The 57,191-nt window shown below is 68.0% G+C and carries 52 protein-coding genes and 5 pseudogenes (2 of these 57 cut by a window edge); 21 read left to right on the plus strand and 36 right to left on the minus strand.

What is annotated here, in order from left to right; genetic code table 11:
• Nucleotides 1–827: the end of a site-specific integrase gene (locus OG520_RS43765; protein ID WP_331749367.1), read on the plus strand. Its footprint begins 1,618 nt before the window's first position; 827 of the gene's 2,445 nt are visible here — the last part of the coding sequence; its start codon lies off the left edge, out of view; its stop codon occupies nt 825–827.
• A gap of 2 nt (nt 828–829) precedes the next feature.
• Here OG520_RS43765 and OG520_RS43770 read toward each other — a convergent pair whose 3' ends face one another.
• Complete coding sequence (locus tag OG520_RS43770) at nt 830–1,024, minus strand: hypothetical protein (RefSeq protein WP_406016776.1); 195 nt, start codon at nt 1,022–1,024, stop codon at nt 830–832.
• Between the two features lie 178 nt (nt 1,025–1,202).
• Here OG520_RS43770 and OG520_RS43775 point away from each other — a divergent pair, with 178 nt between their 5' ends.
• Both OG520_RS43775 and OG520_RS43780 read left to right on the plus strand, forming a co-directional pair.
• Entirely contained in the window at nt 1,203–1,511 is a 309-nt protein-coding gene (locus tag OG520_RS43775) for a transposase (RefSeq protein ID WP_329196993.1), read from the plus strand.
• The gene (locus OG520_RS43780) at nt 1,508–2,428 is read left to right on the plus strand and encodes an IS3 family transposase (RefSeq protein ID WP_331747561.1); all 921 of its coding nucleotides are present in this window, start codon (nt 1,508–1,510) and stop codon (nt 2,426–2,428) included. Before OG520_RS43775 ends, OG520_RS43780 begins: the two co-directional genes overlap by 4 nt.
• A gap of 382 nt (nt 2,429–2,810) precedes the next feature.
• On the opposite strand, the gene OG520_RS43785 is transcribed toward OG520_RS43780, so the two are convergent.
• The 3 genes from OG520_RS43785 to OG520_RS43795 form a co-directional block, all read right to left on the minus strand.
• A complete protein-coding gene (locus OG520_RS43785) occupies nt 2,811–3,077 on the minus strand; it encodes a hypothetical protein (protein ID WP_331749378.1) in 267 nt (88 codons plus the stop codon).
• Entirely contained in the window at nt 3,070–3,498 is a 429-nt protein-coding gene (locus OG520_RS43790; protein ID WP_406016777.1) for a hypothetical protein, read from the minus strand. Before OG520_RS43790 ends, OG520_RS43785 begins: the two co-directional genes overlap by 8 nt.
• A gap of 209 nt (nt 3,499–3,707) precedes the next feature.
• Entirely contained in the window at nt 3,708–5,105 is a 1,398-nt protein-coding gene (locus OG520_RS43795) for an IS1380 family transposase (RefSeq protein ID WP_331749384.1), read from the minus strand.
• 350 nt (nt 5,106–5,455) lie between these two features.
• Between OG520_RS43795 and OG520_RS43800 the strand changes: the two genes are divergently transcribed.
• From OG520_RS43800 to OG520_RS43815, 4 genes are all read left to right on the plus strand, one after another.
• Nucleotides 5,456–6,250 carry a hypothetical protein gene (locus tag OG520_RS43800; protein WP_331749386.1) on the plus strand — a complete coding sequence of 265 codons (795 nt, stop codon included), beginning with the start codon at nt 5,456–5,458 and terminating at the stop codon, nt 6,248–6,250.
• 169 nt (nt 6,251–6,419) lie between these two features.
• Nucleotides 6,420–6,755: a hypothetical protein gene (locus OG520_RS43805; protein ID WP_406016778.1), complete on the plus strand. Its 336-nt coding sequence runs from the start codon at nt 6,420–6,422 to the stop codon at nt 6,753–6,755.
• 637 nt (nt 6,756–7,392) lie between these two features.
• Nucleotides 7,393–8,058 carry a helix-turn-helix domain-containing protein gene (locus OG520_RS43810; protein WP_331749393.1) on the plus strand — a complete coding sequence of 222 codons (666 nt, stop codon included), beginning with the start codon at nt 7,393–7,395 and terminating at the stop codon, nt 8,056–8,058.
• On the plus strand, nt 8,055–9,392 hold the full coding sequence (locus tag OG520_RS43815) for an MFS transporter (protein ID WP_331749396.1): 1,338 nt from the start codon (nt 8,055–8,057) through the stop codon (nt 9,390–9,392). Before OG520_RS43810 ends, OG520_RS43815 begins: the two co-directional genes overlap by 4 nt.
• A 199-nt stretch (nt 9,393–9,591) precedes the next feature.
• On the opposite strand, the gene OG520_RS43820 is transcribed toward OG520_RS43815, so the two are convergent.
• The 3 genes from OG520_RS43820 to OG520_RS43830 form a co-directional block, all read right to left on the minus strand.
• A complete protein-coding gene (locus tag OG520_RS43820) occupies nt 9,592–9,804 on the minus strand; it encodes a hypothetical protein (RefSeq protein ID WP_331749399.1) in 213 nt (70 codons plus the stop codon).
• Between the two features lie 333 nt (nt 9,805–10,137).
• Nucleotides 10,138–10,611, minus strand: a complete 474-nt coding sequence (locus tag OG520_RS43825) for a helix-turn-helix domain-containing protein (RefSeq protein ID WP_331749401.1) — start codon at nt 10,609–10,611, stop codon at nt 10,138–10,140.
• Nucleotides 10,608–11,216, minus strand: a complete 609-nt coding sequence (locus tag OG520_RS43830) for a hypothetical protein (protein WP_331749404.1) — start codon at nt 11,214–11,216, stop codon at nt 10,608–10,610. Before OG520_RS43830 ends, OG520_RS43825 begins: the two co-directional genes overlap by 4 nt.
• 128 nt (nt 11,217–11,344) lie before the next feature.
• Here OG520_RS43830 and OG520_RS43835 point away from each other — a divergent pair, with 128 nt between their 5' ends.
• Entirely contained in the window at nt 11,345–12,742 is a 1,398-nt protein-coding gene (locus tag OG520_RS43835) for an IS1380 family transposase (protein WP_331749407.1), read from the plus strand.
• 786 nt (nt 12,743–13,528) lie between these two features.
• Here OG520_RS43835 and OG520_RS43840 read toward each other — a convergent pair.
• The 3 genes and pseudogenes from OG520_RS43840 to OG520_RS43850 all read right to left on the minus strand — a co-directional run.
• Nucleotides 13,529–14,239: pseudogene (locus OG520_RS43840) on the minus strand (IS256 family transposase); the annotation flags it as partial.
• 38 nt (nt 14,240–14,277) lie between these two features.
• Nucleotides 14,278–15,855 (minus strand): ISL3 family transposase, encoded by a 1,578-nt coding sequence (locus OG520_RS43845; RefSeq protein WP_331737238.1) that lies wholly within the window; start codon nt 15,853–15,855, stop codon nt 14,278–14,280.
• Between the two features lie 82 nt (nt 15,856–15,937).
• Nucleotides 15,938–16,528: pseudogene (locus OG520_RS43850) on the minus strand (transposase); the annotation flags it as partial.
• A 906-nt stretch (nt 16,529–17,434) separates the two neighbouring features.
• On the opposite strand from OG520_RS43850, the gene ltrA reads away from it, so the two are divergent.
• Nucleotides 17,435–18,865 carry a group II intron reverse transcriptase/maturase gene (gene ltrA / locus OG520_RS43855; protein ID WP_331749411.1) on the plus strand — a complete coding sequence of 477 codons (1,431 nt, stop codon included), beginning with the start codon at nt 17,435–17,437 and terminating at the stop codon, nt 18,863–18,865.
• Nucleotides 18,866–19,161: 296 nt separating this feature from the next.
• Here ltrA and OG520_RS43860 read toward each other — a convergent pair whose 3' ends face one another.
• The 4 genes from OG520_RS43860 to OG520_RS43875 all read right to left on the minus strand — a co-directional run bounded on the left by OG520_RS43860 (nt 19,162) and on the right by OG520_RS43875 (nt 23,572).
• The gene (locus OG520_RS43860; protein WP_331749414.1) at nt 19,162–19,815 is read right to left on the minus strand and encodes a response regulator transcription factor; all 654 of its coding nucleotides are present in this window, start codon (nt 19,813–19,815) and stop codon (nt 19,162–19,164) included.
• Between the two features lie 4 nt (nt 19,816–19,819).
• Nucleotides 19,820–21,331, minus strand: a complete 1,512-nt coding sequence (locus OG520_RS43865) for a histidine kinase (protein ID WP_331749418.1) — start codon at nt 21,329–21,331, stop codon at nt 19,820–19,822.
• A gap of 85 nt (nt 21,332–21,416) precedes the next feature.
• Nucleotides 21,417–22,664 (minus strand): hypothetical protein, encoded by a 1,248-nt coding sequence (locus OG520_RS43870; RefSeq protein ID WP_331749420.1) that lies wholly within the window; start codon nt 22,662–22,664, stop codon nt 21,417–21,419.
• A gap of 527 nt (nt 22,665–23,191) precedes the next feature.
• A complete protein-coding gene (locus OG520_RS43875) occupies nt 23,192–23,572 on the minus strand; it encodes a helix-turn-helix domain-containing protein (protein WP_093547326.1) in 381 nt (126 codons plus the stop codon).
• A gap of 88 nt (nt 23,573–23,660) precedes the next feature.
• On the opposite strand from OG520_RS43875, the gene OG520_RS43880 reads away from it, so the two are divergent.
• A complete protein-coding gene (locus tag OG520_RS43880) occupies nt 23,661–24,593 on the plus strand; it encodes an NADP-dependent oxidoreductase (RefSeq protein WP_331749614.1) in 933 nt (310 codons plus the stop codon).
• Nucleotides 24,594–24,811: 218 nt separating this feature from the next.
• Here OG520_RS43880 and OG520_RS43885 read toward each other — a convergent pair whose 3' ends face one another.
• The 3 genes from OG520_RS43885 to OG520_RS43895 form a co-directional block, all read right to left on the minus strand.
• A complete protein-coding gene (locus tag OG520_RS43885; protein WP_331749424.1) occupies nt 24,812–24,994 on the minus strand; it encodes a hypothetical protein in 183 nt (60 codons plus the stop codon).
• A 176-nt stretch (nt 24,995–25,170) separates the two neighbouring features.
• Nucleotides 25,171–26,178, minus strand: coding sequence for an IS3 family transposase (locus tag OG520_RS43890; RefSeq protein ID WP_331749427.1), 1,008 nt, complete (start codon nt 26,176–26,178; stop codon nt 25,171–25,173).
• Nucleotides 26,179–26,195: 17 nt separating this feature from the next.
• Nucleotides 26,196–26,588, minus strand: coding sequence for a transposase (locus OG520_RS43895; RefSeq protein WP_331737243.1), 393 nt, complete (start codon nt 26,586–26,588; stop codon nt 26,196–26,198).
• A 157-nt stretch (nt 26,589–26,745) separates the two neighbouring features.
• On the opposite strand from OG520_RS43895, the gene OG520_RS43900 reads away from it, so the two are divergent.
• The 3 genes from OG520_RS43900 (at nt 26,746) to OG520_RS43910 (ending at nt 29,809) form a co-directional block, all read left to right on the plus strand.
• On the plus strand, nt 26,746–28,113 hold the full coding sequence (locus OG520_RS43900; protein ID WP_331749430.1) for a transposase: 1,368 nt from the start codon (nt 26,746–26,748) through the stop codon (nt 28,111–28,113).
• A 398-nt stretch (nt 28,114–28,511) separates the two neighbouring features.
• On the plus strand, nt 28,512–29,099 hold the full coding sequence (locus OG520_RS43905) for a hypothetical protein (RefSeq protein ID WP_331749433.1): 588 nt from the start codon (nt 28,512–28,514) through the stop codon (nt 29,097–29,099).
• A gap of 149 nt (nt 29,100–29,248) precedes the next feature.
• Complete coding sequence (locus OG520_RS43910) at nt 29,249–29,809, plus strand: YdeI/OmpD-associated family protein (protein WP_331749436.1); 561 nt, start codon at nt 29,249–29,251, stop codon at nt 29,807–29,809.
• A gap of 337 nt (nt 29,810–30,146) precedes the next feature.
• Here OG520_RS43910 and OG520_RS43915 read toward each other — a convergent pair whose 3' ends face one another.
• Nucleotides 30,147–31,127 (minus strand): WYL domain-containing protein, encoded by a 981-nt coding sequence (locus OG520_RS43915; protein WP_331749439.1) that lies wholly within the window; start codon nt 31,125–31,127, stop codon nt 30,147–30,149.
• 116 nt (nt 31,128–31,243) lie between these two features.
• Here OG520_RS43915 and OG520_RS43920 point away from each other — a divergent pair, with 116 nt between their 5' ends.
• Nucleotides 31,244–32,185: an alpha/beta hydrolase gene (locus tag OG520_RS43920; protein WP_331749442.1), complete on the plus strand. Its 942-nt coding sequence runs from the start codon at nt 31,244–31,246 to the stop codon at nt 32,183–32,185.
• Nucleotides 32,186–32,685: 500 nt separating this feature from the next.
• Here the strand turns inward: OG520_RS43920 and OG520_RS43925 are convergent, their stop codons facing one another.
• Nucleotides 32,686–33,009, minus strand: a complete 324-nt coding sequence (locus OG520_RS43925) for a hypothetical protein (protein WP_331749445.1) — start codon at nt 33,007–33,009, stop codon at nt 32,686–32,688.
• A gap of 286 nt (nt 33,010–33,295) precedes the next feature.
• On the opposite strand from OG520_RS43925, the pseudogene OG520_RS43930 reads away from it, so the two are divergent.
• Nucleotides 33,296–33,937: pseudogene (locus OG520_RS43930) on the plus strand (recombinase family protein); the annotation flags it as partial.
• Nucleotides 33,938–34,034: 97 nt separating this feature from the next.
• Here the strand turns inward: OG520_RS43930 and OG520_RS43935 are convergent.
• From OG520_RS43935 to OG520_RS43945, 3 genes are read right to left on the minus strand one after another with little or no spacing between them, the layout of a single operon-like run.
• Complete coding sequence (locus OG520_RS43935) at nt 34,035–34,475, minus strand: DUF6262 family protein (protein WP_331748700.1); 441 nt, start codon at nt 34,473–34,475, stop codon at nt 34,035–34,037.
• On the minus strand, nt 34,465–36,726 hold the full coding sequence (locus OG520_RS43940; RefSeq protein ID WP_331748698.1) for a site-specific integrase: 2,262 nt from the start codon (nt 36,724–36,726) through the stop codon (nt 34,465–34,467). Before OG520_RS43940 ends, OG520_RS43935 begins: the two co-directional genes overlap by 11 nt.
• A complete protein-coding gene (locus OG520_RS43945; protein ID WP_331748696.1) occupies nt 36,723–37,829 on the minus strand; it encodes a tyrosine-type recombinase/integrase in 1,107 nt (368 codons plus the stop codon). Before OG520_RS43945 ends, OG520_RS43940 begins: the two co-directional genes overlap by 4 nt.
• 121 nt (nt 37,830–37,950) lie before the next feature.
• On the opposite strand from OG520_RS43945, the pseudogene OG520_RS43950 reads away from it, so the two are divergent.
• Together OG520_RS43950 and OG520_RS43955 are read left to right on the plus strand one after the other, a co-directional pair.
• A pseudogene (locus tag OG520_RS43950) lies at nt 37,951–38,307 on the plus strand (recombinase family protein); the annotation flags it as partial.
• The gene (locus OG520_RS43955; RefSeq protein ID WP_331749448.1) at nt 38,304–38,462 is read left to right on the plus strand and encodes a hypothetical protein; all 159 of its coding nucleotides are present in this window, start codon (nt 38,304–38,306) and stop codon (nt 38,460–38,462) included. The pseudogene OG520_RS43950 and the gene OG520_RS43955, both read left to right, overlap by 4 nt.
• A 97-nt stretch (nt 38,463–38,559) precedes the next feature.
• On the opposite strand, the gene OG520_RS43960 is transcribed toward OG520_RS43955, so the two are convergent.
• From OG520_RS43960 to OG520_RS43980, 5 genes are all read right to left on the minus strand, one after another.
• Complete coding sequence (locus tag OG520_RS43960) at nt 38,560–38,778, minus strand: hypothetical protein (protein WP_331749450.1); 219 nt, start codon at nt 38,776–38,778, stop codon at nt 38,560–38,562.
• Between the two features lie 259 nt (nt 38,779–39,037).
• Nucleotides 39,038–39,544 (minus strand): GNAT family N-acetyltransferase, encoded by a 507-nt coding sequence (locus OG520_RS43965; RefSeq protein WP_266733995.1) that lies wholly within the window; start codon nt 39,542–39,544, stop codon nt 39,038–39,040.
• Nucleotides 39,519–40,775: a hypothetical protein gene (locus OG520_RS43970; RefSeq protein WP_331737210.1), complete on the minus strand. Its 1,257-nt coding sequence runs from the start codon at nt 40,773–40,775 to the stop codon at nt 39,519–39,521. Before OG520_RS43970 ends, OG520_RS43965 begins: the two co-directional genes overlap by 26 nt.
• A gap of 375 nt (nt 40,776–41,150) precedes the next feature.
• A complete protein-coding gene (locus tag OG520_RS43975) occupies nt 41,151–41,483 on the minus strand; it encodes a helix-turn-helix transcriptional regulator (protein WP_266733991.1) in 333 nt (110 codons plus the stop codon).
• A complete protein-coding gene (locus tag OG520_RS43980) occupies nt 41,480–42,559 on the minus strand; it encodes a site-specific integrase (RefSeq protein WP_266733989.1) in 1,080 nt (359 codons plus the stop codon). Before OG520_RS43980 ends, OG520_RS43975 begins: the two co-directional genes overlap by 4 nt.
• A 162-nt stretch (nt 42,560–42,721) precedes the next feature.
• On the opposite strand from OG520_RS43980, the gene OG520_RS43985 reads away from it, so the two are divergent.
• Complete coding sequence (locus tag OG520_RS43985) at nt 42,722–43,456, plus strand: hypothetical protein (protein ID WP_331749453.1); 735 nt, start codon at nt 42,722–42,724, stop codon at nt 43,454–43,456.
• 189 nt (nt 43,457–43,645) lie between these two features.
• The gene (locus OG520_RS43990) at nt 43,646–43,810 is read left to right on the plus strand and encodes a hypothetical protein (protein ID WP_331749455.1); all 165 of its coding nucleotides are present in this window, start codon (nt 43,646–43,648) and stop codon (nt 43,808–43,810) included.
• 277 nt (nt 43,811–44,087) lie between these two features.
• On the opposite strand, the gene OG520_RS43995 is transcribed toward OG520_RS43990, so the two are convergent.
• Together OG520_RS43995 and OG520_RS44000 are read right to left on the minus strand one after the other, a co-directional pair.
• Nucleotides 44,088–44,636, minus strand: a complete 549-nt coding sequence (locus OG520_RS43995) for a GNAT family N-acetyltransferase (RefSeq protein ID WP_331749457.1) — start codon at nt 44,634–44,636, stop codon at nt 44,088–44,090.
• A 145-nt stretch (nt 44,637–44,781) separates the two neighbouring features.
• Nucleotides 44,782–44,946, minus strand: a complete 165-nt coding sequence (locus OG520_RS44000; RefSeq protein ID WP_406016779.1) for a transposase — start codon at nt 44,944–44,946, stop codon at nt 44,782–44,784.
• A 39-nt stretch (nt 44,947–44,985) separates the two neighbouring features.
• Between OG520_RS44000 and OG520_RS44005 the strand changes: the two are divergent.
• Nucleotides 44,986–45,075: pseudogene (locus tag OG520_RS44005) on the plus strand (aminoglycoside phosphotransferase family protein); the annotation flags it as partial.
• An 8-nt stretch (nt 45,076–45,083) separates the two neighbouring features.
• On the opposite strand, the gene OG520_RS44010 reads toward OG520_RS44005, so the two are convergent.
• Nucleotides 45,084–46,799 carry an IS1182 family transposase gene (locus tag OG520_RS44010; protein ID WP_331749462.1) on the minus strand — a complete coding sequence of 572 codons (1,716 nt, stop codon included), beginning with the start codon at nt 46,797–46,799 and terminating at the stop codon, nt 45,084–45,086.
• Between the two features lie 179 nt (nt 46,800–46,978).
• Between OG520_RS44010 and OG520_RS44015 the strand changes: the two genes are divergently transcribed.
• Entirely contained in the window at nt 46,979–47,743 is a 765-nt protein-coding gene (locus tag OG520_RS44015) for an ATP-binding protein (RefSeq protein WP_331749465.1), read from the plus strand.
• Nucleotides 47,744–47,766: 23 nt separating this feature from the next.
• Here the strand turns inward: OG520_RS44015 and OG520_RS44020 are convergent, their stop codons facing one another.
• The 6 genes from OG520_RS44020 to OG520_RS44045 all read right to left on the minus strand — a co-directional run.
• Nucleotides 47,767–50,406, minus strand: a complete 2,640-nt coding sequence (locus OG520_RS44020) for a Helicase associated domain protein (RefSeq protein ID WP_331749467.1) — start codon at nt 50,404–50,406, stop codon at nt 47,767–47,769.
• A gap of 328 nt (nt 50,407–50,734) precedes the next feature.
• Nucleotides 50,735–51,727, minus strand: a complete 993-nt coding sequence (locus OG520_RS44025) for a TniB family NTP-binding protein (RefSeq protein WP_317862449.1) — start codon at nt 51,725–51,727, stop codon at nt 50,735–50,737.
• Nucleotides 51,728–51,849: 122 nt separating this feature from the next.
• Entirely contained in the window at nt 51,850–54,006 is a 2,157-nt protein-coding gene (locus tag OG520_RS44030) for a Mu transposase C-terminal domain-containing protein (protein ID WP_331737505.1), read from the minus strand.
• Nucleotides 54,003–54,860 carry a TnsA-like heteromeric transposase endonuclease subunit gene (locus OG520_RS44035; RefSeq protein WP_331737545.1) on the minus strand — a complete coding sequence of 286 codons (858 nt, stop codon included), beginning with the start codon at nt 54,858–54,860 and terminating at the stop codon, nt 54,003–54,005. The genes OG520_RS44030 and OG520_RS44035 overlap by 4 nt, the downstream gene beginning before the upstream one ends.
• Nucleotides 54,861–55,079: 219 nt before the next feature.
• Complete coding sequence (locus OG520_RS44040; RefSeq protein WP_331747553.1) at nt 55,080–56,381, minus strand: DNA-binding protein; 1,302 nt, start codon at nt 56,379–56,381, stop codon at nt 55,080–55,082.
• Between the two features lie 98 nt (nt 56,382–56,479).
• A protein-coding gene (locus tag OG520_RS44045; protein WP_331737507.1) for a Helicase associated domain protein crosses the window boundary here: on the minus strand, nt 56,480–57,191 show its end. The gene runs 1,868 nt beyond the window's last position; the window shows 712 of its 2,580 coding nt (coding positions 1,869–2,580); its start codon lies off the right edge, out of view — the gene reads right to left on this strand; its stop codon occupies nt 56,480–56,482.

Consider the following 57,191-nt stretch of genomic DNA (forward strand, 5'->3'; position numbering starts at 1 on the left):
TCTACCCGGGCCGGCCGCTGGCCCTGCTGCCGTCGTCGGTGATGAACCAGCTCGGGGCCAAGGGCATCGACTCCACCCACTTCAGCGGGGTGCACCGTGAATGGGTCACCGCCCTGCCGGAGTTCCGCCTCGACGACGGCACGGTCTTCGACAAGGAGAAGATCTTCCCCTACGCCTACCGGCACTCCTTCGCCCAGCGCCACGCGGACGCCGGTGTCCCTATCGAGGTCCTCTCACCCCTGATGGACCATGACTCCTACCAGTCGACCCGCTGCTACTACCGGGTCAAGGAAGTACGGCTGCGCGAGGCCGTCGACAAGGTCACCGCGATGCAGTTCGACCGCCACGGCCAGCGTGTCTGGGGAGCGGTCACCACCTTGCTGGACGCCGAACGCGTCCGCCTGGCGATCGGGTCGGTCCAGGTCCCATTCGGCACCTGCTCCGAGCCATCCAACGTCGCCGCCGGAGGCGGCGCATGCCCCCTGCGGTTCCGCTGCATGGGTTGCGACCACTACTCCACCGACGCCTCCCACCTCCCCGAGCTGGCCGCCTACCTCGACGGTCTGCTGCGGCAGCGTGAACGGCTGCGGTCGATGACCGAGGCCGACGACTGGGCCCGCGCCGAGGCCACCCCGTCCGAGGAAGAGATCTCCCGCGTCCGGCGGCTGATTCGTCGCGTTACCGAGGAGGTCGACCAACTCACCGACGCCGAACGCGCCGAGATCCAGCAGGCTGCGGCCATGGTCCGCAAGACCCGCCAGGGCTTCCTCGGCATGCCCCGCGTTCCCCAGCCCCTGCCCGACCTACGACCGGAGCGACCCGCATGACCTCACCCGACCTTGCCGTCCAAGCCATGCTGGAAGGCCGCAGGGCCGACACCGGCCGACGCCGTCAGCGCGTCCTCGCGGCCCTGGCCGAGGCCGCGAAGGGCGGCTCCGAGACCAGCGTCGCGGCGATCGCCCGCCGCGCGGGCGTCGACCGCACCTTCCTCTACCGCCACCGCGACCTGCTCGGCCAGATCCACGCCCAGGCGGCCGAGCCGCCCACTGTCCCCGGCGGCCGCGGGCCGGCCGTCAGCCGGGCCTCACTGCAGACCGACCTGGCGGCAGCCGACGCCCGTACGGCCCGCCTTGTGAGGTTCCCCCGAGATGCGGGGATGGGTGACAGAGGGTCAGATGGGTCTCATGAGAGGAGCCCAGACGATGCCTGCCCCGAGAAAATACCCGCTGGAGTTGCGTGAGCGTGCGGTGCAGATGTACCGGACTGCCGAGCCGAAGCCTGTGATCCGTCGTATGGCCGAGGAGCTCGGCGTGCACCACGAGGCCCTGCGTAACTGGATCCGCCAGGCCGAGGCCGACGCCGGCGAGCGGGGCGACCTGCTCACCACCGCCGAGCGTGAGGAACTTGCCGCCCTGCGCAAGGAGAACGCCCAGCTCAAGCGGGCGAACGAGGTCCTGCGGACGGCCTCGGCTTTTTTCGCGGCCCAGCTCGACCCGACCCGGCCCAGGTGACCGCGCTCCTCGACGCGCACCCGCATCTGGGGGTCGAGCCCGTACTCCGGGAACTTTCCATCCCCTCCTCCACCTACTACCGGTGGCGCCAGGCCGAGACCGAGCCGTGCGAACGAAGCCGCCGGGACGCCGAGCTGACCAGCAGGATCCGCCAGGTCCACGCCGAGTCCGGCGGGATCTACGGCTCACCCCGCGTGCACGCCGTCCTCAGGCGTGAGGGCGTCCACGTCGGCAGAAAGCGCGTCGAGCGGCTCATGCGCCAGGCCGGCCTGGCCGGGATTAGCCCCCGCCGGGGCAAGGGCTTCACCCGGCGCGACCCGGACGCCGATCTCGCCCCTGACCTGGTCGGGCGCGACTTCACCGCGAACGGGCCGAACCGGCTGTGGGTCACCGACCTGACCATGATCCCCACCGGGGAGGGGCCGCTGTGGCTGTCCGCGATCCGCGACGCGTTCTCCCGCCGGGTGGTCGCCTGGGAGACCTCCGCCCGCGCGGACGCCGACCTGGTCCTCACCTCGCTGGAATACGCCCTGGCCAACCGCGAAGTCGCCCCCGGCGAGCTCATCCACCACGCCGACCACGGCTGTCAATACACGTCCGTGAAGCTCACGACACGCCTGGTCAGGGCCGGTATCCAGGCGTCCATGGGCTCGGTCGGCGACTCGTTCGACAATGCCCTGGCGGAGAACCTGTGGATGGTCATCAAGACCGAGTGCATCCGCGGCCGCGTCTTCGCCACCAGGGCCGAAGCGAACCTCGCGCTCTTCGAGTACATCGACGGCTTCTACAACCCCCGCCGCATCCAGAAACGGCTGGGCTACCTCAGCCCGATCGAGTACGAGGAGAAGCACTACGCCAACCAGGCAGCAGCCGAACAAGTGAACCTGAAACCACGTCAACCCGCCCTGACCAGCTAGTCAGCCACTCCCGCACAGCGGGGGAACCTCATTGCCGCACACATCCGCCGCCTCGAAGGCCGGCTCAGCCAGGTCCTGGGCGAACAGGTCTGGCGTGAGTCCGGCATCGGTGGCCCCGACGACACCGAACAGCTCCAGGCCCGGATCACCACCCTCGAACAGCAGGTCGTCGACCTAGAGCTGAAGCTGCAGGACCGCGACGACGACCTCGCCGCTGCCCGCGCCGCCAACCGCGAGCTGATGGCCCAGGTCAACCGCGGACGCGACGCGCCCCCACCTTCGGGATGAATCAGCAGGTCACCTTATCCGTGGTCCAGGCCGGAGGGTAGACGGCGTGTCGAGGCAGTCGGCAAGTGTCGTACGTCGAGGTCAGGTGCGACGGTCACTTGGAAGGATGAGACTTCAGCCGACGGACCACCTCGCTGAGGCGACAGTCCTTTTCAACCTCTGGGCTTCCCTTCACGAAAGGTTGCAGCTCCGGGTGCTTGTCGATGAGGCTGGTCGCCTGCGTCAGCTGAACCATGCAGTCCGGCGTGCTCGGCGCGTCATGGCTGAGTTCGGCCCCGAAGACGGCGCCCACGATGACTGCCACCGAACCCGCAACGGGCACGGCAACGTACTGCAGGTACCACCGCCAGGCGCTAACCATCCATTGCTCCCGAGCGAGCCTTGACTAGCGCCTCGGCTTGTCGGTACGCGCCTGAACGAACGAGAAATCTCTGAAGCCGATCCAGTTCTTCATCAGCGTGCGGCCAAAAGTTTGGGTCCAGCCTCTGCCCCTCGACGCGCGGATTCAACGCTGCGGCCAGTCGAAGACCGACAGCGTAGGCCGCGAAGACGCAGCGTCGACGGTGATTGATGCCGGTGATCAGGAGGCCAACTGTGATGGCAACCACCAGCCCGCTGGCCCCGTAGGCGATTCGGGAGCCCACGGTCTTGGCACCGTAGACCGATACCAGCGCCAGCAGCGACGCTGTTGCCAGTGCCAGCGCCGCGCCGACGCCGCAGTAGACGAGCGGCGGAGGGTGCGGTCGGCGCGTGAGCCGCCTGGCGTCATGCAGCTCCTCCATCAGCTGGTGCTCTTGGTACCTCTGCATTCCCACCCGAGTCACGCTAAGCCTCGATCCGCCGACGTGGTCTGGAAGTGATCTTCTGACGGGCTTCTGAGCCGGTTTTGGGTCGACCGATGGGCATGGGCGTGCTGCATCCGCTGGTCTGCCCAGCTTTTCCACGGTTTTGGTTCCGGTGGGGCCCTGGCGGGCGGGGTGGGCAGAGACTGTCAGGCGGGTTCGGGTGGGCGGTGGACGGTGTCGAACAGGTGCGTCCAGGCTTTTTGCCAGGGCCAGTTGTGCGGTAGGTGCAGGGTGACGCGCCGTGCGGAGCGGGCGATCCGGGCCGGGACCTGGACCAGGTGGGCGCGGAGGGTGGCGGTGGTGGCCTTGGCGTGGAAGGCGGAGGTCAGTGCCCCGGCGGCCCGCAGCAGGTTGTAGGCCATCGCCCACTGGATCAGCCAGGCGGCATTGGCGTGGAAGTGTCCCGACGGCAGGTGGGCCAGGGCGGAGGCTTTGCTGTCGGCGATGACCTGCTCGACGACGGCGTGGTGGCGGTGCTCCCGCTCGGCCTCGAGCGTCGGCGCGGGGGTGTCGGTGAAGAACGGGTGGTAGCGCCAGACCGGGAACAACTCGCCCTGCTCGCCGACGACGGCGGGTTTGGCCAGGTCACGGACTCGGCGCACGATCAGCCGGGCCGTGACCCGCTCGCCTTTCTTGCGGCTGGCGAAGGCGGTGTAGGCGGGCATCTCGGCAACCTCGGCGTCCGAGATGAGCTCGCCGGTCTCAGGGTCGGGCACCGCGGTCGGGTAGGTGATCTGCTGCCACGCGGTGTCGGGGATGCTGTGGATGGCTCGTTCGATGGAGGGGTTCATCCCGGTGGTGAGGGAGAAGCGGGCGCCGGACCGGCGGCAGGCGGCGATGACACCGGCGTTGTAGAACTGCGAGTCCGCGCGCAAGATGCGCATGCCGGTGCAGCCGGCCTCGACGGCGGTGGCCAGCGCCTCGCTGACGAATTTCGGGGCGCCCCGGGAGTCGGCTGCTTTGCCGCGGCGCATCCGCACGGTGGCGATCACCGGGCGGGAGGTGGGGGTGCAGATCGTGGCGAGCAGAGGGTGCAGGGTGCGGATGCCCTTGAACCGGCCGTACTCGCCACCCTGCTTGGTGCGGCCGTAGACGCGTTTGTGGGTGGAGTCGACGTCGATGAACGCCTTCTCGCCGGAGCCGGGCAGCAACGGGGTGTGCGCGGCCAGTTCGCCGAGGAACCTGCGGTGTACCGCGTGCAGTTGGAGGGCGTGACCGTGGGTGAAGGAGCGGAGGAAGGTGCCCAGGGTGGACGGGGCACGGACCCCTTCGAACACGGCCGACATCGCACCGTGGCGCAGAACGTCGAGGTCGTCGATGCTGTCCGCCCCTGCGGCCATGCCGCCCACGATGCCGGTGACCTTGGCGTCCGCCGAGGCACCCGCGCCGTTCTTCGTCCCGGTCAGCCTCACCTTCTCCCTCACCAGCCGGGGCAGACCGCACCGCTCGGCCAGCCGCATCACCGGAACCAGCCCGGCATGCGCGATCAGGTTCGCGTCATCGAAGGCAGCGGAGACCGCCGCCCGCGTGTGGGAAACTTGCATCTCGGAAGTGCCTTGCTGATTGTGCGTGATGGAGCCTGAAGAACTCCCATCATCGCAGGTCACAAGGCACTTCTTCGTTTTCCGAGACGTTATCCACAAGGCACGGGTCGGTGGATCGAGGCTAAGCGGCAACACGGAAAAAGCCCGACAACAGCGGACGGCCGGAGTTGTTGCTCCGCCGGTTGGCCGAAAGATCGAACTCTGCACCGGGCCCGCCCCCGAGCCTGCAGTGGCAGCCACACCGCTCCTACGACCACTGGGTGAACCGCCAGGAGCCACTGCTGGTCGGCCTCGCTCCAGTCGCACAAAAGTGCGCGCAGAGGTCAGCGAGGGCCCATAGCCTCGCTCGCATGACTATGGATCTGGACGCCCGCTGGGAGCGCTGGTGCGCTGCATACGACGACTCGTACCGGGACATCGCCACCCTCTTTCACAACCGCCACGTCTGGTTGACGATCGAGGAGATGTGGAAGGCGCCGACCGCAGTCGAGCTCAACACCATCGTGACCAACTGGTTTACAAGGCTCTACGTGGTGACTCAGGTTGCGGGAGTCAGGCGTGAGTGCGACGCCGGCGCAGATACGTCCAGCCTGCGGTGGTGTCTCGATGAACTCGTGAAGTTCCCGGAGGTCGCCAGCCGGGTCCGCTACGAGGCGGCGATTGATGCGGACCCTTCGCAGGGTGATGAACTGAAGGCGAGCGTTAAGCCGGGTTTTGACCTGTTCTCCGGGCCTGGGCAGCCCCACATCGACGCGCAGCTGGTACAGGCGGACATCGACACCCTTGCAACGACATTCGGTACCGTCCGCAAGTACACCAACAAGATCCTGCTGCACCGCCAGCGAAATGGTGCAACCCTCGGGCTTTCGCTGTCCTGGGAAGAGCTCGACAACGCCCTCAACGTGGTTGGCGCGATGCTGAAGCGCTACTACCGCCTTCGGTATCCTGGGGCCATCCTGGGCAACCTAGCGCCGGAACTTCCTCTCGGCTGGACGACCCCGTTCGAAGCGCCCTGGTTGCCCGATGGCTTCGTACCTCTTCCAGCTCGGCCTGTTGAAGATCATGTTGGGCCAGCTCGAAGGGGGTCCGGGGGAGAGGACACCTCCGATGAGGACGGCAGCGAACCCGCCTGCTCGGAGCCATAGCAGTGCGATCAGGTGACTCTGTAGCCAGCCGCGTGCACCACAGGTGTTGCAGCGGCTATGGTCGTCCCGACCGCTTCTGAGGTGCGTAGATTCGAACCGCACGCTCGCGGAGCCCCGGAGAAATGTCGGCGACTTCGACTGCTCGGGCGAGGACATCGAGCGGGACTGGGTGACGCGCACGGGCTGCTGGAGCCGGACGGAGCGGGTGCTGCTGACCTATGAGCAGGTGCGCGCCTACGAGCTGTCCGCGACCGAGGGCAAGCACGGCGACCCGCGATGGCCGACCTTCGCCCGACGCTACGGCTTCGACCTCCGCCGCCCGGTGCAGTGGGAGGTGGAGGCGCTGGAGCCGGCCGAACTCCAGCGCCTGGTCCTCGCCGCCGTCGACCCGTACATCGACCGCGACGTCCTCGCCCGGCAGGTCGCTCGCGAGGAAGAGCAACGCCGCGTCTTGGCCGCCTTCCTGGACGGCTGGGACGCGGCGGGCGGGGGAGCACCGGCGTAGCACTGTACGGGCGCCCGCAGGCTCAGGCCGGTGCCGGTGCCGGGCGCAGAGAGGCGAGTGGGGAGCGCTGGCCTTTCTCCACCGCGCGGCTGTTAGGAACAGTTGGGGTGTCTCAGCGGGCAGGGACCAGCGGTGATCCCATCAGCTGTGTGGAACGGGCGACGTGGTGGAAGGCTCGGCAGTGTCTCAGCGCAAACCCTTCGAATGAGTGAATGCGTGGTGGCTGCGAGCCGGGTGGGTCCTCCAAGGTTCCTTCGCCGACCAATTCAGTTGCTTTAAGTTCTGTCCTGACCTAGCCACCGAAAGCCAGCCACGACGATGCCCGCAGGCATCCGAGCAGGCGTGTGTGCCTCCAGCAACCTCTCTCCGGCCCAACCACGCCTCTCCTGTCGTAGGCGGCGAACTGGCCACAGCCGCCTACGGCGGCCAACCGCCCCGCCGGGGCACCGCAAGCCCGCCAGGGCTGAGGAGCTACCGGCCCCGCGCCGCCGCACCCCACGAGCGCGAATTTCCGTCGACCAGAGGGCAGGCAGGTCAGCGCATTTGAGCAGCGGTCCCTCGCAAGCCTGCTGAACCGCAAAGACTTCTTCGCGAAGGGCTCTTTGCGAAGGACTCTTTGGGGTCTACTGTGTGTCGCATGACTGATGCAGTGGAGAGGCCGGATGGCCCGAACGTTGAAGAAGACTCGGTTGTCCTGGATGCCAAGGGGCTGCGTGCCCTGGCGCATCCGATGCGCGTGCAGTTGGTCGGGCTGCTACGGAAGTACGGCCCGTCGACGGCCACCCGCCTCGCGGAGCGGCTGGGCGTGAACTCCGGTACGGCCAGCTACCACCTCCGGCAGCTCGGCGCGGCCGGTTTCGTCGAGGAGGACACCGAACGCGGCAACGCGCGAGAGCGCTGGTGGCGGTCGGTGCACCGGACTACCTGGTTCAACGATCCTGAGCTGACCGAGCGGGAGCCCGAGGCGGCACTGGCCTACCAGCAGTCCATCGCGGCTATCTACACCCTGCGCACGCAGCAGGCCCTGAATGGGCTTCAGACGATGCCCCGCGCATGGCGCAACACCTTCGACATGAGCGACTGGGCTTTGCGGATCACGCCGGAGGAGGCCGCCGTCCTGTACCGGGAGCTGACGGAGGTCATCGCGCGCTACCGGCGAGATACGCCCGAGACGGCGGCAAATGGTCCTGAAGGAGCCGAGCGGGTCGCCGTGATCACGCATGTCCTGCCCGAACTGGACACGCCTGCCGCGTCGCCGCTCCCTTCCCGCCCTCAGGAAGAGGAAGGAAGCCCGACGTCATGACCGACGACGCCTCGGAGGCCTGCGGCATACCCGGCAAGAGGTCCTTACGACCGCTGGGCGGGGTGCTGGCGGCCATGGTTGTGTCGCTGACCGGCACTCGGATCTCCGTTGTGGCACTGCCCTGGTTCGTCCTCGTCACAACTGGCAGCGCCACCCAGACCGGACTGGTCGCCTTCTGCGAGATGGCGCCCTACGTGGTGGTCAAGGCGTTCACCGGGCCTCTGGTGGACCGGATCGGCCCGCGGGCCGTTTCCTGGACCACCGATCTGGCCAGCGCGACCGCCGCCGCCGCGGTTCCCCTGCTCCACGCCCTGGACCTGCTGTCCTTTCCGCTCCTGCTGGTTCTGGTCGCGCTGATCGGCGCGGCCCGGGGACCCGGCGACCTGGCCAAGAAGGTGATGGTCCCGGAGGCGGCTGAGCGCGGCCGGGTGCCGCTGGAGCGGGCCACCGGTCTGGCCGGCGTGATCGAGCGGCTCGCCTCCACCGTCGGCCTGGCGGTCGGCGGATCCCTGGTGGCGCTGCTCGGCCCCCTGACCGGACTCGCCGTCAACGCGGGCTGCTTCGCCCTCGGATCGGTGATCATCAAACTCGCGCTGCCTCGCGGCATGGGGCACGCGGCCGAGGAAGCCCCCTCGCCGACCGAGGGGACGGGACCGGGCTACTGGCGGCGGCTCGCCGAGGGCTTCACCTTCCTGCGCGGCGAGCCGCTGCTGCTCACCGTCATCGTCATGTGCGGCATCACCAACCTGCTGGACGCGGCGTTCACTTCGGTGCTCGTACCCGTCTGGGCCAGGGAGTCCGGCAATGGGCCGACCGCGATCGGCCTGATGGGCAGCGTGATAGGGGCCGCGGCGGTCGGCGGGAGCCTGATCGCCGCGATGGTTGCGCACCGGCTGCGGCGGCGGGTGGTGGTCCTCACCGGGTTCCTGCTGGCCGGGGCACCGAGGTTCCTGATCCTCACCTTCGATGCCCCATTGGGGGTGGTGCTGGCCGTCTTCGCCGTCAGTGGGTTCGGCGCCGGCTTCGTCAACCCAGTGCTAGGAGCCGTCCTCGTCGAGCGGGTGCCGCGCCGGATGCTGGGCCGGGTCAACGCCCTCGGTGACTCGCTGTCCTGGGCCGGGACCCCTCTCGGCGGGCTGCTCGCCGGGGCCGCGGTGACCGCTGTCGGACTCGTGCCGGTGCTGCTCGCCTGCGGCGCCGCGTACTTCCTCACCACGAATCTGGCTGGACTGCGGCCGGAATGGCGCGAGATAGACCGTACGCGGGGGCGGGGCGCCGTGAAGCCGCATTCCAAGGAAGACGCCTCACAAGACAGTGCGAATGTAGCGACATGACGTTTACGGGAGGGAGGTGGACCATCTGGCTTCCTTCTCCCTCCCACCGCTCCTCGTGCAGCAGACGGTCGTTCGTCTGCTGCACGGCGCCGCTGCTCGCGCCGTCGTCGGCTCCTTCACGGACGGCGATCAAACACCGCGAGACCTCGCAGTGGTGTGTCAGCAGGGCGCGTCAGCGGGCCCGCTGTCCCACGAGGGGTCAGTCGGGCAAGGGCACACGGATGACAGGCTCGAAGGGGCGCTTGTTGAAACCGGTGCGCAGATTGCGGCAGCCCGGCGCCTTGCACATGAAGAACTCCTCGACGGTCTTCCGGCCTGTGCGGTTCTTGAGCCAGACCTTTTCCGTGGCATTGAGGCGACGGTGCTCTTCGTCAGATTCGCAGGTGTAGCAGTACATCGTGTCAGCTGGCACGACACCCCCTGAAACGGGCGGATAGGTGAACTGCGAGCATATGAAGGCATGTTGGGCAAAGGACAGTGCGCAACAGGACAACTCAACCGGTTCTTGCGCAGTTCGTCGCTGCGCTCGCACGAGAAGCGGCGGCGTGCAGCAAACCGTCGTTCGGCTGCTGCGCGCCGCCAGTCGTGCCGGTCTCACATACGCCCGATCCCCAGGTTGTCCCCGTGGGCGTGGGTCTTTGTACAAGCTCGCGTGGATCTCTGGCGTCGGCATCGACACCAAGCACGCGATCGGCGCTGCACCCGAAGGTGCAGCGCCGATGTCCGTACGAGGCGGGCCGCCGGGTCAGCCGACGGCGTGCAGCGAGCCGCGGCGCTTGCCCGCGGCCGCCTTCTTCGCGGCGGCCAGGGCGGCCCGCTTCTTTCGCTGCTCGGCAAGCTGGTCCTGGTAGGCGGCGACGGCCCTGTGGTAGTCCGCCACGTAGGTCTTGCTGTCCAGCCGGTCCGCCTTGGGCATTGCCTTGACGGCGTCCAGGGCGTCCTCGGGGGAGTTGTAGCCGGCGAGCATCGGGTTGATCTGGTAGACGCCGTTGCGGACCTTCTTGACGAGCTTGGCCAGCTCCAGTTCTCGCAGTGCGGCGTTCACGCTGGGGCGGCTGAGCCTGAGCAGTTCACCGAGGGTGGCCTGGTCCATCGCGATGCGGCCGCCGGCCTCGCTGCGCGCCCGGAGCTTGAGCAGCGCCCGGTAGGCGGCGGGCGGCAGGTCCAGGTCTGCGAGAAGGCTGTCGGCGTTGGTCGCCGACCACTTCAAGGTACTCACTGGGCTGATCCCTCCTCCTGGCGCTGCGCACGGGCCAGTCGGCGTGCAGCGCGTTCTTCGGCCCGCTTCTTCCGCAGTTCCTCGATCGCCTCGCGCATGTGCTCCAGCGACGGGAACCTCACCAGATCCGGCAGGCTCTCATCCTTGCGGATCTTCGCGATCGTCTTGTCCTGGTCGACCTGCACGTACTCGGCTTCGACCAGCTCCGTGCCCGGGATGAACTCCGCTACTCGGTACGAGTAGGGCGGGTTGAACTGGTAGACGCCACGGCGCACCTTGAAGACGATGCCATGGCTCATGACCTCCTGCAGCGCCTCGTTGATCTTCCCTCGGTGCACGTCCAGGACGGTCGCCATCTCCTCCTGCGTCAGCCGGATCTGTCCGCCGGCCTTCTGGCACGCGATCATCAGCAGGATCAGCCGCAGCGGCAGGGCCTCGCGGAAGTACTGCGCGATCAGGAAGAAGAACTCCAGCGAGTCCATGGAGAACGCCTTGGGGCGCTCCTGGGTGTCGTAGAACTCCATCGGCTTGCGCTCGCTGCTGAGCGAGAGCTTCCGACGGGGGTAGCGGCGAGCGACCGAGTCGAGGTCCTCAACCGGCTGCACCGGCTTAGCCTGGATTCACCGGTTGTCCCGGGTCCTGTGGATAGAGAAATGAAGAGAGGTGCCTGCTGACCTGCGAAGATGGGAGTTACCACACCACCATCACGCACTATCAGCAAGGCACCTCGTAGATGAAAGTTTCCCACACCCAGGCGGCGGTCTCTGCTGCGTTCGATGACCGGAATCTGATCGCGTATGCGGGGCTGGTCCCGGTGATGCGGCTGGCCGAGCGGTGCGGTCTTTCGCACCTGGTGGCCGAGAAGGTGAAGCTGCCCGGGGCGGGCAACGGCGCGGGTGCGGCGGCGGACGCCAAGGTCACCAGCATCGTGGGCGGTATGGCCGCAGGCGCGGACAGTATCGAGGACCTTCACCTGCTGCGGCACGGTGCGATGCCGGCCGTGTTCGACGGTATCCGTGCCCCGTCCACGCTGGGCACGTTCCTGCGCGCGTTCACCCACGGTCATGCGCTCCAACTCCACGCCGTGCACCGCAGGTTCCTCGGCGCGCTGGCCGCACACACGCCGCTGCTGCGGGGCGCCGGCGTGATGGCGTTCATCGACGTCGACTCCACTCATAAACGGGTTTACGGGCGGGCCAAGCAGGGCGCGGAGTACGGCCGGTTCAAGGGCATCCGCACTCTGCACCCGTTGCTCGCCACAATCTGCACCCCGCACTCCCGGCCGGTGATCGCCGCGGTCCGGATGCGCCGCGGCAAGGCAGCCGACGCCCGCGGCGCCCCGAAACTCGTGAGCGAGGCCCTGGCCACCGCCGTCGAGGCGGGCTGCACCGGCATGCGGATCCTGCGGGCGGACTCCCAGTTCTACAACGCCGGTGTGATCGCAGCCTGCCGCCGGGCCGGAGCCCGCTTCTCCATCACCACTGGCATGAACCCGTCCATCAAACGGGCCGTCCTCAGCATCCCCAACGATGCCTGGCAGAAGATCAGTTACCCGAACGCGGTGGAAGATCCAGACACCGGTGATCTCATCTCGGACGCCGAGGTCGCCGAGACCCCCGCATACACCGCGTTCGCCAGCCGCAAGAAGAGCGAGCGCGTCACGGCCCGGCTGATCGTGCGCCGGGTCCGTGACCTGGCCAAACCCGCCGTCGTGGGAGAACAGGGCGAGCTGTTTCCCGTCTGGCGCTACCACCCCTTCTTCACCGACAACCCCGCCGGGACACTCCAGGCCGAACGGGAACACCGCCACCACGCGGTGGTGGAACAGGTCATCGCGGACAGCAAAGCCGGCGCTCTGGCCCACCTGCCCTCCGGGCACTTCCACGCCAACTCGGCCTGGCTCACGCTGTGGGCGATGGCCTACAACCTGCTGCGGGCCATCGGAGCACACACCTCGGCCTTCCACGCGAAGGCGACCACCGCCACGATCCGTGCCCACCTGGTCCACGTCCCGGCCCGGATCGCTCGCTCCGCACGGCGCATCATCCTGCACCTGCCCCACAACTGGCCCTGGCAGCAAGCCTGGACGCATATGTTCGCCATCACGCACGGCCCACCGGGACTGATCTGACACCCCTGTCCACCCCGCCCTCAAGGCCCGACCGGAACCGAACCCGTGGAAAAGCTGGGCAGACCAGCAGATACCACCTGCCCCAAACCGAGCACCGACCCGGCACCAGCTCAGAAAACCGTTAGAAGATCCTTTTCAATCCAAGGCGGTGGATTCAGGCTTAGACCACGCCTGGATCTCGTCATCAAGGGGCAGCTCCGGGCGGCGCGGCGCGCGCTTCGGTGCGGGACGGCGGCGCTGTGGCTCGGGTGACACGAGGCTGCTCTCCACTTCGCTGATCTTGGACGGCAGAAGTATGTCAGCCACGCCGACATATATGTCGGTCTCGCTGACGTTCCGGCGTGTTGTGTCCCCCCAGGGGGGACAGATCTCCTCCCCTGGGCACTCCGACGGACCGCCCAACGGAACGGCTGGGGAATGTCGGCCTGGCTGACGTTTGGCTCTCGATCTGTCTCCTCAGTCGGTACATAGCGACGGCGATGTGTACCGGCTGACGGGACAGATCACCGGAAGTGCATGCCTCTGACCAGCGGGTTCTTGGTATTCGTAAGTATTAGGTGGCTGAGGTCCACGCGAACCGCTCCGCAGTTACCGTGCGCCGGGGTCGTACGATGTACGGCCGCGGCTCCGCAGACCTCCGACACCGACGGCCGGCCGTCTCGGTGTCCCAGGGCTCGAACGCTGACGAAACCAAGCCCGTCAACCGACGCCCAACCTCTGGCTCCGACCGACCCGCGAAGGCCATTGGGGTCTGTCAAAGGAACGGTGTAACTCAGGTTGTTGGAGTTACTGACGGGCTGCGGAGAGGCGGCCGTCGAAGGTGATGTCGAAGGCGTTGAGTGCGGTCTTCCAGCGCATGGTCCAGCGGGCCTGGCCCTTGCCGGTGGGGTCCAGGGACATGATCGCCATGTAGACGCACTTCAACGCGGCCTGCTCGTTGGGGAAGTGGCCGCGGGCCTTGACCGCCCGGCGGATCCTGGCGTTCACGGACTCGATCGCGTTCGTCGTGCACACGATGCGGCGGATCTCGGTGTCGAAGCGGAGGAACGGGGTGAACTCTTCCCACGCGTTCTCCCAGAGCCGCACGATCGCCGGATACTTCCGGCCCCAGGCGTCGGCGAACTCGGCGAACCGCTCGAGGGCGGCCTCCTCAGTCGCCGCGGTGTAGACGGGCTTGAGGAGTTTGGCGATCTTGTCCCAGTCCTGGCGGGCGGCATAGCGGAAGGAGTTCCGCAGCAGGTGGACCACGCAGGTCTGCACGACCGTGCGGGGCCAGACGTTCTCAACGGCGTCGGGCAGGCCCTTGAGCCCGTCGCAGACGAGCATGAGGACGTCGTTCACGCCGCGGTTCTTGATCTCGGTGAGGATGTGCATCCAGTGTTTGGCGCCCTCGCCGCCGTCGCCGGCCCACAGGCCGAGGATGTCCCGCCGGCCTTCGGTCGTGACCGCCAGGGCCACGTAAATGGGCCGGTTGGCGACCGCGCCGTCGCGGATCTTGGTTCTGTCGACGATCTTGTGATCCGGACGGTCGAGGCTCACCGTGTGAGCAGGACGCGTTTGCGAAGGAGATCGAGGCTGGCCCTGCCGAACATCTGGCGTTTCAGCATCTTCAGCCGGTTGATGTTGCCCTCGACGGCACCGGAACTGTGCGGCAGGGACAGCCCGTTGCGGACCGCGTCGAAGTCGCGGCGGAGGTTGCGGGCGAAGCCCGCAAGCGGAGCCAGACTGTCCCGTTCGACGTCGGTGATCCACTCTTCGAGGCGGTCGCCGTGGCGACCGGTCATCATTGCGGCGAACCTCTTGATGTAAAGAGTGAGCCGGTCGAGTTCGGGATCGCGCTCACGCAGCCGGTGCAGCTTGCCGGCGTCCTCGTCCCGCAGGTGCTCGGGGTGGGTCATCATCCAGGAGGTGACCTCGCGGACCGATGGAGGCTTCGGTCCCGGGTCGGGTGCGTGTCCGCGCCCGGTCCGGTAGCGCCGCAGATGCCGCTGAACAGCCAACTCTCCGCCGGGATAGCCGAGTTGCTGGATTTCGCGGTAGAGCTGGGCGGCGTTCCTGACGCCCTCATTCCAGCGCCGGTGCAAGTAGCCGACGTACGGGTCGACAACATGCGCTCGTTGGAGGTTCTTGGCCACGACATCATCGGCGGAGCGGGCGTTGACCAGTTTACGGACCGTGGCCTGGTGCAGCCCGAGCTTCCGGCCGATCGCCGCCTTCGACATCCCCTGCTGCCACAGCTCATGGGCGGCAGCATGCTGCTCACGCAGCCGGATCACGATCTTCAGGTCTTTCGGTGGCTGGACCACTTCGGGCTCCACCTCCGCGTGGTCGGGGCCGGAGGCCGAGCCGGGAGGCGGTTCGGCCAGGCGGAAGCGATGGGCGTTGACCGTCTTCTCGACCGCCTGGCCGAGGTTGGCCCACAGGTGGTAGCGATCCGCGACCTGTTCGGCCTGCGGTGCCCCGACCCGAGCGCCCTCCGCGTAACCGCTGGAACGGTCCCGGCAAATGACCTTCACCTCTGGGTGATCGCGGAGCCAGGCAGCCAGGTCCTCGCCTTCGCGGCCGTCGTAGAGGTGCAGCGGCCGGTGGGTGGCCATGTCGATCAATACCGTGCCGTAGTGGCGGCCCTTGCGGAAGGCGAAGTCGTCGACGCCGAGGATCTCCACCTTGCCGATCTCCGGCTCGGGCAGAGCCCTGACCAGCCGCAGCAGCGTGTCCTTTCCTACGGTGAGGCCGACCGCGGACGCCAGTCGGGCTCCTGCCCGGCCGGCCAGGGCCAGCCCGATCTGCGTCAACACCTCGCGCAGCAGCGGGGTATGCCGACTGTGCGGGGTGGTCAGTCCTGAGATCTGTTCGGCGAACGTCACCGCCGTGCAGGCAGGGTTCTCGCAGCGGAAGCGGCGCACGCACAACTCGATCACGACACCGAGCCCGCCCACGGCGACATCACGCAGCCTGCGTACGTACCGACCGTGCACCCGGGCCGAGCTCTGACCGCACCGACAGGAGCCAGTCGTCGCCCGCACCCGCGCTCTCAGCACTACCTGGTCCGGCCGCCGCTCGACCTCCTCGATCAGCAACGCGGACAGGTACGGAAACAGCTCGAGGAGCACATCACCAGAGCACGCGATGCATGATCGCGAACTGGCGGAGCAACGTGCTCAGCCGTCCGGATCACAAGATCGTCGACAGAACCCGGATCTTCACGTGGATGGCGTCGATGAAGATCACGGGATAGACGGCGTCGAGGGGCCGGTTCTGCCACTCTGCCATGCTCTCGAGGACCTTGTCGGTGATCGTGGAGATCGTCTGGCGCGATACGTCGGCGCCATAGACCTCGGCCAGGTGGGCCTGAACCTCACCGGTCGTCAGGCCCTTGGCCGCGAGCGAGATGACCATCTCGTCCACGCCGGACAGACGCTTCTGCCGCTTCTTGACAATCTTCGGCTCGAAGCTGCCTTCCCGGTCTCGGGGCACGACTATCTCGACCGGGCCGACATCGGTCAGCACGGTCTTGGCCCGGGTGCCGTTGCGTGAGTTACCGCCGTTCTTCCCGGCCGGATCATGCTTGTCATAGCCGAGGTGGTCGGTGATCTCGCCCTCGAGAGCGGACTCCAGGAGCCGCTTGGTCAGCTGCTGGAGCAGCCCGCCCTCGCCGGTCAGCTGAAGGCCCTCGGCCTGAGCCCGTCCCACCAATTCATCGATCAGCCGGTCGTCCACAGACTTCGCCGGCACCGTCTCAGACGGCTCGACGGACTCGGCCTCGGTCACGTTATTGCTGGTCATCGATGCATCTTCCATGATCGGGAGTTACACCGAACGTTTTACAGTCCCGCGTCTACCTCATCCTCGCCATCGGGCTTGGAGCCCTGTGCGTCTGGTGGACACGGAAGCGTCTGAGCTGACGCCCGCCCGCTGTTCAAGGGCCATCAAGGGACCGACGATGAGACCGCCTGGCTAGTGCACGAAGGAGCCCAGCGCCGCCACGCGAAAGGCGTTGACAGCGAAGTTAGTCCCTGCAGGTCAGAGCCACCTGTCGACTAACTTCAATGTCAACGGAGTGCGCCACGAGGCGCTATGCAATCGAGTGGAGGTGAAAGACCACCACTGCCGGGTCGTCGCAGCGGCCTGGTGAAGCTGGGGGCAGCCTGACCCGGGGAACGCCGGGGAGGGTGGCAAGCGGCCCCGACAACGGCGGGACGTGCCGGGACTACCGGACGGTGCGGGCCCGTCTAGCGAGGTCAGAAGGTGTAGCGAAAGCGAACCAGTGGTTGAAGCTCCGTAAGCATTGAGCCGGCTCAAACCTGGTGGATACGGGCCGGTATGCAGCGCGTGACCTGCGTGTCCTCGGACGGGTGGGTTAACTCCGAAGCCGGATTTCCTGTTCCGGTGGGGAGGCCACGTTGAAAGCCTGCGGCGTAGGCGTGGCGATGCTGCCGGTGTAGAGCTGGGCACCTCCCTGACCGATCGATTGCGTGGTGAACGTGGGAACCATCCGCGGTCGCCCGAGCCGCCGGACAGCCGGTTCGGCGGTGGGCAGGTCCGTTGCCGACTGAGGGCCGTGGGTGGGGCGGAGGCCCCGTAGTAGTCGCGGGAGTAACGACCCGTCGTGGAGGCCGGGAAAGCCGGTCGCAGGGCAAAGGGGGCCAGCAAGTCAGTGGCCGAAGCACTGGAATGTCGGGAGGGTCGCCGGTGAATACCGACGAGCTGGAGCGCGCCTTGTATGAGGCGGAGCGTCAGGTACTGAAGATCCAGACCAAGCTGCACCGTTGGGCTCGTGATGATCCTCATCGCAGGTTCGACGACCTGTTCAATCTCGTTGCCGATCCCGGCTTCCTGCTGGTGGCCTGGGATCGGGTGCGGGGTAACAAGGGTGCACGCACGGCCGGGGTGGACGGACGCACGGCGTCGTCCATCGCGTTGCGGGTCGGAGTCGAGGAGTTCCTCGACGTGCTGCGGTCGCAGATCAAGGACCGTAGTTTCCAGCCCATGCCGGTGCGGGAACGGATGATCCCCAAGACGGGTGGCAAGCTCCGCCGTCTGGGGATTGCGACGATCACCGACCGGGTGGTGCAGGCATCCTTGAAGCTGGTGCTGGAGCCGATTTTCGAGGCGGACTTCCTCCCGTGCTCCTACGGGTTCCGCCCGAATCGCCGGGCTCACGACGCGGTGGCAGAGGTGCGTCTGCTCACGTCCAAGAAGTACGAGTGGATCGTGGAAGGCGACATCAAGGCCTGCTTCGACGAGATCTCGCACACCGCTCTCATGGAGCGGGTGCGGGCACGCGTCGGGGACAAACGCGTCCTGGCCCTGGTGAAGGCGTTCCTCAAGGCGGGCATCCTCAGTGAGGACGGCCTGCTGCGGGACAACGACACCGGCACCCCGCAGGGTTCGATCCTTTCGCCGTTGCTCAGCAACGTCGCGCTCTCGGTCCTGGACGAGCACATCGCCCAGGCCCCGGGAGGCGCCGGAACTGATCTCAACGAGCGCCGCAGGCGTCGACGCCGAGGTCTGCCCAACTACCGGCTGGTCCGGTACGCGGACGACTGGTGCCTGATGGTTCACGGCACCAAGGCAGACGCCGAAACGCTACGCGAAGAGATCGCCGAAGTCCTCACCACGATGGGCCTGCGCCTGTCCCAGGAGAAGACTCTGATCACCCACATCGAGCAGGGCCTGGACTTCCTCGGCTGGCACATCCAGCGCCACCGAAAGCCAGGCACCAACCGGTATTACGTCTACACCTACCCAGCCAAGAAGGCCCTGCGGGCCATCATGGCCAAGGTCAAGACACTGTGCCGGGAGGTCGGCACGAACCAGCCGCTCGACGCCCTGCTCGCCCGGATCAACCCGGCGGTGCGGGGCTGGTGCGCCTACTTCCGGCCCGGGGTTTCCTACGCGACCTTCTCCTACCTGCGCAACTACATGTGGCACACGGTCTGGAGATGGGTACAGCGCAAGCACCCCAAGACGGGCCGGAGGAAGATCTTCCGCCGCTACTGCGGCCGTAGATCATGGTGGACCGGGGAGACCCGGGAGTTGTTCAACCCGATCACGGTAGGCACCACTCGCTACCGCTACCGGGGCCTGACGATTCCCACCCCCTGGGACGCCACGGGATGAGAACAACCACCACGAAGCCCTCGGGGCTTGTGGAGAGCCGGGTGCGGTGCCAAGTCGCATGCCCGGTTCGGGAAGCGGCTCCGGGGAAACGGGCCGGTCGAAAGATCGGAACCGCGCCCCGGGCCGACTTCACCAAATGTTGTCCCCCGCCATCCAAGCGAGGCGTTTGACAGCGAACCCAGCCGTTTCGCCTTCTGTGACAGTGAACCTAGTCGTGGGGGGAGCGCGCGCCACATGCCGCCCTGGTCCAGCTTGCGCCACCCCGTCCGCTTGTTGCGGGACTGCGGAGGGCCGGCTCAACGATCGGTGAGCAGCCCGGCGTCGTGTGCGAGGACAGCGGCCTGTACGCGGTTGGCGCAGCCGGTGCGTGTGAGGATCCGGCTGATGTGCGCCTTGACCGTGCCGGCACTCAGATACAGCTGATCGGCGATCTCCGCGTTGGACAGGCCCGTGCCGAGCAACCGCAGGACATCCCGTTCGGCCGGGGTCAGCTCTTCGGTCCTGCGCAGAGCGAACTCGGTGTCCCGGCCGGACCGTACGTGCCGTTCCAGCAGCTGGCGGGTGATCCGGGGTGCCAGTACTGGTTCCCCCCTCGCGGCGAGTTGCACGGCGCGGATCAGCTCGGCGGGACCGGTGTCCTTGAGGAGGAAACCGCTCGCGCCGGCCCGCAGGGCGCGCGTCACGCTCGCTTCCTCGCCGAACGCCGTCAGCATCACGACACAGGTGCGGGGGGAGAGACGGGCAATGTCCTCGGCGGCCGCGATTCCGTCCCTGGTCGGCATCTGAATGTCGAGGAGGGCGACATCGATGTCCTGGGCGCGGCATGCCGCGGCGGCTTCCCGACCGTCGCCCGCCTCGGCGACCACCTCGATGTCCTCGGCGTTCTCCAGGATCAGCCGGATTCCCGCACGCATCAGCGCCTCGTCGTCGGCGACCAGGACTCGGATCATCAGCTCATCTTAGGGCTGCCGCCGTCAGCAGTACGACGAGGAAGCCCACCGTCGGCAGGACCACGAGCAGCGCCACGCAGCCGGATCCCAGGACTCGTGGCCAGGTCAGGATCTCGTCCGGCAGCGGGGCACGGGCTCCTGCCCGTCCGATGCCGCCGGACTGCCCGATGCTGCCGGGCGGAAGGCGGGCCGTGTCCGGAGAGGTTTCGGCAAGAGGCCCTGGGAGCGCGGCGAATTCCAGGGGGCTGTTCCCGTGGGTGGGTAGCCAAGCCGCCATGCGGAAACCGCCGTTCAGCAAGGCGCCCGCCTCGAACGTGCCGCCGAGCAACGAGATCCGCTCCTGGCAGCCGGCCAGCCCGCTGTGACTTCCCCCGCGGGAGTGCCCCGCCGCTCGCGGTGCGTCGTTGGTGACGGACACCTCGATCCCCCTGTCCGTGTCCCTGACCTCCACCCTGGTGGGCGCACCGGACGCGTGTTTCAGCACGTTCGTCAGCCCTTCGCGGACCACCCGGTGGATCGCCTGACGCGTACGAAGGCCCACCTCGGCCGTGTCGGGAACGGACCAGTCCAACTCGACGGTGCTGCCTGTCTGCCGGGATTCCGTCACCAGAGCGGTGATGTCCTCACGCGTTCCCCTCTCCTCCCCGGTCCTGTCCGACAGGTCTGTCATGTCAACGTGCCGCAGGACACCGAGGATCTCTCGCAGTTCCTCCATGGCCGTACCTGCCGTCGTGCGCAGCAGATCGGCCTGTCCGACGAGGGCAGGTGCCTGCCGCGCGGCAGCGAGTTCAAGCGCCCCGGCATACACGGAGATCAGGCTCAGCCGGTGGCCCAGGAGATCGTGCATCTCTCCCGCGATCCGGGTCCGTTCCTCCGTCCGGGCCGCCGCAGTGGTCAGCGTGCGGGCCTGTTCCAGATAGGCGTTGCGCTCTCGCAGCAGGCTGACCAGGGGCCGCCGCCGCCCCAGCAGGCTCCCAGCCAGAGTGGGAAGCAGCAGAAGCAGCACCGCGGAGACCGCGTTGCCGGCCAGTTGCGACGGCAAGTCATCGGACCGGATGAGGGCACAGGCGACGGTCAGGACACCGACGGCGGCGCAGGCCACCCCGGCGACCTGCCACGCACGCCTCGGCGGTGCGATACGACGGGTAGCGGACAGCACGATCAGCGGCACCACCGCCAGCGTCCACACGTTGGCACCCACGAGCAGCAAAGAGGCGCCTAGGACGGCGGCGACCGGCCGACCGCGCCGAGCGGGGACGAGCAGCACCGCCCACACCCCCTCCAGCACCGCCGAGGCTGGCTGTTCCGGGGGTGCCAGCAGCAGCGGCATCAGGCAGAAGGCTGCCGCCAGGGCACAGACCAGCGCCTCGACGCCGACCGTACGGCGCTCGGCGGCACGCACCTCGGCCCAGCTCTCGGCCACCTCGCGGCGTACCCACCGAGACACACCGGTCAGCGTGCGTCCCAGCCGTACGGACAGGCGCAACGGCCGTGTGTCTTTGGGTACCTGGCTCATGATCACCCCTGCCCCGCCACTGTGGATCTCCCGGGAGGAACGGTAGCTGCGGCGGTGGCGGTCGCCGCACGGCGGGCCCCGGGGGTCATGCGCCCGGCCGGAGGCTCAGCCCTGCCCGCAACGCGGCGACGTCCACCCGGCCGGCAGCCAGCAGCCGTACGACCACGCCACCGGCCCCGGCGTCCGTATCCGTCGCCGACTCGTCGAGCAGCGCGGACAGCAGGTGGACCGTACCGACCGTGGGCGAACCGTGCTCGGCGGCGGACAGCCGTGCGACCGCCATGGTCCGGTCGGCGGCGGCGGACAGCCACACCTCGGAGCCGTCGGGAACCGGAACGGACTCGGTTGCCGAAGCCGAAGAGACCAGGGAAATCTGCCGTACGCCGTGTCGGCGCATCAGGGCCGGAGCAGCGTTGGCGTCTGCCAGACTCCCGGGAAGCGAACGCCCGGCAACGGACAGTGCCCGGTCCAGGGCCAGTATCCCCAGCAGGAGATCCACCGGCTCCGCCGCGGCACGCCCGCACCGTACCGCTTGCCGCACGCCCTCGACGGTCACCGCGAACAGAACCGGTGAGCCGTTCTGGGAGGCCCCGGAGGTCCACGAAGTCAGCGCGCGTGTCAGGCGGTTACCGCTCCTACCCAGCGTTCCGGCCCGGCGAAGAAGGGTGACGCCGCGGGATTCCGGTCCCTCGGTCTCCGCTGCGGCGCTCGCGTCCAGTCCGTCGAGCGCGGTTGCCGAGGCGGCCGTATCCAGCCTCTGCAGCAGTAGGGCTTCCCGTGCCCTGGTGTCCGGCAGGTCCAACAGGGCACGGGCCACGTGCCGGCAGCGCACCGAGATCGTCCCCTCGACGCGGGCCGACCTGAGCGCGAGCAGCAGGCACGCACGCATCGCCCCGGTCATCCCGGGCAGCGCCCGGCCGCTCTTTGCGGCCGATCCGCGCGAACCAAGGCCGAAGCGCCACCGTGCCTCACGCCAGGCGGCATCGACCTCTATCTCATCGGCTTCCTGATGGGCTTCCTCATCGGCGCCGGCTCCGACCGGCGCACTGTGCACCTCGTCGTCGCTCACCCAACCGAGGCCCGCCCGACCGGAGATCATGCCGCTGAGCGAACCGGCCTTCCGCATCCCCGGAGCGATCGCCTCACCGGCGTCCGTGTCCCCCATCACGAGCTCCCCCAGCAGGGTGTCCGTCCCCACGGCCGACATCTCGCTCCTGACCGCACGGCGCAGTGTCTCCACGAGCAGGTCCATGACGTCCGGCTCGAACTCCGTGGTCGCTCCGACCACGGCCGTGGCGTCGGCGTGTACTCCGGTCGTCCCTCGCTGGTCCATCGAATGTTCCCCTCGAAGCGCGGTGGCTTGGTCAACACGACGCTAGGCGCACCCCCACGACACCGCATCGGCCGACCGGCCACACTCCCGGTCCGATCGGCAAACCGGTTACGGAACATCAGTGACCCGGCGCACCCCGTCGTACGACGACTGGACAACGGATGTCACGCGGACCGCGGCCAGCTGTTTCAAGCGGACGTGTGCGGTGAGGATTTCGGCTCGTTTCACGGTCGTCGCGGGTTCGTGCCGTGAGACTGGCCGCCAACAGCCAGCACAAGCAGTCAGGACACCGACAGATCAACCTCCCGTTGACATCCAACCCAGTCGGGCCAGGCCAGCGCGCGCACACGACTAACTTCACTGTCAAAGGACAAATGTCCCGTCTCACTCAATAGAGTCACTTGCTCAACGAACCGAGTCGTTCGACCTTCTGTCTCAGCGAACCTGGTCGCGCGGCTGAGTGCGCTGGGGTGCTGGATGGCCGTACCGGCTGGGTGAATCTGAAGGGGCGGTCCCTGGCGGGGGTCTCAGTCGCTATGGGCGACCGACGCAGGGTCGGCGTCGAGCGCATCGAGAACTGCGTCGCCGTTCGCCCTGGCCCACTCGGTCAGCATGTGGATCGGCTCGATCAGCGTGGCCCCGAGCGAGGTGAGCTCGTACTCGACGCGGGGCGGCGCCTCGGCGTAGGCGTGGCGACGGATGAGTCCGTGCGCCTTGAGCCTTCGGAGCGTCTGGGTGAGCATCTTGCGGGAGATGCCGCCGATCAGCTCGATCAGCTCGCCGTGGCGCACCGGGCCCTTGCTGAGGCCGTAGAGCACGACCACCGTCCACTTGTCGGCGATCACCTCGACCGCCAGCCGCGCCGGACAGTCGGCGAGAAAGGGATCGCCGGGACGGAAACCGCTCATGCGCCAAAGGTACCTGCGCCGAAGGTACCTGCTGGTTCCTATCAGATTCATAGCCTGGGTTCTCTCCCCCTCCAGAGCCAGGAGAATCATGCGAGTCATCACCCAGCAGACGTTCGGCGGTCCCGAGGTGCTCACCATCGTGGACGCGCCCGAGCCCCAACCCCTCCCCACCGAGGTTCTCGTCCGCGTCAAGGCGATCGGGCTGAACCCGCTGGAGGCGCTCCTGCGCGCCGGCGAGTTCCCCCCGCTGCTCGGCCAGCCGCCATTCATCCTCGGCTGGGACATCAGTGGCGTGGTTGAGGAGGGACCGCTGACGTATAGGTTCAGGCCCGGCGACGAGGTGTTCGGGATGCCACTGTTCCCACGGGCGGGGAGCGCTTACGCCGAGGTCGTGTCTGCGCCGGCGTTGCACCTGGCACGCAAGCCTGCGTCGCTCTCGCACGTCGAGGCGGCGGCCCTGCCGGTCGTCGGGCTGACGGCGTGGCAGGGGCTCGTCGACCTCGCCGGCGTGACCGAGGGCGACCGCGTCCTGGTCCACGGCGGTGGTGGCGGGGTCGGCCACGTCGCGATCCAGATCGCGAAAGCGCTCGGTGCGCACGTGATCGCGACCGCCAGCGGGGGCAAGCGGAAGTTCGTCGAGGAGTTCGGCGCGGACGAGGTGATCGACTACACGGCGGTCGACTTCACCGAGGCGGTCCGCGACATCGACGTCGTGCTCGACACGATCGGCGGCGACACCGTCGAGCGGTCGCTCGAAGTACTCCGCCCAGGCGGTCACCTGGTGACGGCGGTCGCCGAGGGGGATTCGGCCCTCGCCGCCAAGTACGCGGCGGCCGGCATGCGCTTCAGCGGCATCGCGGTCGACCCCGATCCGGTCGCCCTGCGAGGGCTCGTCGAACTCGTCGAACAGGGCAGGCTCCGGATCCACGTGCAGGAGACGTTCCCGTTCGAGCGCGTCGCCGTCGCGCACCGGCTGCTCGACGGCGGTCACCTCCAGGGCAAGCTCGTCCTCACCGTCTGATCCCGTCGTGGGGCCTCGCGTGAGTGAGGCCCCACCGAGATGTCCTCTCAGTCCCCACGGGTCGGCTCCGGCCTTTCGTCTCGGCGAACCGGGTCGATCTGTCTCATCCAACTCAGTCCACGCAGGTCACCGTCATGCGGACGACTGGCTTCGTTGAGACAGGACAGACGCGGTTGGCTTTGTACACGGGAACGGGAGTTTGTCGACGGCTTCGGGAGTCACTCACGGCCGCGCGGGTGGTTCCGGGGCCATCCCTCGGCGAAGGCCCTGAGTTGTCTCCGCTGTCGTTCTTCCTCCGTGATCCGGTCGGCGAGGACGGGTTGGTCGATGTACGGGGCGACGGCGGCGAGGACCAGGCGCTGAAGCTCGGTCGGGTCGAGCGCCTCGACCTCCCACTGCACCGGCTGACCGGGGTCGAGCCCGTATCGGCTGGCGAACCCTGCCCAACGTGGGCCTCGTTGTCATGGAAGAGGGCGGCGATCGCTGTCTGGGCGGCCTTCAGCTTCTTCTCCAGGAGCGTGCACTCCTGGGTCTTCGCGGTCCGGTAGCTGTCAAGTCAAATGAGACGTTCGTGGTGCTATGAACCTTGTGGTTCGGGTTCCATGCGTTTGGCGGGGTCGTTGATCCAGACCTGGCCGGGTATCTCGGGTGGCCTCGGTCGTCGGGCGAAGCGTTCGGGGTGGCGTTCGTATGCCTCGGCGAGAGCGGCGGCCCGCTGGTCACGGACCTCCTTGGCGGTGCCGAAGTGGACGGAGGCGGGGGTGTGCAGGCCGATCCCGGAGTGCCTGTGGTCGTGGTTGTAGTAGGTGATGAATGCGTCCATCCACTCCCGGGCATGGGCCAGCGAATCGAACCGTTCCGGGTAGTCGGCGGTGTACTTCGTGGTCCTGAACTGGCTTTCCGAGTACGGATTGTCGTTGCTGGCCCTGGGGCGCGAGTGACTCCTGGTGATGCCGAGGTCGATCAGCAGTTGGGAGACCTTCTTGCTGGTCATCGAGGTGCCGCGGTCCGCGTGCACCGTCTCGGGGACAACGCCGTTGCGCTCGATCGTCTCGCGGATCAACTCCTCGGCCCGCTCGGCCGTTTCGGCCCGTTCGACGGTGTGGCCGACGATATAGCGGCTGAAGATGTCGATGATGACGTAGGCGTGGTACCAGATGCCTTTGTCCGGGCCCGGCAGCTTGGTGATGTCCCAGGTGAAAACCTGCGACGGGCCGGTCGCCACCAGCTCGGGGATGGTCCTGGCGGGATGGGTGGCCTGGCGGCGGCGTTCGCCGTTCTGCCCGGCGGCGGACAGGATCCGGTACATCGTCCGCTCCGAGCACCAGTAGTTTCCGGCGTCGAGTTCGCGCGCCCAGACCTGCGCGGGCGGCAGGTCGGCGTACTCCGGCCGGTTCAACAGCCCCAGGATTTCGGCCCGCTCGGCCCGCGAGAGGGCCGAGGCGGGCGCGGGTCTCGGGGACGGCGCGGGCTTCGGCTTGGGGTTGATGCGGCGGTAGTGGGTGGCGCGCGAGCGTCCGGTCAGCCGACAGGCCGCCGTGGTCCCCAACTGCCCCTGGACGCCGGCGAACGCCTCATCCACCACCGGTGCGACGGCATGCTTCAGTCCGCGCTCTCGGAGAGCAGTTCCAAGAGCGCGTTGGCTTTTCCCATGACCTCCAGCGCGGCGTCCCGGCGGGCCACGTCCTTCTCCAGCCGTGCGACCTTCTTGCGCAGCCTTTCCAGTTCGGCCTGCTCAGCGGCCTTCTTTGGTCGCACCGCCGAGGTCCGCCGGTCAGCCAGGGCGTCCAGCGCGCCGGCTTCCCGAGCCTGGCGCCACTCGACTACGTGCGAGTGGTACAGCCGCTCACGCCGCAAGATGGCGCCCTTCTCGCCGGAAGGGGCGGCGTCGTACTCGGCAACGATCCGCAGTTTGTACTCCGCGGAAAACGTCCGCCGCTTCGGCTTCGGCGCCGGATCGTCACCGGAGGCGGGTATCGGGGTAGTGCTGGCCATGCTGAGGGGTCTCCTGTCTCGCCCATCCAGACTAACCCGATATACCGGGCGTCTCAGTCGAGACTGTCAGAGAGGGGGGCGCCTGACCAGGGCGGCGGCCGCGGCGGACGGGGAGTACCCGGACAACGACGAGCTGTTCATCGACCCGGACACCGGGGTGCCCAAGCTCAAGGCGCGGCGGGCGAAGGGGCCCCGCAAGGGCGCCGAGCGGCTGGAGCAGGCGATCAAGGCGCGGATGCCGGAGCGGTCGCTGCTGGGGATCGTGGCGCGTACCGCCTACTGGATTGAGTGGTGGCACCGGTTCGGGCCGGCCTCGGGCAACGACCCGAAGCTGAAGGACCCCTTCGGCCGGTATGTGATCACCACGTTCGTCAAGGGCACGAACATGACGTTCGCCGAGGCCGCCCGCCACATCGCCAATGTCAGCGCGCACGAGCTGTCGGTGGCCGCCCGCCGGCACGCGACCACCGCCAGGCTGAACGAGGCGCTCAGCGACGTGGTGAACGCGCACGCCAAGCTGGACATGTCCCGTGCCTGGGGCAACGGCACCACCGCGGCGGCCGACGGCACTCACATGGACACCTACCTCGACAACCTCCTCGCCGAGACCTCGGTGCGGTACGGGGCGGTGGGCGGCATCGCATACCACCATATCTCGGACCTGTACATCGCGCTGTTCACGCACTTCGTGCCGTGCGGAGTGTGGGAGGCCGTCTACATCATCGAGGGCCTGCTGAAGAACGCGAGTGAGGTCCAGCCGGGCACCATCCACGCCGACACGCAAGGCCAGAGCTATCCGGTGTTCGCGCTGGCGGACCTGCTGGGAATCGATCTGATGCCCAGGATCCGTAATTGGAAGGACTGTCTTTTCTTCCGCCCGTCCCGGCACGCCGTCTACGAGCACATCGACTCCCTGTTCGGCGAGGCGGGCCGCAACGTGATCGACTGGGACCTGATCAATACCCACTTCAAGGACCTGATGCGGGTCACGGTCTCGGTCCGCGAGGGCACGATCTCCTCGACGCTGCTGCTCAAGCGGCTGCGCTCGGGCTCCCACAAGAACGCCACCTACACAGCCTTCAGGGAGGTTGGGCGGGTGATCCGTACCGTCCAGCTGCTGCGCTACCTCTCGGACGCGCCGCTGCGGGGGAGGGTGACGGCCGCGACCAACAAGGTCGAGGCGTTCAACGGGTTCAGCGACTGGGTGCGGTTCGGGCAGCGCGGCACGGTCGCGCACAACGACCCGGTCGAGCAGGAGAAGGACGTGAAGTTCACCTCGCTGCTCGCCAACCTGGTGATCTTCCACAACACGCTGGACATCGCGGAGGTGGTGCGGCAGCTGCAAGCCGAGGGATGGGAGATCGACCCGCTGGACCTGGCCGAGATCTCGCCGTACCTGACCGAGCACATCAACCGGTTCGGCGTGTACTCCACACACGAGCTCGGCATCCCCCCGGAGGACTACGACACCCGCCTCGACATCGACTTCAGCACGCTGGAGGAGGAACGGGTCCCGGCTGCGTGAACCGCCTGGCGGTCCGGAATGGCAGGGCCGCGGCTCGACGGTTCCGGCGGATCTGCTGAAGGCTGCGAACGGAGCACCGGTGCTGCTACAGGTGCTTGCGGCCAGTTGGGCGAGACCTTTCGGAGGCTGTCTACTCCAGACGGAGCAGGGGCGGTGACTCCGGACGCCGGTGGACGTTGGACCGACCGTGTCGAAGACCGCGTCCAGCTCAAGCAATGTCAGCGCCGCCCCTGCCGGGAAGGAGCTGTTGATGCCCTTCGTGGCCTGGGCTGGCAGGTGGATGATGAGCTCCTCGGCGGCGATCCGACAGCACCGGTTCCCGTCACGGTGCCGGATCTGGCCCAGGAGGCGGGCCACCCTCTGCCTTTCGGGAAGAACACGCGTTCGCGGGTGTCCGGATGGACCACGCGCGCCTTGTCCGCCAAGCCGGTCAAGAAGCTCCCTCCCTCCCTCCCGCCGGACGGCTGGCTGGCCTGTTTCTCGCCGCGCACAGCACCTCCAAGCTCCTCGGCCAGATTCCGCCCGACCTTCCCGACGCCTGCCGGGCCGCCTTGCCCGACCTCCTGCGGAAGGGCTTCCTCACCGAGCTCTCCGAGGACCGCTGCCGCCTCGATCCCGCAGTGCGCCACTTGTCGGGCATGCGTCAACCCTCCGAAGAGGAGAGGGCGGCAAAGCTCTCTAAGGACAAGGGCAAGGCGGTCGCGCCCGCTTCGACTCCGGGATTCCAGTTCGACGCAGATGCATGGACGCAGTGGAAGAGCGCGGTCACCCCTGCCCTGCGCCGGCACGTTGAGCTCCAGGCCGTCGTAGGTGTTCGGGACGTGCAGGCCGAGGTGGCCGACACGGCGATTACGGCGCTGGTCGCGCTCGCACGGATGCGCCCGGACGCGGCCGAATACTTCGCCGGTCAGATCGCGGAGAAGTCGAGCCGGTTCCTGCCGCAGCAGCCGGCCTTCGATGACGCGGTCTCGGCGGAGCTGCCGTGAACGGCGTCTGGCTCGCTCGGCTCTGTGGTTGCCTGCCGTCAGGGTGATGACACCCCGGGGCAGATCCTGGGCGGCGCGGTGAGACTCTCGGATTGTCGTACCCGCCAGGTTCAATGGAACCGACGAGACGACCGACGGGAGCAGCACGCATGGAGCCAATCTTCTTCTCAAGTCCTGAGAAGTTCCGGGACTGGCTGGAGGAGCACCACGCGACTGCCTCCGAATGCCGGGTGGGCATGTGGAAGAAGGGAACAGGCAAGCCCACCTTGAGCTGGTCGGAGGCGGTCGACCAGGCCCTGTGCTACGGCTGGATCGACGGCCGGCAGAGCCCGATCGACGGCTTCTCCTGGACGATCCGGTTCACCCCGCGCAGGCCGCGCAGCAACTGGAGCCAGGTCAACCTCCGCAAGATCGAGGAGCTGACTGCCCAGGGGCTCATGCGGCCGGCCGGCATCGCGTTGTTCGAAGCCCGTGACCGGGACCGCGAGGAGAAGGTCTGGGAGTTCGAGGCGGCGCAGCTGGCTCGTTTCCAAGCCGAGCCGCGGGCGTGGGAGTGGTTCAGCGGGCAGGCGTCGTCCTACCGCAAGTCGGCCATCCACCATGTGATCAGTGCCAAGCGGGACGAGACTCGGGAGCGGCGGTTGGACCAGCTGATCTCCGACAGCCTGGAGGGGGTGCGGCTCAAACCGTTCCGGCGGCCGGGAACCTGAGGGCCCGCTGGAACAGGCCGAGCGCGATCGCGTAGCCGTCCAGCGCGGGACCTGCCGCTCCAGGAACCCGTCGGGCTTGCCCTTTCGGCGCCCAAGCCCACGGCCGGCGATCGACACCGCCGCCCACGAGACGCCAGCCGCCACCACAGCCTGCACCGCCCGTCGCGGCCTCGACCCCGGAAGCTCGCCGAGTGCGTGGCGATGCTGGCCCGGCACGAGACGGTCCACCCGCAGCGAGCCAGCCGGGGGACCCGCCGACTCGTGACCGGGCGTCTGCCGGAACGGACACCCCCACGCTATTGAGCGGAACTGTTCTCGAAGCCCTGCCTCGTCCGCTTCATGAAGGGTGAAGGTCTCCGCTGGTGCGCGGTCGGCCGTATCGTTGGACGAGGGCGTTGCCGATCGAGGCCAGGTGGTCTCGGACCCCCGGAGGGCCGGTCACCTCGACCCATTCGACCAGCCCGGAGAGCTCGCCGGCGAGGATGTACTCATTGGGGCCGCGGATCACGACCTCGATGCGGCCATCGGTCGTGGGACCTCCCACGTCGAGCCGGTCGCCGAGCGCCATCCGGAGTATGCCTATCCCGTCGGGTGTGCATACCGCCTGGACCTCCAGCGGCGTTCGTTTGCGATCGACCTCTTTGGCGATCTCGTTCCAGCTCTCGGCAAGGTCGAAGTCCCCGGGTCGGTGCACAGGGTCGCCGGTCGGGTCGGCGGACGACACGCGGTCGATCCGGAAGACTCGTCGGCCGGTCTCGGTGTTGGAGACGAGGTACCACACAGGACCTTTGGCGACGATGCCCAGCGGGTGGACGGTTCTCCGGGTTTCGACGCCTTTGCTGTCGACGTAGCCGAGCGACACCTGGACGCCGCTGATCACCGCGTCCTGGAGTTCGTCGAGGAAGCGAGGCGGCCGGTGCTCGATCCGGCTCGCCCCCCATCGCTGCGGGTCTACGACCAGCGACGCCGCCGCTGCCTCGGCCTGCACCTGGAAGGGCTTCGGTAGAGCATGGACGAGCTTGCGCAGAGCTGCTTTCATCGCCGGCGTCGCATCCGAGGCCGGACCGACAGCCAGGAACAGGGCGCGTGCCTCACTGGCGGTCAACCCGGACAGGTCGGTACGAGCGCCGCCCACCAGGCGCCAGCCGCCGCCTCGGCCCTGCACGGAGTACACGGGCACCCCGGCCATGGCCAGGGCGTCGAGGTCACGGCGGGCGGTGCGCTCGGAGACGTCCAGCTCTCGGGAGACCTCCGCGGCTGTCACCTGCTCGCGCCGTTGGAGCAAGAGGAGTATGGCCACCAGCCGATCGGATCGCATGCAGACAAAACTCTCATAAAAACCGGTCATTAGGTGACCGGTTTAGGTAGCAAGATGGCGACATGACCTCATCGAGGAGGTCGACCGCCAGCGAACGCCCCCAGAGAGGAAATGCAGTGATCAATCAAGCAGAATTTCCCGAGCCCACCCTGATCCAGGTCAACGGTGTGGAGCTCGAAGTCTTCGAAGCAGGCCGGGAAAACAAGGGAAAGCCCATCGTGCTCTGCCACGGCTGGCCGGAGCACGCCTTCTCCTGGCGTCACCTGATGCCCGTCCTCGCAGCGGCTGGCTACCACGTCATCGCACCGAACCAGCGGGGTTATGGCAACTCATCCCGCCCGACCGAGGTGACGGACTACGACATCGAACACCTGACGGGTGACCTCGTCGCGCTCCTGGACCACTATGGCTACGAGGACGCCACCTTCGTCGGCCATGACTGGGGTGCGTTCGTCGTCTGGGGACTGACCCTGCTGCACCCCGACCGGGTGAACAAGCTGATCAACCTGAGCCTGCCTTACCAGGAGCGCGGAGAAACGCCGTGGATCGAGGTCATGGAAACCTTCCTCGGCGGCGACTTCTACTTCGTCCACTTCAACCGGCAGCCGGGCGTCGCGGACGCCGTATTCGATGCCAACACCTCCCAGTTCCTCCGCAACCTCTACCGGAAGAACGTGCCCCCCGCACCCCCTGAGCCGGGCATGGCATTTATCAACCTCGCCAAGGCGGAAACACCACTCGGTGAGCCCGTCATGAGCGACAGCGACCTGGCCGTCTACGTCTCCGCGTTCGAGACGTCGGGATTCACGGGCGGCATCAACTGGTACAGGAACCTCGACCGCAACTGGCACAAGCTGGCGGACGCGGACCCGATCATCAAGCAGCCCGCCCTCATGATCTACGGCGACCAGGACTTCGCGATCCCGAGGTTCGAAAAACTGGCAGAGTTCGTGCCCAACGTGGAAGTGGTCGGCCTGGACTGCGGTCACTGGATCCAGGAGGAAATGCCAGAAGAAACCAACCAGGTGATTTCAGAATGGCTGGAACGGCAGGGCTAGTGTCTCGTGATCCGGTTCGTATCACGTGAAGGCCGAATCTTCGCATCACGTCGGTGACAGCCGGACCTGGGGCCAGGTCGCGAGGCCGCCTCGTCATGAGGTGTCGTAGCGGGTCGCTGCCGCGCGATGGAAGCGGGCAGAAGAGGATACGTCCAGTGCCTGAGCGTCCCGGTCGCGCGGCTGGCGGCGCCGGATACGGAAAAACCCCCGAGCATCGGCTGATTGGCGGGGCGTTTCCGTACACCTCTTGGAAAGTGTGATCCCCAGTCTAACGGCGTGCGGGGGACGCTTCCGGGGCCCGTGTGCAACCCCAGCCGCTGGTAATGGGCCGCAAGGAGATCGCCAGGGTGTACGGCATCGCACCCACAGCCGTGAGTGACCATTGGGTTCCTGGCGGGGCCGGCAGCGCGGTCGGGCCGACCCTCCGCCAGGACCCTGCCGTCGAAGCGGACCAGGCCCTCCACGGACCCGTCCGAGGCGGAGGCCAGTACGTCGGCCCGTCAGGACCCGTCCGGCGCCCGGACCTCCAGCTCGGCGTGGGCGCCCGCGTCTCGCCCGGCCCAGGCGAGGTCGAGCTTGAGTAGGTGGTGCGCCTCCGATTCCCCCTCGCGCGCGATCTCGCAGTCCGGAGCGTGCGGGGCATGGGCGAAGAACTGCATCCCCGACCGGGAGGTCTTCGCGTACATCGGGTGCCGACACTCGGCGAAGGTGATCGGCGCCGGCGGCTTCACCTTCCACACCGCTTCCCACGCCTGCCCGCAGCCGAGGTCCGGCAGATGTGCGAAGACGGTTCCCCAGTTCGCGTGCACAGCCCGAAACGCCATCGGCCCCCCTCGATACGACAATCAGCTCAGAGTGTTGCGCCGACCACTGATAGTCGAGACCGCAAAATTCGGACGCACGACCTGAACTCGACCACGCTTGCCCTCCGGGCCGATCGGGGGCCATGGCCGCACGCCACGTGACTGTCAGAAACGTTCCATTCCCGGAGCAAGATCAAGAACGGTCGACGGGAACGGTACGGATCCCGGATTCACTGTCACAACTCGCTCTCACTCAAAAGTGGAACCAGGCATGTTCTGGGAATGGTTTGTGACAGCATCTGGGGTCATGACGGACCCTCAAACCGCACTCGCGTCCGAAGCGGACGACATCGAGCGCCACCCCTGCCCGCGCTGTCACGCATCGTCAGGCTCACCCTGCCGCTCGCGTTCCGGCGCGGTCGCCGGGACTTACCACACCGGCCGCTTCACGAAGGTGCCCCGGCTCGCGAAACTCCTGCGGGTGCCGACCCCGGCCGACGGGAGTCCGGGGCAGCCGTGGCGTCCCGGCACCCCCGTGCCGGCTCCGGTGGACCCGGACACCCCGAGCGCGGACATCCGCATCGGCTACGCCCGCTGCTCGACGCTCACCCAGGAACTCCAGACCCAGCTGGACGCGCTCGCCGCGAAGAGCATCCCCCGGGACAAGATCTTCGCCGAGAAGATCAGCACCCGCGTACGGGTCCGCCCGAAGTTCGAAGCCGCACTCGTCGCAGCGAGGGAGATCAAGGCGCACGCCCCGCATTGCCGGGTCATCTTCACCGTGTACGAGATGAAGCGCCTCGGGCGCGACGCAGCCGAGCTGACCGCGCTCGCCGACCACCTCGCCGCCCACGGCCTGGTCCTGGAGATGCTCGCCGGGCCGCTGGCCGGGATCTACGACCCCACCGGGCACGGCCGGCTGCTTTTCGCGTTCTTCGCCGCGATGGCGATTATCTCAAGCTCGCCGATCGAGCAGGGCTGTGACCTGGGCGGCCAGGTCAAGGACACTGTCTTCGACCTGGCCGCGTGACACCTGCGAGGTCCGATCAGCACGGGCCGATCGTTACTGAAGAGCGACGCGGTGCACTTGGTTCGGGAGCTGTGCGGGCGGATGCCCGCTGGTCGCCGAGCGCATGAGCGAGCTGCCGACGCAGACGCTGGTTCTCTTCCGTGAGCTGCCGGTTCCGTTCCAGGGCTGCCTCCAGGCGTGCGTGCAGTGAGGCATCGGAGGAGCGCTCAGCTGCCGGGATCTGCGGCGAGGGAGAATGTCGAGTCGCGTCGCGGAGCCGTTCGATCTCGGCTCGGATGTCAGGCTGGCCATAGAGCCAGGAACGTGAGATGCCAGCACGCCGGGCGACGCCCTCGAAGGACACCGGGGCCCCGGTGCGGTCGACTTCACGCAGGGCCTGAATTGCCTTGGCGCGTGTCAGTTCGCGACGCTTTCGGGCGGCAGCCGCGAGCGGTGCGGTGTTGGGCTCAGGAGGCATCGGCGGTCGCCTCTCCGGTGTCTGGCTGGCCGTCGTCTTCGAGTGACGTGATGATCTTCTCCAGGTTGTCGGCGACCTGTCGGTTCATTTCGACGAGCCGTTTCTGTCCACGGGCTTCGGCCGCGGAGATGATCTGCAGGGTCTGCTGACGCTGTTCACGGTGCTGGGGCAGGAACTCGGCGGTCGTGATGAACACCGGGCAGGTCAGACACGAGTTGGCGTGCGGACAGGACTGCACCACAGGCAATCCGCAGTAGCCGTTGGGCAGGGCCTGCGTAGCCCGGGAGAGCCTCTGCTTCGCCCAGGCCGCCTCCGCGAGAGGGCCGGCCGGGTCCAGGGCAACGGTCTCGCCCTGGGCGTTGACCTTGCGCGCCTTCTCCCAGTGCCGACGGACCGTCGTGTCCGACAGCCGCGCGTAGTGGGCGGTCATCTGGGCTGAAGTGTGATCAAGAATCTGACGGACGACTTCCTGCGGGACGTCCTTGTTGATCAGCCTGGTGCCCAGGGTGTGCCGGAACTGATGCGGAGTGATGTGCGCCGGTCGACCCAACTCGTCGCGGGTATCGCACTGTTGGAGCCACTCGGCCAGCGAGATCCGGTAGCCGGAGGTGCTGATCGGCCTGTCACCGCGGAGGTTCGCGTCGGCGCGCGGGAAGAGGACCGATACCCCCTCGGGGCGTTTTTCCAGGATTCGGCGCTGGTGGTCACGGAGCTGCTGCTCAAGTTCTTCGTCGATGGGAACCAGCGCCTCGCGCTTCATCTTGTGGTTGAAGTAGCGCAGGTAGGGCGCCCCTTCCGCGTCATGGACGACCGGGTCAAGCGGCAGGTTGATGGCGTCAGTGACGCGCAGCCCGCAGCGCATCAGGACGAGCGTGATCAGCCGTCGTGCGGGGTCCTGCCAGCGAGCGAGGTTAGCGGGGTCTTCCAGCTGGGCCATGACGTGCTCGGCCACGGCCCGGGGCAGCAGAGGTGGCGGCGTGGGGTAGTCCTCGGGAACGAAGGCCGCATTGCCCGGCAACGTCTCGTCCCAGCGGTGCACCCGGATCGTGCGCAGGAAGGTGTTCAGGTTGCTGATGTGCGCGTTCTGTGTGCTGCGGCCGCCCATCACGGCCTGAAGATCGGCCAAGTAGCGCTCCAACAGGGCGCGGTCGATCTGGGCGAGTCCGGTCACCTCGGCCGGGAGGAAGGCGGAGAAGCGCGCGACCATGCGGACTCCGGCGCGTACGGTGTGGGCGTTGATGCCGCCGGACAGCCGCCAACGCGCCCAGCGCTTGGCCAGGTCCCGCAGCCAGAGCTGGGTGATCTTCTCGAAGGTGACGGTCGACGTGTGCGGGTGGACGATGCCGAGATTGCGCAGCCGCCAGACGGCGCGGGGGTATTCCGCCTCCCAGCCACGGCCGTAGGCGAGCTCCTCAACACGCCGGCGGGCGCCGAGAAGGAAGGTGCCCCATCCGGTGGCCCAGATTCCGCTCGGGCCGCGGAAGGTCTTCCAGAACTCCTCCGGCTCGTCCAGAAGTGACCGGACTTGGGCATCGGCGAGGGCATTGACCAGGCGTTGGGCCCATGCTGGCCTGATCTTCTTGGTGGCTTCGTCGTGGCGGCACTGCAGCGCGTACTGCACCTCCAGCCGCAGTTGGACGGGCAGTCGGCGCAGGTCGATGTGCTCGGAGCCGCCGGGGCCGATCTCCTCGTAGGAGGCGGCGAAGTCCTCGATGTCGGGGCGACCGCGCGCCGTCCAGCGGCCGTCGTGGCCGGTGCAGAACACCGAGTTTCCTCTCACCCACAAGTCGCAGTAGCTGATCCGGCAGATCGCGGGCAGCGGCGACGGGGGCGGCAAGGGCGCCGTGGAGCTCTGCCATGCCTCCATCTCCGTACTCGTGGACCGCTTCCACTGACGCCAGTGCCGCTGGCACAGACCGTTGCTGTCGAGGCCGTAGCGGCAGCCGCCGACCGCGCAGGCGGCCAGCGGCTGGTGTCCGGTCCATCCGGGCGGCGTGGTCGCGATGAACGTGTCGAGATCGGGCCTTCCCGCGTGGGCCCAACGGACGGAGTGTCCCCAGCACATGCGGTTGCTTCGGGCCGGACGGTCACATTCGTCGATAGCGCAGGCCGGGCCGCCGAAGACCGGGTGCCGGGGATCGAACGCCAGGTCCTCTTGCCGGAACTCGGGGCGGATCGCGGCCGTCAGCTTTTCCAGCAGGCCCGCGGGCCGGGGAGGACGGTCCTCGTGCGGGCTTGGGACGGTGGTCACCACTGCACCTCCGTTTCGCGGAACCAGCCGGCCTTCTCCAGGACGCTGCGGGCGTCCTCGACGGTCAAATGCCCGTAAACCGCCGAAGTTGTGGTGACCGAGGAATGGCCGAGCAGCTTGGAGACGACCTCGATTGGGACCCCGTCACGCAGTGCCCGGGTGGCTGCAGTGTGCCGGCACCAGTGCGGGTCGAAGGCGATGCCGGTGCGACGCCGCAGCCGGAGCACCAGGTCGTAGACGGCCGGATAGGACAAGGCCTGGCCGCGCGGCTCAGCGAAGAGGTTCACGAACACGTAGTCGCTGTCGAGATCGCCGTACTCGACGTGCAGGTAGTCGCTCCACAGCCGCAGCAGTTCGGCGCTGACCGGGATGGATCTCTGCTCGCGCGACTTCGACCTGGCACGGTTGGCGTTGTTCCGGGGAACGACCGCGACTTCCCGCGCGGCCGCGGCGACGTCGGCATGACGCAGGCCGAGCGCCTCGCCGATCCGCATCCCGGTCTCATGGAGCAGAGCGAACAGGAAGCGGTCACGCAGGTGATCGCAGGCGTCCAGGATGGCCTGCATCTCCGCCGCCGTAAGCACACGCGGCAGCTTCTTCGGGACCTTCAGCGAGATCGTCCGCCGATGCTGGGGCCGACCGGGGCTGATGTGGTGCAGGAACGGCTTCCAGCCGCCCCGGCGACCGGGTGGCTGCAGGGTCGTCAGCAGATCACCGACATCGACACCGTGGCGCAACTGGTGGGCGTAGAACGCGGACAGCGCCGACAACTTGCGGTTGACGGTGGACGCGCTGACGTGCGGCTCGACCGACGGAAGCACCGCGATATGCCCCTTGCGGCCCGACGGCGGCAACTGCAGCCAGACGACATACTCGCCCAGGTCCTCCAGGCGGACCTCACGCCAGTCCAGCCCCCGGCGGGCCAGGAACGTCCAGTAGTCCTTGAGATCGTAGGCGTACGCCCTGACGGTGTTCGGCGATCTGTCGACGTCCGTCAGATAGGCCAGGTAGCGCTCGATCGGCTCCACCGGGACGTCGTCGTCCCCCAGCACCGTCCACGAGTCCACCCGGACCGCCGGCAACGCGACACGCTGTACGAGCATGGCACCTCCCCTTCATCAACGTCATGGATGGAGCGGGAGATAACCACGTCACAGCAGCAGATCACAGGGCTTCCGGCCCACTTGCTGAACATCGAGGACGCCCTCCGGGCGGCTCAAGATAATGGCCGAGACCGAGTGGGAGAACATCCGCGAGTCGACGCTGGAAGGGCTCGACACTGCGGCGCGCAAGGGCAAGCACGGCGGCCGGCCCCCGGTCATCACGGACGACATGCTCCACACCGTCCTGCGCCGCCGCGCGGGCGGCGAGAGCGTCGAGCATATCCAGCCCGACCTGATCATCCCCACCGGCAAGCGCAAGGGACACAACCCCAGCCTGTCCAGCATCTACCGGGCCCTGGCCGAGTACGAGAAGCGGCAGTCATACCCGGAGGCCGTCACCGCGGCACACGCCGACTTCGCCGCCCTCCAGGCCGTCGGCAGCATCCGGGGCCAGATGGCAGGGAGCATGAGCGCATGATCTACGGCATCCACCGCACGAAAGGCGCTCCGGTACTGGGCGCCCGGCCCGGCCAGGACGGCCCCTTCGGCCGCCGGCCTGCGCCCGACGAGGACGACAACACGGACACCGCCATCGAGGAGCCAGCCACCACGGATGGGAACGCTCAGGGCTGATAGAGCAGCCGAGCCCTTCTCGCCGAGGGCCTACCGCATCAGGGCTTCAAGATCATCTGGTGGCGGCTTTGGGGCTCACCTTGGCTGGACCCCTTCGTCAGTCGAAGGCGTTGGGCTCCGTCGCCTCCCCGGGCCTGGCGACGTACATGGCGTGTGTCTTCCAGGTTCCATCGCACTTCTCGTTAGGGCAGCTGCGGATCTCCCAGACGCCATCACCGGTCAGCTCGCCGGGCGGCCACTCGCCGCTCTTCATGCAGACGGTGCAGATCATTTCGGGGTGCCGGCGTATCCACGCGCCGATCGACAGGTTCGCCATGCTGCCCGACCCTACCCACGTCACCACGCCTCTACGTCACGCTCGACGTGCCGTCAGGGCTTCAAGATCATCCCACTGCCCCTTTTGGGCTCACCTTGGCTGGACCCCCAGACCTCCGTGAGTTCAGGGAAACTGAAGGGCTCTGAGTGGGAACCCAGGGGTCCGTCGTCGTGCTCCACGGCACTGGATCCGCGAGTTCGACTCCAACTCGCGACCACGCCGCTTCATGGCTCTCCGGACGCGCAAGATGGTGAGCGGGCTAGCCGAGAGGGCGGCGGTATCGCAACTTGTTCAGAGCGGCTCCGCCAGTGGTGTCTTCCACGGCCGCGCCATCTGCGCGCCAACCGGCGGCCTCGTAGAAGCGCCGGGCGCGTTCATTGCCTTCCAGTACCCACAAGGTGGCTTGCGTGTAGTCGGCCTGTCCGAGGGTGGTCAGCGTGGCCAGCATCAACTGCTTTCCGATCCCCGTGCCCCATACCTCGGGCATCGCGTAGAGCGTGCCGATCTCCGCGACGGCGGGCGTCTCCTGAGACGGGCTGTAACCTGCGAACCCGACGATCCCCACCTCGGTCTCGGCTACCAGTACTCCCGAAGTTGGCCACTGTGTCTCCGCGATGCGTGTCTTCCAGCCGGACTCTTCACGGCTTGGGTCCATGGCATCGAGGTAGTGCTGCGGAACAAGACCGGCAAAGGCCGCCTGCCAGGAGCGCACGTAGACGCCAGCGACCGCTGAAGCGTCATCAGGCCATGCCTGTCGAATCTGCATGGCCGTCATTCTTCAAGGCTCCACAATCCGGGCCAAGTTCTTTTCCCGAGTGGGATGTTGAGTGCTCGGCTGCCTGTTCCAGCAGTGCCCGCGCCGAGTTCGCGTATCGGATCGCGGTCTTCTCGCTGAGGCCGAAGACCTCAGCGAGGTGGAGCGGGTCGGGACCGTGGACGAGGGCTTCTTCGAGCTGGCGGTCTATGCGGAGTCGTTCCAGGGTCGCGGTCTGGCGGTGCAGAGCCGGCCCGGCGACCGAGCTCTTGCCGATGGGGCCGGTTCCCAGCGCGGTGTGCTTGTTGATCAGCAGGTGCGGGTTGGCAGTATCGGGCCAGCGGCGGCGCCGGAACTCCAGCCATTTTCGGGCGACTTGAAGGGTGAGTTCGTCCATCGGGCGGGTGCGGCCATCGATGGACAGGCGCCGATTGCCGATGTCGACGTCGTCGAGCTGGAGGCGGCGGATCGCCGCAGGTCGTGCCGCGTGGACGGCGGCGAGGGCGAGGATCAGCCGGTCGGCGGGATGGGTGACGGCGGCGACAGAACCGTCGATGTGTCCGGGCTCCAGCGGCTGGATGACGCCTTCCTCGCGCTGGCCGACCCGGATGCGGCTGGTCGGGTTCTTGAAGATCGTGCCGTTCTTCTTGGCCCAGCCGAACAGCGACCGCAGAGCGATGATCGTGGTCTGCCGCTGCGAGCCCTGCACGGTTTCGAGGTGGGCGAGCACGTCGTCGCGGGTAACCTCCCGCAGGTGGTCGTAACGGTCCGACCACTCCAGCAGCACGGGCCGGATCCGGTTGAAGTAGTTCCAGACCGTCGCCGCATGGCGGGCCCGGGAACGAGGGCCGCCGTCGTGCAGCAGCCGGGCCCAGTCTCCGACATCGCGGGCGATCCCGGTGGCGAGACCGTCGAGCTTGGACTCCAGCCACAGTCCGAACGACGATGGCCGGTCGTCGAGGAACACGCCGATGTGGTCGAGCACTTCCGTGGTCCGCTCGACGCTCAGGCCGCGCGACCGAAGCACCGGGAAAACCTCCGAGTACCGGATCACGTCGACCTCGGCATGGTCGGTCAGGACGATGACCAGGGCCTGGTCGACGTTCAGACGCGTCTTGCGCGGCCAGCCGCGGGCCTCGCCAAGGCGGTGGGCGCTATGGCGGGCCCAGGCCGGCCAGGGATTGCCGCGGCGAGCGTCCTCATCGCTGACCCGCCCCGTGAGGTCTCGGCGGGCCTCGAACAACGCGAGCTGGCACCAGACCGCGGACGGAGGGGTTGCAGGGGCCGGATCGGGTCGCCGGGGTCGGCCCCGGCGACCGTTCTTGACCGCCGATGGCTTGGGACGCCGGTCCCAGAGTGCCGTCAGTCCGTAGAAGAACAGCTGCTGGTGGCGGAGGTGAGGCAGGAAGGACTCCGGTTTGCCGCCAGTCGCGGCGGCCTCCGTTCTCGCCTGGACCCAGCACAGACGGCAGTACTCCTCCCGCAGGGGTACTTGGCGCGTGCAGCCGGCGCACGCACCTCCCCTCCATCGGCTGGCGAACGAGGAACACGTCGAGCACCGCGGCTCGAAGAAACGCCCCCAGGACAGGCAATCCGGGCAGGAACTCGGGTCCATAGGTCACATCGGAGGAAGGGACCGACCATCCCGGCGGCGAGGAACCACCGCCGGGGCCGGTCCCGAGGAGCCAGCGGCCGCTTGCCGGACATCGGTGTCCTGGCCGGGACGGGTGACTTTCTGCGGTTCGGGGATCAGCAGGTCACCGATCTCGCAGCCCAGGACGACGCAGATCACGTCCAGGTCCTCCAGCTTGAGGGAGACCGGCTGCCCGGACCACAGCCCGGACATCTTCCCCGCCGAGATGACCAACCCATGCTCAGCCAGGTTCCGTTGGAGCTCGGACGCCTTCCAGATGCCCTTGTTCGCGGCGGTCAGCCGCAGGTTCCACCTCATCGGATCAGCCCTTCCAGCCGCTTCGCGGCCCGCTCTTGCCCTGCCGCCCAGGCGTCCTCGACCCGGGTCTGCTGCACATGGACGTACCGCATCGTCGTGGCAATCCAGGAATGTCCCAAAACCTCCTGGATCGAGATCAGGTCGAGCCCGTTCAGATAGAGCTGGGACGCGCAGAAGTGCCGCAGGACGTGCGGCGTCAGCTTGTCGGTCCAGCTGGGCAGGTGGAGCTTGGTAGCCTCCGCGAGACCGTTGCGCAGGGCATCGTCACCGACCCGCCGTGAGGAGCCGTCGGCGTTCTTGCGTTCGGAGGGCAGCAGTGGGGCGCCAGGGCGGGTGTGGTCGTCGCCGAACTGACCCCACACATCCTCGATGAACCACCGCAGAGTCCGGCCCGCACCGTTGATCAGCGGCACCATCCGCTCGCGCGGGCCCGATCCGCGCTTCCCCTTGCCATAGCGGACATGGAGCTTGCCGAACCGCCCGAGGTTCCACTTGATGTCATCCAGGTCCAGCCTGCGGGCCTCGTTCACCCTCAGCCCCACCTCGGACATCAGCTTCGAGGCGGTGTAGTTCCTGGCCATCGGGGCGAACTTCCGGCAGGTGGCCAGCTCACCGGCCCAGCCGGTGAACAACTGCCCGACCTCCGGCTCCAGTGGCGGGATCCGCAGCTGGGCGTCCTTCGCCCCGCGCGGCCGATTCATCTCGTCGATCGGACACTCGACAACCCGGCCGGTCATCCGGTGCAGTTCGACCTTGTGCCTCAGCTCCAGGAACGTGAAGTACGTGGTGAGCGCCTGCGACCGGGCAAGCCGGGTGCCGCTGGGCGAGTTCCGCAGCACCTTCCCGAAGTACGCGTCCGCGTCGGCGGGCTCCATGTCCCACAGCGGCCGACCGAACCACGTCCGCACCTGTTCCAGGTGACCGACGTCCCCGCGGATGGTGCCGTCCGTCAGCCCGGCCGACGCCCGTGCGAGCACGAACCCGGCCAGCGCGTCGGTCTCGAACTGCTCCAGTTCCTCCGCCGAGACCGGAGCCCGCACATCGCGGAGGTCCCGCACGACTGCCAGTGCCGCCAACCCGAGCCCCCTCACCTTCACCCGGACCGCAGATCGGTCGGACGAGATGAGAACGCTTCAAGAATCCCGAAGTTACGTCACCTGGCGGGAGAGCATACGAAGGAGGACGAACCCCCTGGCCACGGGGCTGGGGACTCAGCAGGGCTCAGGGGAACTCACGGGATGTCGCACAACTGGCTCGCACACCGCCCCTATCGCGCCCACGACGCCACTGCCCTGCGGTCGCTGTTCCGCACGCTCAAGGCCGAGCGGCTGGTCTTCGCCAACCCGATGCGCGGCATCAACGGCGGCAAGCCGGCGACCACGATCCCCACATCGCTCACCACGGACGAGGTGGAGTTCGTCGCTCAGGCCGCCCGGCAGGACCCGGCTCTTCGCGTGGTCGTCGCCCTGGCCGGTATCCATGCGCTGCCCGCCCGCCGGATCCGGTCGATGCTGGAAGAGGTGGACCTGCCCGGACGCCGTCTCGACCCCGAGGGCCTGGACCACCCTCTGGACAACTACACCGCCGAGGCGATCACCGACTACCTATCCCACCGTCACCGCCACTGGCCGAACAGCACCAACCCGCACCTGCTGGTCAGCAGGAACACGGCCACCACCACAGCGGCGGTGGGCACATTCTGGATGGACAAGCTGGTCAAGGAACTGCCCGTGGGCGTCGACCGGCTGAGGCAGGACCGCATCCTCGAAGAGGCCCTGGTCAATGGTGCCGACCCCCTGCACCTCGCGCACGTCTTCTCTCTCGGCACCAGGACCAGCCTCCGCTACACGTCCGCCGTCGCCACCTCGGCCGCCGAACAGGGACCGCCCGCCCCCCTGAACCGCAGTGCCCATGCGGGCCAAGCCCCGGGCAGCATCCTTGGGTTCGTCCCGAGCACCCTTCAGAATTCGTGAACCCACGGGGGTTCGTGGATACCTCTGGTACTTCGGGTTTGTCGCCGGATAGACGGTGGCTCGAGGCAAATGCACGACCGTCGTCTCTGGCGTGACTCGCTTGGGGTCCAGCTACATTCCCATCCCCCCGACCATCTGGACACGCCGGTGTTGAGACAACCAACCGAGAGAGCGAGACACCGTCTCGCGTTGACCGCCGAAGTCGTGGCGGCAACTGTCACGGCCACCCTGGTCGTCGCTCTCGCCGTCCAGCAGGACACCGTACTTGTCGGCATCTTTGCGGTGGGCTCCGCCTCGTTCGTCGTCGACGCGATACGCCGGATCCGCAGAAGCTCAGGAGCAAGGACGAACTGAATACCCCAGGGTACCCGCCTCTTGAGCGGCAGCGCTGAGCGCGCCGGCGGCGGCCTGCTCCGGGCCGGAGTCGCGCAGCGGATTGCGGTGACCGCAGTCCCAGCACCCGGCATGCGCGATCAGATTGGTGTCATCGAACGCAGCAGAGATCGCTGCCGGCCTGTGAGAAACTTGCATCTCGCGGGTGTTCTCTTGCTCTGTGGGTGTGGAACCGTAGGTAGTCCCATCGTCCCAGATCAGAGGGCATCCGCGTCTTCATGTCCAAGCCCAGGACCTGCTACTGATCGGCGGATGGACCGAGAAAGAGGCTCATGTACAGCGCCGTCTCCCCATCGGACTCGGTACCGCTGTAGAGAGAAGTGTCCAGGCCGCAGAAGAGGAAACCCATCCGCTGGTAGACGCGGATGGCCGGAGCGTTGATGTTCGTCACTTCCAGCCAGACGTGCCCGGCACCGCGTTCCTGGGCCCAGCCGATGGCGTGGCTCATCAGCGTGCGTCCGATTCCGCGGCCCTGGTACGGCCCGGCCACCTCAATATCGGTAATGATCAGGCGACGGTTCCAGCGCTCGTACTCCGTGTCGACATAGCCGCACACGCGATCACGATCCAGCGCGACAAACCGGCGCTTGCCCTCCGACACCTCATCGCGCTCGGGCTGGTCGTCGGGGAAGACCTTGTGAACCGGCGGGTCCAGCTTGGCAGGCCGAAGGGTGAACCCGCTCTCAGAGCCGACCACTTCGAAGACGGTGTCCGAGACGAACTCGCCCTTGATGACGGCGGACTTGTCTCTCTCGCTCTCTGCCACGCGATAGGTGATTTCGCCCACAGCCTTCCTTCGCGATCTACGCAAGGGTGACGCCCTTCTCGCGGTTGCGCGCCACGCGCACGACATCGTCACGGAACTCTTCGGGATAAGGAACAGGCACAGCAACATCCTTCCAGGCCGCCCCACGGGCAAGCCAGGCCAGGTGTCACCTCAACGTGCAGCAGTCCCAACTGCCCCCGAGCTCCCGGGCGACTTTGGTTACCGTCCGTCCCGACGACCGCACGAGTTCGATCGCGTCCCGCTTGTACTCCTCCGAGTACCGCTTCGTGTACTTGCTTCCCACCTGGCACTGCTTCCTCTGGGCTCTCACGTCCCAGTCTCCAGGTGTCCACGATCAAGGGGAAGGTTCAATGCAATCGTTCTCCACAACTCGAACAAGCTGGCACTACGGCTGACGCCGTGTGACGTCTTTGCCCGGGTCGACGACTCTGCTGCGCAATTCCTGGGTCAGGCTGTGAGTCGGTAGGCGAGGCGTTCGAGCCGGCTGCTGCGGGTGTGATGCTGGTCGTGTCCGGTCCAGTGGGCGTCGAGTCTGATCACGTTGAGTGCGGTGGCGGAGAAGGCGTGTTGGAGGCGGACTTTCGGTAGCCCGCGGTAGCGGGCCCGGCGTATGCCGGTGATGTCGAGGGCTTGATTGATAGTGCCTTCCACACCCGCTCGCAGGGCGTACTTGGCCTTCCACGTCTCGGTCTTCTGCTCGGCGCGGGCCTGGGTGAGGGCTTCTTCTGGCTCTCTGGGGCGCAGGGTGAGCATGCGGCGGCCTTTCGCGGAGCTGGTGCATTGGTCGCGGAAGGGGCAGGGGCGGCAGGTGCGGACGCCGAAGGTGATGACGATCGTGTCCGTTCCGTGCTGTTTCACGGGGTTCCAGTGCGCGCTGGTCTTGCCGGCGGGGCAGCGGACCTGGCGGGCCCTCCAGTCGATGATGAAGGCGCTCTTGTCGAAGCCGGCGTGGGCCTTGGCCTGGGCGGAATGATCCAGCAGAACCGGGGTGACCATACGGGTGCCCTGTTTCAGCGCGGCGGCGATGAGGTCGGCGGATGGATAGCCGGAGTCGAGGTAGTGCTCGGCGGGCCTGATGCCGTGCTCGGCCAGGCGCTGTTGGACCGGGGCGGTCGCTTTCACATCGGGCACGGTGGCATCGGTGGTGCACACGTCCGTGATCAGATTCGGTGCCGCCCGGACACCGGCTTCGGCTTCGGCTTCGGCTTCGGTGGGAGTGTCGCGGGTCTCGGTGAGATGGACCTTGTAGCCCATCCAGAACAGGCCCTCGCCCTTGGCCGCCCAGCGTGCGTCCGCGTCGTAGGGGGAGGCGAGGCGGCGATGACCGGGCGGGACACCCTCGTCGTCGGCGGCCCGCTTCTTGATCACCTCCCGTCCCCTGGTGTCGGTGCTCAGGTAGTACGTCTGGACGAGGATCTGCCGCAGGATCTGTACGGACTCGATCTCACGGATCCATGGGGGTGTGCCGGGTGACCAGGCCGCCCGGCACAACGCCAGCGCGTCCTGGCCGAAGACCTGCGCGAGCCGGTCGCGTTTCGTCTGCGAGGCGGGCATGCGCCAGCCGTCCACCCGCGGCCCGTACCGGTGAGCGAACTCGGCGACATCGACCTGCCCGGCCAGCCACGACGGCGCCGCGACAGCCAGGGCCTCCAGCGCCGCCCGCACACTCTCCCCGGCCAGCTCGAGGCGGTTCAAGTCCCGCACCGCACTGATCACATGGGTGGAATCGGTCCGCTGCCTGCCCCCGGCCGCGACCAGCCCCTCCTCCACGCAGTACTCAAGGAGACGGTCGAAGACCACCCGTTCCATGCCGTTGTCGGACAGGCGGGAACGGAACCGGCTCAGCACACTGGCATCGAAGCCGGTGTCCGTCAGCTCCGCCCCGAGCGCGTACTTCCAGTCGATCGCCCGCACCGCCATCGCCGCGGCCTGCCGATCGGTCAGATCCTCGGCGAACTGCAACACCGTGACCAGGCACAACACCCCCGGAGACAAACCCGGAGCCCCACGCACCCCGAACGCCGACGCGAACGGCTCGTCCGCGAAAACCTCCGCGAGCCGGTCTCGCACCCGTATCGCCAGGCTCCCCTGCGGGAACGCCGCCCGCGCCACCATCACGGTCTGCTCCGGGACTTCCGGCAGCCCCTCCGGCCGCATCGACATCCACACCACCCCCACGGCCGCACGACAGGACAACGACCGTACAGACGATCATCCCGTGCCCACCTTCACCCCCGCACGGAATTGCGCAGCAGAGTCCCCGACAGCCTCAAAACCCGCACCCGACCCCCTACCCCCAACCCCGCATCCACCCCCGAACACCACGACCAGGAGGCCACCCCATGACCCGCCTGCCACCCGCACCCACCGACCAGTACACCGCCCTGCCCGGCGCCCGCCTGGTCACCACCCGAGCCCTGCTCACCGCCCGGGAGAACCTCACCGACACCATCAACGCCCGCGCCATGATGTGCATCCACGGCGGCGCCGGCTTCGGAAAAACCGTCGCCGTCACCAGCTGCCTACGCGAACTCCAAGCCAGCGAAGACATCCGCCGCATCACCTTCCACGCCCGCACCACCACCCGCGCCGTACGCCACGAACTGCACACCGCCCTCGAACTACCAGGCCAGCCCCCGCGCTACGCCACCGAGTTCGACCACCTCCTCAAGGCAACGCTCGCCGCCCACCCGCGTACCCTCGTCCTGGACGAGGCACAGTGGCTCTCCAGCGACCAACTTGAGTACATCCGCTACCTCTGGGACGACCCCTACACCCAGCTCGCCGTCATCTTCGTCGGCGGCGAAGGCTGCCACGCCACCCTCCGCAAAGAACCGATGCTGTCCTCCCGCATCTTCATCTGGCAGCGCTTCACCCGCCTCACCACCGACGAAGTCCTCGAGACCATCCCGCTCTACCACCCGATCTGGGCCGACGCCGACCCCGAGGACATCACCTACGCCGACAGCCGCGCCGCCCACGGCAACTTCCGCAACTGGGCCCGCCTCACCGCCCACACCCACACCGCCCTCAACCGCACCGGCCGCCCCCGCGTCGACCAAGAAGTCCTCCGCTGGGCCTTCAGCCGCCTCGGATCAGGCACATAGCCTCCACCCGACTACCACCCGCTTTACCAGCGCATGCCAAGCGCGTCGAGGTCGGCGCGGCGTTGCTCGGGAAGTTTTGCGGCGCGTTTGCGGACGTTGTCGAGCCATGTGCCGAGCTTGACCACCACGACCCCGCCAGCGCCTGCCTGATGGCCCGACGGGCCTGCCGTGCCCTCCGCCACGCCCTCCAGGTATTCGACGTGCTTCCGAGGCACCCTCAGATGCCCCTCACGGCCATGGAACTGCTGTGCCGCACGCAGGCTGAGGGCCCACATGGTGTCCTGTGTCCGTTTCACCGGCTGTTCTGCCTCCCCGGCGGGTTCGATCCCCAGGACGTTCTCCAGCAGCCACTGCTGTGCGGGAAGGAGCTGTTCCCACCCGAGCCGCTGCGCGGTGACCCACCTTCCGAGGTCTTCTCCTTGCACGATCACTTTGCCGACTGCCACCGGCAGGGCTCCGCCGTTCTGGAGGAGGTTCTGGATGAGCCGGAAGCAGCGTTGCCATCCCGTGTCCCATACCGGGCACCACCCCGGATCGATCTCTTCCAGCGCTGCTCGCCGCGCTTCGGTCAAGGCACCCGCACTGTTTTCGACGGGGAGGCCGGCCTGCCGACGTTGCGCGTTCTGATCTGCGGCCCGGGCGGCGTATCGCTGGTTCTTGACCCAGGTCCCGACCGGGTATCCGTCCCATGCCGCGGTCGTGGGTGGCAGCAGGTGTCCGTGCACGGCCGCCCAGGCGCGGGCGGCTGTGAGGCCTTCCTCGAACGCGACGTCCTGGTGCGACCAGACCATGCCCAGCCCGTCGAGCTGTTCCACCCGCCCCGCATCCAGGCACCCGGCCTTGTGGGTTTTCCGCTGGTCGGTGAGCCACGTCCCCAGCGGGAACCCGGCCGGCACCCAGTCATCAGGGGTGACGTAGTCGTACGACACCCGCAACTGCTGCGCCCCGGTCTCCTCCACATACCGCACGCATGCCTGGATACCGCGCCTCCAGAACGTGCTCTCGGGTTCGATGACCCGCAGCTTCACGAACTGGGCCAGCAGCGCGGGATCCCGGGGTGTGCTGAACTTCAGCAGCTCCCGCGCGGGCACGCTCGGCCCCCGCTCACCTTCGGACACTTCCCGCTCAGCCTCCGCCTCGCCTTCCTCGGCACCCTCCGGTAGCCAACTCCCGCTCCGGATACGAGGGTCGGCGAGGTGTTCGATCGTTTCGGTGTCGTGCGCCCGCAGCGCCCCGAGGACCTTCGCGAGGGTTCCGTAGGCGTCCGAGGTCAGCATTTCGCCCGGTGTTTCACCCGGAGCGAGGAATACAGGAACAATCAGAGAAGCAATCTTTCCTTCACCGGGCTTGATTCTCAGGGCGCGGCCCACCATTTGCACGATATCGATCATCGACCCCCGCGCATCGCAGAACGCGACGGAATCACAATTCGCCGTATCGACACCCTCGCCCAGCACCTTCACCGAGCTCAGCACCCGCAACGCCGCCGGCACCAACCCCTTCCCCGACCGCCGCCCATCCTTGCCGCGCCCGCCACCCCTGCCGCCCCGGCCATCCCTGCTGCGCCCCCCGACGCCACCCTCGACCAGCTGTGCCTGGTCCTGGTCCTCGATGACGTCGGATGCGAACTCCTCCAGGACGGTCCGCCGGTGGGCGGGCGGGTGTTCGCCGTACAGCCAGTCCGCCCATACCCGCCCCGGTTCCGGGTAGCGTCGCGGATCGTCTTCCCAGAGCTTCCTGGCCGCGTCGACGATGCCTGTGGCCATGGCTTCGGCTTCACTGACCCGGCTGTGGAACGTCAGGACCTTGCGCAGGTTCTCCTCGGCGGCCGCGGTCACGAGCCCGGCCTGCAACGCGGCGAGTCGTGCTCCGCGTGCGGCGTCCGACCCGTATCCGGCTTCCTGGCGTAGCTGATGGAACTCGGGATCGGAAATATCGACGCATACCACCTGATACGGGGCTACCAGGCCCCGGCTCACCGCCTGTGGGAGCGTCAGTTTGTACGCCACCGGCCCGAACACCCGCGACCCCGGATCCATGCTCGCGATCAACCGCGGCGCACCGGACTCACCACTCCGGGCATGTTCGGGTGCTTCCCAGATCCGGGCCGTCGCGGTCATGTACAAACGGCGGGTCGCCGGCATCTTCGTCTGGTCGTGCACCGCGGCCCACGGCTTGCCCGCGTACCCACTGGTGCGGTGCGCCTCGTCGACGACCATTAGGTCAAACGCGCCAAGCCCGGCACTATGGGCGCGCTGGAGGATGCCGAGGCCGACGGCGGCGTACGTGGCGAACACCGTCACCCGCTCCAGACCCCTTACCCAGGCGACGAGTTCGCCCGGATCGGTCGTGCACGGCACACCGTCGGAGTCGTCGGCGCGCAGCGAGCAGACCCCGACCATTGCCCCTGTACGGCCTCCTTCCCGCCACGCGGCCGCGGTCTGGGTCAGCAGGTCCAGTGTCGGTACCAGGACCAGGACATGTCGCGCGCCGAGTTTCTCGGCGGCCGCGACGGCGATCAGGGTCTTCCCGGAGCCGGTCGCGGCGATGACCTGGGTCCGCAGCCCCTCGGCCGGCAGGTGTCCGCTCGCAGGCGTCTGCAAGACCCTCAGAACCGCGTCGACCGCCTCCACCTGATGCGGAAACAACTCCTTCAGCGTCACCAAAACTTCCTCTCATCGACCGCTTCAGATATATTTCCAAGCCAGAAAAGACCCGGATCCCTGTACAGCAACATGCATTTTCAGTGACAACCAAGACACAGACAATCGCCTAACGCTGGGGGTGGTTAGTTGCGGTGGTGTGTGGTTTGTGAGCTGGGGTGTTGATGATTGATTGAGAACGGTTTCGGGGTGGTTTTGAGGGTGTGGGATGGGGGTCTGACCTGGGGCTGTTGCAGTTTCGTTGAGACAGAGCGCGGGATGTCGCGGATATGTTCCTGGGTCTAAAGGCATTGACTGTGTTCTTGCTGGTCAGTGGGGTGGCGGGGGGTCAGGACCGTCGTGTACGGGGCCGGGTTGGTGTCGGGGTGGGGCGGTGGTGGGTTTCGGCGAGGTGGTCGAGCTGGATCCCGTCGAGCAAGGTTTTGGTGATTTTTTCGGTGCCGTCACAGATCGCGGTGATCGCGGCTTGGCGGATCAGCCGGGTCAGGCTCCCGATCCGGCCCGCGGTCCGCTGGTGGAGATATGCGGCATGACGGGGGAGGGTTCCGGGCCGATGCTGCTGGAGGTTCAGAGCCTTCTCGAGGCCGGTGATGAGTTCTTTGAACGGCTCGTGTGTCCCGTGCCGGGCGGGCAGCGGCCCGCACTCGATGAGTGAGGCCCTCCCGGCGAGCTGCGCGCCACGCACACCGCTGAACAACGCGGTCGTGGTGACGTCGATGCCCGCGTACACGAACGTCGCACCGATGCGTTCGGTGAGGTCTTTGAGGAGGTCGGCACTCTGGGCGCCGGTGGTGGTGCGGGGGTTGAGGCGGTGGATCTCGTCGATCAGGACGAGACGGACACCGGCCTGCTGGTAGGTGTGGCAGACCGCGTCGGTGATCTGGGCCTGGGTCATGCGGGTGGTGACGGGGATGCCGAGGTAGCGGGCGAATTCGGTGGCGAGGGTTTTCGCGGTGGCACCGGGCGGGACGAGGACGTACGCGACCGGTACGTGCGGATGCTGGAGGCCGGGTGATGGCGGGTTGCGGTGGGTGTGGGCGAGGTGGCAGGTGCGTCCGACGTGGAGGAGCGCGGTGGTTTTCCCGGCCGCCGCGGGCCCGGTGACGATCAGAGAAGGACGAGCAGTCACGGTCTGGTGGCGGCCGAGGATCATCAGGGTGCGGACGCTGGTGGCGAGGGTGTCGATGACCGGGGTGCGGAGGGTGACGAACGCGGAGTGGTAGGCCAGGCGTTCTTCCGTGCTGCGTGGCGGGGCACCGGGCCCGGGAGGCACGGGCGGTGGTGTGGTGGCGAAGTGCTGCCAGCCCTGCCACGTGGTCACCGGCCTGCCGGCGCTACCCGTTTCGGGGACAGCACCCGCAGCCCCCTGCCCGGGCCCGCTGCCCACGTGTTCGTCGCGGGTGCCGACAGGGCGACTGCCCCTGGCCGTGGATGCCTTGGTGTTCACCATTTCAGGGCCTCCGCGCGGGCGTCGTACAGCCCGTACCCGGTATACGGCACGTCCGGTGAGCCGTCGTCCTCACCGGTGTCCTGGTCCGGGGGCGACGGCTCATCCGGCGTGTCGTCGAGAGCGTCGAGGCTGTCGTCGTCTGTTCCGGAAACCGTCTCATCGGCAGCCTGGTCCGGGTGCTGCGGGCCGTCTGAGGCCCGCTGTGCGGGCATAGGCATCCGCACAGGGGCGGTGCGGGTGATCAGGTGCTGTTCGGCGGGGGTGGCATGCCCGGTACGGGCACGGCGCAGGAGCTGGTCGAGGGCGTCGGCGAGGCCGGCCTCGTACCGGTCAGGGTCCAGGTGGCGGGTGACGGTGGTGCGGACGTACCGCCAGGTGCGGTCGTTGAACGGGTGGTGGGCGTGGTCGCGGTGAATCCACGGGATCTCGGCGAGTTGCCCGTCGGGGAGCCGTACCCAGATCTGGCGGACATCGTGCGGGTTGATGCGGACTTCCCATTTCCCGCCGCGGGCCGCTACTTCGGACTCCTGGCCCCGGTAGGGGCCCAGCAGATCACAGTCGTAGGTGCGGTGATGGATACGGATGCCGCGCTCGGTGATGGCCTGCCACCGCACCGGCAGCAACTCCAGATAATCACTGCCGCTCAAAGGGACCGGCACGTACCCGGCGACCGCGACGAGCGCCGCCCACATCTGGTTCGGCGTCAGCGCCGCCCGGGGCAGTACGGGGTGGCGCAGTCCTTCGTGCGGGCGGTGGTGCCAGTGCACGAGCCATTCGTCGAGGAGGTCCTGCAACTGGGCGACGGTGTAGCACGCCTCGCGTTCGATGTCTCTGCCGCGGCGGGTGACGTCGGAACCGGTGTAGCCGGGCAGATGCTGGCAGAACAGGGAGTTGATCGACCCGAAGGTGCGCTCCACGATGCTCTTGGCGGTCGGCGCGAACGGCGGCGCCACCTGCACGCTGATCCCGAGCGTCTCACAGGCGGCGGTGAACACCTGCGACAGGAACACTTTCCCGCGGTCCACAACGATCGTCTCCGGCATCACGACCGGCCGGGCGGCCGCCCCTTGAAGCCGCTCGTCCAGCGACAGCAGCCGATCGCCCGCAAGCAGCCTGGCGTGGGTGAAGCGCAGGGCGTCGGGCCACGCGGGCCTCGCCGGGCGCGGTACAGCCATCTCCGCGAGCAGCAGCGCCGCGTCCACGGCCTGCGTCCCGCCCGGACACAGCACCGCCGCCAGGATCGCCCGCGTGGCCACATCGACGGCGATCGTGAGCTCGGGCCGCCCCAGCGTCCCGTCGTTGAACAGCGCGAGGACATCCAGACGGGTGGTGTCGATCTGGACCTGCTCCCCGGGCCGCAGAGCCACGGTCGGGGTCATGGCGCGCCCGTCTTCCGTGATCGGCGGATTTCGGACCGGCCGCGCGGGGTGGTCGGCCGGGTGGGCGAGCTGATGGACGAGCCGGTAAAAAGTGGCCTGCGCGGGCATGGGCACCGCGTCTCCATGCCGGTCCTTGAGGAGTCGTGCGACCAGCGGCATCAGCGCCTTGACGGTGCCTTTGGAACGCCCCCGCTGCCCGCGCAGCACGTCCTTGATCGCGGTGACGACCCGCTCGTCCTGCCGACCGCCACGGCCCTTCGGGCCGCGGGTGGCGCGGTGGTCGACCAACCCCCATAGCCCCTGTTTACGGTAGGCGAGCCGCATGCGCTGCACCGTCGCCCGCGACACCCGCCCGAACCTCAGCGCGGTCAGCTCCTGCGCTTTGGCCTGCTCCCGCTGGGCCAGTGTGAACCGATCCGGGTCGTACTGCTCCCGTACCGTCCCGCCACTGCCGACCCCGCCGGGAAGGCCGCACTCGACTTCCCGGATGTGCCGCTCCCAGGCCAGCGCCTTCTCCCGCGCCGCGGCCGGCGCCGTTTCGAACAGCCCCCACCGCGGCACCGCCTGCGCCTGATCCGCCTCCGCGCCCAGGACCGCGAAGCCTGGGTCGGCGAACAGATGCCCGGACAGCACCACCTCATCCATCCCGTCCTGGCCGACCAGATGGAAGCCCTGCCCGGCCAGGGCGACGACCTGCCACCGCACCCCCCGGAACCGCACGTGGGCACCGACGGCCACGACCGGCCGCCCACCACGCCGTACCCCGCTCACACCGCCTCCCCGCCCCGGCCACTGCCGCCAGCCGCGCCGCCTTCGCATTGGTTCGTGCCGCCGCTGACGGCCTGCCCCCCTGCTCCGCCACCCACCTCATGTCCGCCGCGACCACGGACGACGTCGCAACCTTGCACGGCGGCGGCCCGTTGATCAACCGGGCCGCCCGTACCCGCAGGGACCATGGGGGAGTGGACCAGGACCCGTTCGTGCAGCGGCACGTCCAGCGCCACGGTCAGCTGCCCGTGCCACAAGGCGTGGAAGGCGACGGGCAGGACTTCGATCGGGTCGCCGACCGCCTCCACGCCGTCGATCAGCGGCCGCGGCCGCGCGAACGCCTCCAGCACGTCGGCCGCAAGTCCCGGGCGGCCCTGGTTGCGTGGGTGCCGGTAGCCGGCCAGCCACTTCAGGTTCGCCACCAGAGTCTTCTCCAGCGGCTCAAGGCGCCGGTAGACGAGCCCTACCTGCGCACACGCCTCCGCGACCGTCTCCGCGGCCTCCAACGCCCGCTCGCCGCCGGCCTCGGTGTGGCTGGGGCAGTCGGCCAGCATCCCGGTGCCGTCCTTGTAGCGGGCGAAGAGCTGCGGCACCCACGAGCGCACCCGCCCCCGGCCATCACGCCACAGCGCCCGTACCGGCCGCCCGGCCAGGCCCACCACCATGGGGTCGCGGTCGAGCACCATCAGCTGCGCCCGCATCGCGTTCGATCCCGACGCCACGTGCCGTCCGGTGGTGGCCGACCACCACAGGCCCGGCCCCCACCGGCGGCCCGGCACGACAGGGAACGCCGACACCGGATCCAGCTCCTCGAAAGCCACCGCCACCGCCGCGTCCGCCCACCGCTGCTGCACCATCCGCCCCACCGGATCGAGGAAGACGGCTTCGAACCCCGCCCCGACCACCACGTCCCGCTGCCCGGCCGCCCTTTCAGGGCCGCCCACCACGCTCCTGCCGCTCATCCCCCCACCCCACCGGTGCCCCCACCGCACCGGACACGTTTCACGGGTTCTGATCACAAGCCGCCGCCTCATGCGCTAAAAGCAGCGACCGGACCACCCCGGCCAGCCCCGGCTCTACTCGCCGTCCGCACCCCGGTACGTCCCGAGGACTTCTACCGCCTCCTCCTCGGACAGCCGCGCCCACCGGGCCACCTCGTCCACCCTCATCCCAGCGTTCACCGCGGCCACCATGACCCGCCCCAGCACCTGGTCGAGCAGATCCGTGCCCCGGCTCAAACCCTCCAGCATGGACCGGGCCACCTCGGCGGTAGTACCGACCTGCGCACCACGCAACTGCTGCAGCTGCTCTTCTACCTCACCGAGGAGATTGGTGATCAAAAAGCGCTGCTCGGCAGGCACCACGGCCCGCCAGTTCGTCCCCGAGCCGGGCAACTTCTTCTCCCCGGCCAAGACCCGCAGCCCTGCAGCCACCGTCGACGGCTGATGCTCCTGCCGCACCCACCACACGTTCTCCCCGAACCGCGCATACAGACCCGGCCGCCCTTCGGGATGACGACGCAGGCGGACAACCGTCCCCATCCACGCGATCAGCGGACCCCCGTAGTCGACCGCGATCAACGGCCCCAACCAAGACCGCCCCACCCGCTCACCGAGACGGCGGCAGAACTTCCCGTCCGCCCCCAACGGCCGCGGCCGTTCACCCCCGCTGTCCACCCACACAAGCTGCGCCATGACCGGATCCAGCAGCGCATCCGCGACCGCCACCACCTCCGGGAAGATCACCGCATCGCGCCCCACCACCCGCCACCACTCCAGATCAACCCCCGCATCACCCCCGGCGACCAGGTGCAGACGCCGCGGCCAGATCTCCTCCCGCTCCCACCCGTACGCCCCCTCCCACCACCGCGCCACCACCGCATAAGCCAGCCCGAACACCTCACCCGGGTCCACACCGGCCCGCACCGCACGACGCACCACACCAGCCCACCGCCGCTGCGCCGCGACCACCTCCGGAAGACCCCGCAGATCGAGGTACTCGCGGGGCTGGTCGGCGTCCGCGTCCAGAGCCCACCGACCATGGCGCACGCACACCCGCTCCCACCGTGGCGCGTACCGCATCACCCGGGCCGGTTCGCCCGTACGCCGTGCCGTGCACAGCCGGCACCCGAACGCCACCGGCCCCGCCACCACGCCCCCGACCCTCCACACCACCCGCCCCCGGCCGCCCTCCGGTCCGTCGAGCTTGGGATCCTCCCGCCCCCACGACGGCAACGCCCGCCCCAGCGACAGCTCCCCGACCCCGCACACAGCGCCCAGCGTCCTTCGGGCTGCCGCGTCCAGCAGCACTTCCCCATCCGCACGCACGGCCCCACCCTCATGACGGGGCCGGTGGTTCACCGCCTGCCAGCGCGCCATGAACGTCTGCTCCTCCATTCCGTAGCAAGCAGCGATACGGCACAGAAAGGAGAACGTCGTCTCCCCGGCGAGAGGAGGCAGCCGTAACACCCCGGCGTTCACCGCGACCGCCCCGCCGTGCCCGCCGCCCACTGCATGCCGAGCTGGTCGAGTTCCGCCCGCCGCTGCTCGGGAAGCTTCCCAGCGCGTTTGCGGACGTTGTCAATCCACGTGCCGAGCTTGACCACCACGACCCCGCCAGCGCCCACCTGCGCACCGAACCCGCCGCCATCGGAAACCAGCTGCTCCTCGTGCTTGCGGGGTACGCGCAGGTGCCCCTCGCGGGCGTGGAACTGCCGCGCGGCCGCCAGGTTGAGCATCCACTTGTCGTCCTGGGTGCGTTGCACCGGGCGCTCGTCCTCACCGGCGGGTCCGAGCCCGAGGGCGTTCTCCAGAAGCCATTGCTGTGCCGGTTGCAGGGCGTCCCATCCCAACCGGCATCCCTTAACCCACCGCCCCAAGTCCTCGCCCTGGACCACGACCTCCCCAGCCTCCCAAGGCACGCTGCCGCCCTGGGCGAGATGGTTCTGCACGAGCCGCAGGCAGCGCTGCCACCCCGCGTCCCAGACCGGTGACCACCCCGGGTCAATCTCGTCCAGTGCTTCCCGCCGCTCCTGCGACAGGCCACCCGCGAAAGCATCGTCGGGCAGTCCGGCCTCCAACTGCTCCGCGCGCGCATCCGCGAGCCTCGCGGCCGTGCGGAGATTCTTCGCCCAGGTCCCGACCGGATACCCGTCCCACACAGCATGGGCCGGCGGCAGGAAATGGCCG

Source organism: Streptomyces sp. NBC_00984, from assembly GCF_045162475.1.
Lineage (GTDB): Bacteria > Actinomycetota > Actinomycetes > Streptomycetales > Streptomycetaceae > Streptomyces.

Coding starts and splice junctions, on each gene's coding strand:
- OG520_RS43775 (WP_329196993.1), top strand. CDS start 1,203: ATGCCTGCCCCGAGAAAATACCCGCTGGAGTTGCGTGAGCGTGCGGTG.
- OG520_RS43785 (WP_331749378.1), bottom strand. CDS start 3,077: ATGGTTAGCGCCTGGCGGTGGTACCTGCAGTACGTTGCCGTGCCCGTT.
- OG520_RS43790 (WP_406016777.1), bottom strand. CDS start 3,498: ATGGAGGAGCTGCATGACGCCAGGCGGCTCACGCGCCGACCGCACCCT.
- OG520_RS43795 (WP_331749384.1), bottom strand. CDS start 5,105: ATGCAAGTTTCCCACACGCGGGCGGCGGTCTCCGCTGCCTTCGATGAC.
- OG520_RS43800 (WP_331749386.1), top strand. CDS start 5,456: ATGACTATGGATCTGGACGCCCGCTGGGAGCGCTGGTGCGCTGCATAC.
- OG520_RS43810 (WP_331749393.1), top strand. CDS start 7,393: ATGACTGATGCAGTGGAGAGGCCGGATGGCCCGAACGTTGAAGAAGAC.
- OG520_RS43815 (WP_331749396.1), top strand. CDS start 8,055: ATGACCGACGACGCCTCGGAGGCCTGCGGCATACCCGGCAAGAGGTCC.
- OG520_RS43835 (WP_331749407.1), top strand. CDS start 11,345: ATGAAAGTTTCCCACACCCAGGCGGCGGTCTCTGCTGCGTTCGATGAC.
- OG520_RS43860 (WP_331749414.1), bottom strand. CDS start 19,815: ATGATCCGAGTCCTGGTCGCCGACGACGAGGCGCTGATGCGTGCGGGA.
- OG520_RS43865 (WP_331749418.1), bottom strand. CDS start 21,331: ATGAGCCAGGTACCCAAAGACACACGGCCGTTGCGCCTGTCCGTACGG.
- OG520_RS43870 (WP_331749420.1), bottom strand. CDS start 22,664: ATGGACCAGCGAGGGACGACCGGAGTACACGCCGACGCCACGGCCGTG.
- OG520_RS43875 (WP_093547326.1), bottom strand. CDS start 23,572: ATGAGCGGTTTCCGTCCCGGCGATCCCTTTCTCGCCGACTGTCCGGCG.
- OG520_RS43880 (WP_331749614.1), top strand. CDS start 23,661: ATGCGAGTCATCACCCAGCAGACGTTCGGCGGTCCCGAGGTGCTCACC.
- OG520_RS43895 (WP_331737243.1), bottom strand. CDS start 26,588: ATGGCCAGCACTACCCCGATACCCGCCTCCGGTGACGATCCGGCGCCG.
- OG520_RS43905 (WP_331749433.1), top strand. CDS start 28,512: ATGGACCACGCGCGCCTTGTCCGCCAAGCCGGTCAAGAAGCTCCCTCC.
- OG520_RS43910 (WP_331749436.1), top strand. CDS start 29,249: ATGGAGCCAATCTTCTTCTCAAGTCCTGAGAAGTTCCGGGACTGGCTG.
- OG520_RS43915 (WP_331749439.1), bottom strand. CDS start 31,127: ATGCGATCCGATCGGCTGGTGGCCATACTCCTCTTGCTCCAACGGCGC.
- OG520_RS43925 (WP_331749445.1), bottom strand. CDS start 33,009: ATGGCGTTTCGGGCTGTGCACGCGAACTGGGGAACCGTCTTCGCACAT.
- OG520_RS43935 (WP_331748700.1), bottom strand. CDS start 34,475: ATGCCTCCTGAGCCCAACACCGCACCGCTCGCGGCTGCCGCCCGAAAG.
- OG520_RS43945 (WP_331748696.1), bottom strand. CDS start 37,829: ATGCTCGTACAGCGTGTCGCGTTGCCGGCGGTCCGGGTGGACTCGTGG.
- OG520_RS43955 (WP_331749448.1), top strand. CDS start 38,304: ATGATCTACGGCATCCACCGCACGAAAGGCGCTCCGGTACTGGGCGCC.
- OG520_RS43960 (WP_331749450.1), bottom strand. CDS start 38,778: ATGGCGAACCTGTCGATCGGCGCGTGGATACGCCGGCACCCCGAAATG.
- OG520_RS43965 (WP_266733995.1), bottom strand. CDS start 39,544: ATGCAGATTCGACAGGCATGGCCTGATGACGCTTCAGCGGTCGCTGGC.
- OG520_RS43975 (WP_266733991.1), bottom strand. CDS start 41,483: ATGAGGTGGAACCTGCGGCTGACCGCCGCGAACAAGGGCATCTGGAAG.
- OG520_RS43985 (WP_331749453.1), top strand. CDS start 42,722: ATGTCGCACAACTGGCTCGCACACCGCCCCTATCGCGCCCACGACGCC.
- OG520_RS44010 (WP_331749462.1), bottom strand. CDS start 46,799: ATGTCGATGCGGCCGGAGGGGCTGCCGGAAGTCCCGGAGCAGACCGTG.
- OG520_RS44015 (WP_331749465.1), top strand. CDS start 46,979: ATGACCCGCCTGCCACCCGCACCCACCGACCAGTACACCGCCCTGCCC.
- OG520_RS44035 (WP_331737545.1), bottom strand. CDS start 54,860: ATGGTGCAGCAGCGGTGGGCGGACGCGGCGGTGGCGGTGGCTTTCGAG.
- OG520_RS44040 (WP_331747553.1), bottom strand. CDS start 56,381: ATGGCGCGCTGGCAGGCGGTGAACCACCGGCCCCGTCATGAGGGTGGG.